This is a genomic window from Bradyrhizobium sp. NBAIM08, from assembly GCF_020193935.1.
Taxonomy (GTDB): domain Bacteria; phylum Pseudomonadota; class Alphaproteobacteria; order Rhizobiales; family Xanthobacteraceae; genus Bradyrhizobium; species Bradyrhizobium yuanmingense.
In genome coordinates this window covers 1-51,688 of sequence record NZ_JADYVR010000023.1, presented here as the reverse complement: position 1 = coordinate 51,688, position 51,688 = coordinate 1, and the positions used below count along the sequence as shown (strand labels likewise).

Annotated in this window: 36 protein-coding genes and 12 pseudogenes; 37 read left to right on the top strand and 11 right to left on the bottom strand. The window is 60.4% G+C overall.

The features are described 5' to 3' along the window. Both I6F37_RS37055 and I6F37_RS37045 read left to right on the top strand, forming a co-directional pair. On the top strand, positions 1-1,066 hold a 1,066-nt coding region (locus I6F37_RS37055; protein WP_225145759.1), incomplete at its 5' end, for a thioesterase domain-containing protein. 1,282 nt (positions 1,067-2,348) lie between these two features. Next, complete coding sequence (locus I6F37_RS37045; protein ID WP_225131115.1) at positions 2,349-2,861, top strand: hypothetical protein; 513 nt, start codon at positions 2,349-2,351, stop codon at positions 2,859-2,861. A gap of 231 nt (positions 2,862-3,092) precedes the next feature. On the opposite strand, the gene I6F37_RS37040 is transcribed toward I6F37_RS37045, so the two are convergent. Continuing rightward, positions 3,093-3,776: a helix-turn-helix domain-containing protein gene (locus I6F37_RS37040; protein ID WP_225131113.1), complete on the bottom strand. Its 684-nt coding sequence runs from the start codon at positions 3,774-3,776 to the stop codon at positions 3,093-3,095. A gap of 559 nt (positions 3,777-4,335) precedes the next feature. Between I6F37_RS37040 and I6F37_RS37035 the strand changes: the two genes are divergently transcribed. Further along, on the top strand, positions 4,336-4,617 hold the full coding sequence (locus tag I6F37_RS37035; protein ID WP_128947516.1) for a DUF3551 domain-containing protein: 282 nt from the start codon (positions 4,336-4,338) through the stop codon (positions 4,615-4,617). Between the two features lie 238 nt (positions 4,618-4,855). Here I6F37_RS37035 and I6F37_RS37030 read toward each other — a convergent pair whose 3' ends face one another. Continuing rightward, positions 4,856-5,080 (bottom strand): hypothetical protein, encoded by a 225-nt coding sequence (locus I6F37_RS37030; RefSeq protein WP_225131111.1) that lies wholly within the window; start codon positions 5,078-5,080, stop codon positions 4,856-4,858. Positions 5,081-5,397: 317 nt separating this feature from the next. Here I6F37_RS37030 and I6F37_RS37025 point away from each other — a divergent pair. From I6F37_RS37025 to I6F37_RS36990, 8 genes and pseudogenes are all read left to right on the top strand, one after another. Next, positions 5,398-6,016, top strand: a pseudogene (locus I6F37_RS37025) (LLM class flavin-dependent oxidoreductase); the annotation flags it as partial. 113 nt (positions 6,017-6,129) lie between these two features. Then, positions 6,130-7,149 carry an IS110 family transposase gene (locus I6F37_RS37020; protein WP_225131109.1) on the top strand — a complete coding sequence of 340 codons (1,020 nt, stop codon included), beginning with the start codon at positions 6,130-6,132 and terminating at the stop codon, positions 7,147-7,149. Positions 7,150-7,349: 200 nt separating this feature from the next. After that, positions 7,350-8,535 (top strand): annotated as a pseudogene (locus I6F37_RS37015) (IS3 family transposase). A gap of 89 nt (positions 8,536-8,624) precedes the next feature. Then, complete coding sequence (locus I6F37_RS37010) at positions 8,625-9,668, top strand: IS110 family transposase (RefSeq protein ID WP_225131108.1); 1,044 nt, start codon at positions 8,625-8,627, stop codon at positions 9,666-9,668. A gap of 281 nt (positions 9,669-9,949) precedes the next feature. Then, a pseudogene (locus I6F37_RS37005) lies at positions 9,950-10,135 on the top strand (dimethyl sulfone monooxygenase SfnG); the annotation flags it as partial. 46 nt (positions 10,136-10,181) lie between these two features. Then, a pseudogene (locus tag I6F37_RS37000) lies at positions 10,182-10,415 on the top strand (ABC transporter ATP-binding protein); the annotation flags it as partial. 23 nt (positions 10,416-10,438) lie between these two features. After that, complete coding sequence (locus tag I6F37_RS36995; protein ID WP_225131106.1) at positions 10,439-11,041, top strand: acyl-CoA dehydrogenase family protein; 603 nt, start codon at positions 10,439-10,441, stop codon at positions 11,039-11,041. 2,190 nt (positions 11,042-13,231) lie between these two features. Continuing rightward, positions 13,232-14,155 (top strand): annotated as a pseudogene (locus tag I6F37_RS36990) (TRAP transporter large permease subunit); the annotation flags it as partial. Positions 14,156-14,784: 629 nt separating this feature from the next. On the opposite strand, the gene I6F37_RS36985 reads toward I6F37_RS36990, so the two are convergent. The 4 genes from I6F37_RS36985 to I6F37_RS36970 form a co-directional block, all read right to left on the bottom strand. Further along, positions 14,785-15,075: a hypothetical protein gene (locus I6F37_RS36985; RefSeq protein ID WP_225131104.1), complete on the bottom strand. Its 291-nt coding sequence runs from the start codon at positions 15,073-15,075 to the stop codon at positions 14,785-14,787. 145 nt (positions 15,076-15,220) lie between these two features. Next, positions 15,221-16,078 (bottom strand): serine protease, encoded by an 858-nt coding sequence (locus tag I6F37_RS36980; RefSeq protein ID WP_225131102.1) that lies wholly within the window; start codon positions 16,076-16,078, stop codon positions 15,221-15,223. 169 nt (positions 16,079-16,247) lie between these two features. Continuing rightward, positions 16,248-17,003, bottom strand: a complete 756-nt coding sequence (locus I6F37_RS36975) for a hypothetical protein (RefSeq protein WP_225131100.1) — start codon at positions 17,001-17,003, stop codon at positions 16,248-16,250. Positions 17,004-17,073: 70 nt separating this feature from the next. Next, positions 17,074-17,358 (bottom strand): hypothetical protein, encoded by a 285-nt coding sequence (locus I6F37_RS36970; RefSeq protein ID WP_225131098.1) that lies wholly within the window; start codon positions 17,356-17,358, stop codon positions 17,074-17,076. A 603-nt stretch (positions 17,359-17,961) separates the two neighbouring features. Between I6F37_RS36970 and I6F37_RS36965 the strand changes: the two genes are divergently transcribed. Genes I6F37_RS36965 through I6F37_RS36955 form a run of 3 tightly spaced genes read left to right on the top strand, consistent with a single transcriptional unit; the run spans position 17,962 to position 21,325 of the window. Beyond that, positions 17,962-19,233 carry a phospholipase D-like domain-containing protein gene (locus I6F37_RS36965; RefSeq protein WP_306469184.1) on the top strand — a complete coding sequence of 424 codons (1,272 nt, stop codon included), beginning with the start codon at positions 17,962-17,964 and terminating at the stop codon, positions 19,231-19,233. A 41-nt stretch (positions 19,234-19,274) separates the two neighbouring features. Then, positions 19,275-20,036, top strand: coding sequence for a hypothetical protein (locus tag I6F37_RS36960; RefSeq protein ID WP_225143501.1), 762 nt, complete (start codon positions 19,275-19,277; stop codon positions 20,034-20,036). Positions 20,037-20,068: 32 nt separating this feature from the next. Next, entirely contained in the window at positions 20,069-21,325 is a 1,257-nt protein-coding gene (locus I6F37_RS36955) for an endonuclease/exonuclease/phosphatase family protein (RefSeq protein WP_225131093.1), read from the top strand. 153 nt (positions 21,326-21,478) lie between these two features. On the opposite strand, the pseudogene I6F37_RS36950 reads toward I6F37_RS36955, so the two are convergent. Continuing rightward, a pseudogene (locus I6F37_RS36950) lies at positions 21,479-22,803 on the bottom strand (DUF3422 family protein). Positions 22,804-23,901: 1,098 nt separating this feature from the next. Here I6F37_RS36950 and I6F37_RS36945 point away from each other — a divergent pair. Continuing rightward, positions 23,902-24,634 (top strand): annotated as a pseudogene (locus tag I6F37_RS36945) (IS701 family transposase); the annotation flags it as partial. Between the two features lie 386 nt (positions 24,635-25,020). On the opposite strand, the gene I6F37_RS36940 reads toward I6F37_RS36945, so the two are convergent. Both I6F37_RS36940 and I6F37_RS36935 read right to left on the bottom strand, forming a co-directional pair. Then, entirely contained in the window at positions 25,021-25,476 is a 456-nt protein-coding gene (locus I6F37_RS36940) for a GNAT family N-acetyltransferase (protein WP_225143497.1), read from the bottom strand. A 744-nt stretch (positions 25,477-26,220) separates the two neighbouring features. Then, the gene (locus I6F37_RS36935; RefSeq protein WP_225131078.1) at positions 26,221-26,364 is read right to left on the bottom strand and encodes a hypothetical protein; all 144 of its coding nucleotides are present in this window, start codon (positions 26,362-26,364) and stop codon (positions 26,221-26,223) included. Positions 26,365-27,484: 1,120 nt separating this feature from the next. Between I6F37_RS36935 and I6F37_RS36930 the strand changes: the two genes are divergently transcribed. From I6F37_RS36930 to I6F37_RS36900, 7 genes and pseudogenes are all read left to right on the top strand, one after another. Then, a complete protein-coding gene (locus I6F37_RS36930; RefSeq protein WP_249782202.1) occupies positions 27,485-27,604 on the top strand; it encodes a GTP cyclohydrolase I in 120 nt (39 codons plus the stop codon). Between the two features lie 109 nt (positions 27,605-27,713). Beyond that, positions 27,714-27,983, top strand: a pseudogene (locus I6F37_RS46080) (6-pyruvoyl tetrahydropterin synthase family protein); the annotation flags it as partial. A 4-nt stretch (positions 27,984-27,987) separates the two neighbouring features. After that, positions 27,988-28,185, top strand: coding sequence for a hypothetical protein (locus tag I6F37_RS36920; protein ID WP_225131124.1), 198 nt, complete (start codon positions 27,988-27,990; stop codon positions 28,183-28,185). Continuing rightward, a complete protein-coding gene (locus I6F37_RS46075) occupies positions 28,127-28,543 on the top strand; it encodes a radical SAM protein (protein WP_368736808.1) in 417 nt (138 codons plus the stop codon). The genes I6F37_RS36920 and I6F37_RS46075 overlap by 59 nt, the downstream gene beginning before the upstream one ends. A gap of 15 nt (positions 28,544-28,558) precedes the next feature. After that, positions 28,559-28,801: a hypothetical protein gene (locus I6F37_RS36910; protein ID WP_225131055.1), complete on the top strand. Its 243-nt coding sequence runs from the start codon at positions 28,559-28,561 to the stop codon at positions 28,799-28,801. Positions 28,802-28,978: 177 nt separating this feature from the next. Then, a pseudogene (locus I6F37_RS36905) lies at positions 28,979-29,279 on the top strand (7-cyano-7-deazaguanine synthase); the annotation flags it as partial. 124 nt (positions 29,280-29,403) lie between these two features. Continuing rightward, positions 29,404-29,916 carry a hypothetical protein gene (locus tag I6F37_RS36900; RefSeq protein ID WP_225131052.1) on the top strand — a complete coding sequence of 171 codons (513 nt, stop codon included), beginning with the start codon at positions 29,404-29,406 and terminating at the stop codon, positions 29,914-29,916. A gap of 2,523 nt (positions 29,917-32,439) precedes the next feature. Here I6F37_RS36900 and I6F37_RS36895 read toward each other — a convergent pair. Next, on the bottom strand, positions 32,440-36,921 hold the full coding sequence (locus tag I6F37_RS36895; RefSeq protein WP_225143495.1) for a Ulp1 family isopeptidase: 4,482 nt from the start codon (positions 36,919-36,921) through the stop codon (positions 32,440-32,442). 189 nt (positions 36,922-37,110) lie between these two features. Between I6F37_RS36895 and I6F37_RS36890 the strand changes: the two genes are divergently transcribed. From I6F37_RS36890 to I6F37_RS36825, 15 genes and pseudogenes are all read left to right on the top strand, one after another. Next, the gene (locus tag I6F37_RS36890; protein WP_225131048.1) at positions 37,111-37,854 is read left to right on the top strand and encodes a hypothetical protein; all 744 of its coding nucleotides are present in this window, start codon (positions 37,111-37,113) and stop codon (positions 37,852-37,854) included. 154 nt (positions 37,855-38,008) lie between these two features. Next, positions 38,009-38,170 carry a C48 family peptidase gene (locus I6F37_RS36885; protein WP_225131038.1) on the top strand — a complete coding sequence of 54 codons (162 nt, stop codon included), beginning with the start codon at positions 38,009-38,011 and terminating at the stop codon, positions 38,168-38,170. A 699-nt stretch (positions 38,171-38,869) separates the two neighbouring features. Continuing rightward, a complete protein-coding gene (locus I6F37_RS45390) occupies positions 38,870-39,136 on the top strand; it encodes a site-specific integrase (protein ID WP_249782201.1) in 267 nt (88 codons plus the stop codon). Between the two features lie 119 nt (positions 39,137-39,255). After that, entirely contained in the window at positions 39,256-39,729 is a 474-nt protein-coding gene (locus tag I6F37_RS45385; protein WP_249782200.1) for a tyrosine-type recombinase/integrase, read from the top strand. Continuing rightward, positions 39,726-39,914 (top strand): hypothetical protein, encoded by a 189-nt coding sequence (locus I6F37_RS36875; protein ID WP_225131036.1) that lies wholly within the window; start codon positions 39,726-39,728, stop codon positions 39,912-39,914. The genes I6F37_RS45385 and I6F37_RS36875 overlap by 4 nt, the downstream gene beginning before the upstream one ends. 748 nt (positions 39,915-40,662) lie before the next feature. Further along, positions 40,663-41,865, top strand: a complete 1,203-nt coding sequence (locus I6F37_RS36870; protein WP_225131025.1) for a cytochrome P450 — start codon at positions 40,663-40,665, stop codon at positions 41,863-41,865. A 95-nt stretch (positions 41,866-41,960) separates the two neighbouring features. Further along, complete coding sequence (locus I6F37_RS36865; protein ID WP_225131022.1) at positions 41,961-43,244, top strand: cytochrome P450; 1,284 nt, start codon at positions 41,961-41,963, stop codon at positions 43,242-43,244. A gap of 1 nt (position 43,245) precedes the next feature. Next, positions 43,246-43,533, top strand: a pseudogene (locus I6F37_RS36860) (ferredoxin); the annotation flags it as partial. Positions 43,534-43,539: 6 nt separating this feature from the next. Further along, a complete protein-coding gene (locus tag I6F37_RS36855; RefSeq protein WP_225131121.1) occupies positions 43,540-44,385 on the top strand; it encodes an SDR family oxidoreductase in 846 nt (281 codons plus the stop codon). Then, complete coding sequence (locus I6F37_RS36850; protein WP_225131020.1) at positions 44,385-45,728, top strand: cytochrome P450; 1,344 nt, start codon at positions 44,385-44,387, stop codon at positions 45,726-45,728. Before I6F37_RS36855 ends, I6F37_RS36850 begins: the two co-directional genes overlap by 1 nt. Positions 45,729-45,882: 154 nt before the next feature. Beyond that, on the top strand, positions 45,883-46,881 hold the full coding sequence (locus tag I6F37_RS36845) for a polyprenyl synthetase family protein (protein WP_225131119.1): 999 nt from the start codon (positions 45,883-45,885) through the stop codon (positions 46,879-46,881). Between the two features lie 187 nt (positions 46,882-47,068). Next, entirely contained in the window at positions 47,069-48,616 is a 1,548-nt protein-coding gene (locus tag I6F37_RS36840; protein WP_225131018.1) for a hypothetical protein, read from the top strand. Continuing rightward, positions 48,613-49,500: a hypothetical protein gene (locus tag I6F37_RS36835; RefSeq protein WP_225131016.1), complete on the top strand. Its 888-nt coding sequence runs from the start codon at positions 48,613-48,615 to the stop codon at positions 49,498-49,500. Before I6F37_RS36840 ends, I6F37_RS36835 begins: the two co-directional genes overlap by 4 nt. Before the next feature lie 456 nt (positions 49,501-49,956). Further along, positions 49,957-50,111 (top strand): annotated as a pseudogene (locus I6F37_RS36830) (4-hydroxybenzoyl-CoA thioesterase); the annotation flags it as partial. Between the two features lie 826 nt (positions 50,112-50,937). Further along, a complete protein-coding gene (locus I6F37_RS36825; RefSeq protein WP_306469183.1) occupies positions 50,938-51,285 on the top strand; it encodes a hypothetical protein in 348 nt (115 codons plus the stop codon). On the opposite strand, the pseudogene I6F37_RS36820 reads toward I6F37_RS36825, so the two are convergent. Further along, a pseudogene (locus I6F37_RS36820) lies at positions 51,282-51,688 on the bottom strand (IS5/IS1182 family transposase); the annotation flags it as partial. The gene I6F37_RS36825 and the pseudogene I6F37_RS36820 overlap by 4 nt on opposite strands.

Here is a 51,688-nt window from a genome sequence, read left to right as displayed (position 1 = left end):
GTCGCCGCAAGGTGCGGTCGAGACGGCGCTGGCGCAGATCTGGGCCGAGCTCCTTGGTGTCGAGCGCATCGGGCGCAACGACCACTTCTTCGAACTGGGCGGCCACTCGCTTTTGGCCGTGCAGATGCTCAGTCAAGCATTAAATCTTGGGCTGAGTTTTAGCGCCACCGACCTCTTCCGAGCCCCTGTTCTAAAGGAGCTTGCATCGAAGATTCGTTTGCAGGTGCAGCCCAGTAACACGGCGGTGATTCCCGTTCGAGCGACCGGATTGCAGCCACCTCTCTTCTTTGTCCCCACAGGTTTTGGGGATTGTTCGTATGTCCTCGGTTTGGCAGCGGAAATGGATGCAGACTGCTCGGTCTACGCTCTGCCATGGCCCCCTTTGGATGACGTTCGTCCACCGACTCTTGAGACGATGGCCGTGGAGGTGATTCTTGCGATTAAACAGATCCAGCCCCGTGGCCCATACCGTTTTGCTGGATACTCATCAGGTGCAATCCTGGCTTATGCAATTGCCGAGCAGTTACTGAGTGTTGATGAAGTTGTGTCATTCATGGCGTTCATCGATGTCAGTCTACCCGCGGCTTCTTCAAACGGATCACTGAAGAATTTGGCGCGAGAATTTGTTTTGGATCGTTGTGGAATCTTGCGCGATGAGTATCACGAGGTTCTGGAACGCGACACCGAACCATGTTCCATCTCTGAGTTGCTTGAAAAGGCGCAGCAAATAGGAGCGTTAGCTCCAGATCACGATCTTCGCAGTGACGTTTCAATGTATCAAAGGGCCGCGACATTTCACCGCGCGCTACAATCGTATCGCGTTCCGTCGCTCGCGATTGAAATACATCAGTTCTATGCGAGTGAGCCTCTCGTCAGTCGTTGGGTACCATTTGACAAACGACCCAGTAGCGACTTGCCAAACCAGGGCTGGGACCGGGTCGTGGATGCTGGGGCTATTCGTGCCGTACCGGTTCCAGGCAACCACGCGACAATGGTGAGCAATCCAGAAAACCGCCGAGTTCTGGCTCGAGCCATTTCAACAGCCTTGATCGGGACTGTTGAATAGACCGAGAAAACTTTCTCCGAAAGCTGAGGGTTCGAAGCTTCGTCTCGAGATCCGCCGCTGCTCGTTGGTTTTTCCCTGGACCTGTGCGCACACGTCGTCGATCGGCTGAAAGCTGATCTCAGAACTCCAGGCCTTCAGATAAAGGCGCCCGCTTACTCTTCCACGTATTCCACTCATCCAGAATGGCACGATCGATATCGAGTGCGGCGGAACTGCCAGCAGCAAGCAGAGTCAGGAAGCCGAGTGACGGTCAGTCCCTCCTTCAAGTTATGCTGTGTCTCGTCAATTTTGCGATGAAACTGCCAATCCTACGATCGAAGGAAGGAAAGGTTTACTTTCAATAAGGCGCTGACATCTTAGTTCGGTTTTTAACAGCCCCGCTGTGGCGTCGATGCCGCGTCGAACGCAACCTGAAATTACACCTGATACTCCACTTCGCCTTGCCGATGCTGTGAAGGTCGCATTTCCTTTGGGAGGAATGACCGTCGCGGGTTTGCGTCGTGAGCGCGACCGTAATCGACTGGTTATCGAGAAGATTGCGGGCAAGGAATTTACAACGCTGGCTCATATCGGACGGATGAGAGAGCTATGCCGCGAAGAAGCAAGGGCGCCCGACTTCAGCTCAAGGCTGCCCGCCGAAACAAGAGCGCATAAATCACTCACCGGGCAATCTGGATCATCAGAGACAACGGCCGGGATGTCAGCACAGGCTGCGCTGCAGATGAGATTGCGGCCGCGGAGGAAAAGCTAGGAGATTACATCAGCTCTAAACACACGCCAAAGCGAAGAATCCTCCACATAGACGATATCGCTATCGCGGATGTCCTCTCGATTTATTTGGACGCGCAGTTAGACAATCTTCGCGGCCGTTTCAATGTCGATAGCGAGAGCAAAGATACGATCGCCAATATCCGCAACTTTAAGAAGCGGATCGAACCGTTGAACGGGTGGGGGGGGGTAAAAATGCCCGAAGCCATCCCAGTCATCGTGAATGCTTAACGCGGGGCTGGCCGGTATCGAGAGGTACGTCGATCCGCTTGCCGCTCTGGTCAGCCGCTACGATCACGTGATCGGCGTACAGGGTGCCAGTCGTGCAATGTTTTGTTGCCATTGAGCTGTAATCCGGCTTGGTCCGACGTCACCGCCGGCTGGTAGCGATCGCCGGCGCCGACGCCCAACTCTGTTATCGCGACTCCGATTATCGCACTATTCGCGATGGCTCTGAGCCACCGCGCTTGGTGGCCTCATCCTTGTTCAGGCGTAAGTCCTCGAGCAGGTCGAAGTGTGTCCTCTGCGCCTTGGAGTCCGTAGGCGCAAGTGCAACGAGCAGATCGAAGGTCTGACGAAGCGATGCGCCGAGACCACCGAACTTGACCGGAACCCGCAAGGCTCCAAACCCCGCCGCTTTGAGCAGCTTTATCGCTTCGAACGGGACAACGCGGTTTCGCTCGCGCTCCACCGCCCCCGCGGCGATCCCCTCAAGCACAGGCCGGAGCGAATCGCTTCTCGAATGGAATGCATTCAGTTTTACGCATTGATCGTATCCACGTCATGCGTTCGCCGCCCCGACTCTGCGATGACCCATTTCGCGCAGCTGATTTTTTTCCTTGAATGGCGCGCCGCCTCGAACGAATGTCTTGGATCCCGCAGAAATACAGTCTGGCTCTCCAACGACACGGGAATATTCTTCGTGAGCGTGGATTTTCGGTCTACTGAGTTGCGCGGAGAGAAGCAGAACAATGACCATTCACCACGTGGGCCCCATATCAGCGATGTAGAACTGGAGAACGGCTGAGCGTCTATTCCAAAGGACGGGTTGCCAAAATGCTGACCGGTTGGCTCAACTGTCTGTATGATCCGGCGGTGCTTACCGGCACCGTGCGAAGGCACATCGTAGCGTTCAGGAAATAGTGCTCGAAAGCTGACTGGTGCGCCTCAGAGATGCGGACCAATTTATGTCTGAAAGCCGGTAGTTGCTGCGCGAGCGATCCTGGCCTCGACCGAAGGGTCTTACGCCGTCCGCGATTTAGCTTTGCAGGTCAACGCTCGCGAGCCGCTGCCGGTCCAGAATCACGATCTCGCGTTGAGTATTGCCGATGAAATCGAGGACGCCATCACTGTGCAATTGCGATACTGCACGCGAAACGGTCTCGATGGTCAGGCCAAGGTAATCCGCGATATCACGCCGAGACATTGGCAGCGAGATAACGTCAGCAGCCGTGAGCCGTTCATCCATTTCGTGCAAGAACGCGGCAACGCGCTCCAGAGCGGTTTTGCGTCCAAGCAGCAGCATGTGGTTTTCGGCGTGCTGCAAGTTATTCGTAGTCAGGCTGAGCAAAGTGCGCCAGACAACCGCGTCAGTCTCGGCCACCGTCTCAAGATGTTGCCGCCTGATCAGGCGAACAGTGGTTTGGATGATTGCTTCCGCCGTGAATCGGTGGGCTACGCCGTTCTCGAGTCCAAAAATATCACCTGGCAAATGAAATGCGCCGATCTGACGGCGTCCATCGGGGAGTAACTTGCAAGTCCGTACCGCGCCTTTTCTGACCTGATAGACGTACTCGGCTGGGTCACTCTCGATGTAGATCGTCTTACCTTTCTTGTAAGTGAATTCGCTCAAGCTGACGATCGGATTTGACCCGCTCGATATGCCGAGCTCACTGAGCGAATTGATGCGGGATCTTTGGTCTGTGGTGATGCTCACAAACATGGTCCGACACTCCTAAACCAGAATATGCGAAGGGAATTGGAGCCTCGCGAATAAATTTGGTGCAATCTATGGATGCCTGCACAGTATTTAACAATCATCTATGAAAAAGAAGTCGTGTCCTTGTGACGCAGTGCCCGCGCAACAGTCGAGGCGAGGCAATTGTGGCCTTCGATCGTCGAGGATAGGTGCCCGGCAACACGCCTCAGAGCGAATGAAACGATCCTAGATTTGACTGCTGTACGAGTGTTCTGCTGCGCGAAGGCGCCAAGTCGCGGTTAAAAGATGCGTTTCGCCGGGCGGTGTCGCTGGAAGGCTGCTTCGAAATGCCGGCGGGTTAGCCCAGGACCGAGGACGGGTCGAATAATCCGCTCCAACCCTCTCATTGCTCCCCACCCTTATATCCAACGTCCTGCTCAAGTATCCCGCTCGGGTCTCTGTCCACGGGTGATGGTCTTGCTGACGATAGTCCGACTGGACCCACCATCCGCCATTGATTAAGATCAAACCGCTTTATTCGGATCCTCTATCCTTCAGCGAATTAACGGAGGCAAGAGATCTCATGCGCTACGTTCTCGCTATCGGAGTGCTAACACTTCCTATCCTCGTCGGCTTTGGATCAGGCTCGACCGCCGCTTCACGGGTTCATTCGTACACCCCACCGGCCCGGCAAGACGTTTATTGCTTGCAGGGCCGAGCCTGGGGATATCCGGGCAACTGCCAGTTCTCAACCTATAGCCAGTGCATGGCTACCGCCTCTGGCACATATGCCTATTGCGGTATCAATCCGATCTACGCCTTCGAGCGACAGGGAAGGCAATTCGGCTGGAGCGAACGTCGTTAGGTCAGCCAAGGACGGCGTTGGATGAACGGGCGGGCCGTCCAGGCTCTTGTTGCCGTTCGCTCGACCCCGCCTATTCTGCGCTGAATCCGTTGGGGCGTTCGTTTGATTGCGTCCAGTGCCGAGCGTGCTTGCATGTTGGACGGCAATAGCCGGTCCGACCATGCGAATTCGATGTCTCCGATCTCTTCGGCAGAGCAAGTGATCTCAGATGCCGGCGAATGCGATTGGAATATTCCAGTCAGCGGCCGAAGCCGCAGTATTTGGTGCAGATGGTCCGATGCCGCCGTACGGCCGTGGCGATTTGAATGACCTTCTGCGCGGCGAGGAAATGATCAGCTTGCACCCACACAGCAACAAACGATGCGTTCGCCGCTAAACAAAAGGAAGCTGATTTTCCCCGCGTGGCGAAAAATAGTTCGTCTTGGACTCGCATGGTCGAACAATCTCTGAGAGGATTGATCATCAGGCGATGGTCCCACTCAGGAGCGCGGACAATGCGCAACTACGTCTTCGACAACGTTACGCATTCGATTCCGAGCAAGCTCGTCGACCAGTTGTGTTCGTGTTGTTCCTGAGCGGCGTCTTAATTCATAGAGACGATCTGGCCTGAGATCGCTCCAGCTCCTCGAAATCAATAACGCAAACGCTGGCTGAACAGCAGTGTCGCGCCCGTTCGTCGTGATCGGCGTGGTCGCATGGTGCTGCGCGCTCAGGCCGCGCCTACCTCGCAGTAAGTGTCATTCTCAAGGGACAAACCACTAGTCTGTAAACAACGAACCGATCAAATTCGCCTACTGGGTGCCGAACGTATCCGGCGGGCTCGTGATTTCTTCGATCGAGCAGCGTACCAGCTGGGACATCGACTACAACCGGAAGCTTGCTCAGATCGCCGAAAAGGCGGGCTTCGACTACGCACTCAGTCAGATCCGATTCACGGCGGGTTAGGAGCCGACAAGCAGCACGAGCCGGTCAGCTTCTCGCATGCGCTGCTGGCTGCGACTGAAAAGCTCAAGATGATCGCCGCTCTCCTTCCCGGGCCATGGAATCCCGCCGTAGCGGCGAAGCAGATCGCGACAATCGGCCAGCTTACCAACGCGCGCGTTGCGGTGAATATTGTGTCCGGTTGGTTCCGCGGTGAATTCCACGCAATCGGAGAGCCTGGCTCGATCACGATGAGCGCTACCGGCGTTCGGAGGAGTTCATCAATGCTCTGCGCGGGATTTGGAGGGAAGAGAGCTTCACACTCAAGGGGGACTTCTATCGGTTCAACGAGTACTCGCTGAAGCCGAAACCGCTCGATCCGCTGCCCGAGATCTTCCAGGGCGGCTCTTCGCGCGCCGCCCGCGACATGGCCGCTCGCGTGTCCGACTGGTACTTCACGAACGGGAATACGCCCGAGGCAGCCGCTTTACGGAAGAGATGGGGTATTCGGTCCCGATCGTCTGACCTATTTGCTGCGCGGCACGTTTTGGCTGACGATCATGGACCAACTCCATCCGAAGGAGAAAAGTCATGATCTACGTCGGCCTCGATGTTTCGCTGAATTCCGTTGCGGTATGTGCGGTGGACGAGACCGGAAAGCTTATCCGGGAGGGAACCATCTTGGCGGATGCGCCATCGATTGTGCAGTACCTCGAACCATGGGCTGGTCAAGTTCAACGGGTGGGCCTTGAGGCAGGACCGACGTCAGAATGGCTGACCGCAAATCTAATCGAACTGGGGCTGCCGGCCGTCAGTTTGGAAGCCCGCCAGGTTAAGGCGGCACTTTCGGCCATGCCGGTGAAGACCGATCGGAATGACGCCCGTGGGATCGCGCAGGTGGTGAGAACGGGATGGTTCAAGCCTGTTCACGTCAAGAGCATCGGCAGTCAAAGGGCCCGGACGCTGGCCGCGGCTCGCAAGCATATCATCCGCTCCATCGCTGCCGCAGAGCAAGTCATCCGCGGACTTCTGCGTCCGCTCGGTCTCAAAGTAGGAGTCGTCTCGCGGAGTCTGTTCGCGACGCGAGTTCGTGAGTTGGTCGGCGATGACGACTTGCTGGAGGCGATCATGAATCCGCTGCTTGCCGGACGCGAAGCGCTGATGCGGGAGTACGGCCGACTGCATCGTCTGGTTCTGAAGGCCGTGCGCAGTGACCCGGCTTGTCGGCTCTTGATGACAATGCCGGGGATCGGCGCGGTCTCTGCGTTGACCTTCCGCTCCACTGTGGACGATCCGAGGCGATTCCTGCATTCTCAATCCGTCGGTGCCTATCTCGGGTTAACGCCCCGGCGATACCAATCTGGCGAGGTTGATCGGGTGGGACGGATCACAAAAGTCGGAGATGGAGAGACGCGCACAGCCCTGTTCGAAGCTGCCAACGTTGTTCTCAGGCCATCAACCCGATGGTCTCCGATGAAGGCTTGGGCGGTGCGTGTTGCCCACCGGCAAGGAAGCAAGCGTGCGAAGGTCGCGCTGGCCAGAAAGATGGCTGTCGTCCTTCACCGAATGTGGATTGATGGAACCGAATTCCGATGGACGGCGGTGGCGTAAGGACGCCGTCGCCATCCCAAGAGACGCCCGTCGCGGGGCGTGGGGATGGTCGAGTTCGTATGATCTGTCGTGGCGTCCGCCCTCCAGGCGGCTGACTACGCCGAAGAGCTTGAACCGACCATTCAACCGAACCCCATCGTGTGGCGGCTTTGCCGACCACGAACAGAAGCAAGGTACCCGCGGCACGCGCTCTTAAGGGATTGACAGAAGCAGACCGAATACAGAAGCAGATCATCGGGATTTTGAAGGAGCACGAAGCTGGCGTGTCGGTTGCCGATCTGTGCCGGACGGCGTCAGCGATGCCAGCATCTACAAATGGAAAGCCAAGTTTGGCGGGATGGAGGTATCGGAGGCCAAGCGGCTGAGGACGCTGGAGGATGAGAACACGCGTCTGAAGCGGCTTTTGGCCGACGCCATGCTGGACAATGCTGCGTTAAAGGACCTCCTGGGAAAGAAGTGGTGACGCCCGCGGGGAAGCGGAAAGCTGTCGCCCATCTCATGGATGCCCACGGGATGAGCGAACGGCGGGCGTGTAAAGCCATCGGCTGTTGCCGCATGACCATCAGATACCAGACGTCCCGGGCGGATGATGCCGCCCTGCGCCAACGCATGAGGGCGCTCGCCCAGGAGCGCCGTCGCTTCGGCTATCGGCGCCTGCATGTTCTGCTCAGGCGGGAGGGCTATCTGGTCAACCACAAGAAACTGTTCCGGCTCTACCGGGAAGAGAGGCTCGCGGTTCGTCGCCGTGGCGGCCGCAAGCGGGCGATCGGGACCCGAGCGCCGATGGTGGTGCCGATAGCGCCGAATGACCGCTGGTCGCTCGACTTCGTCTCGGACCAGCTCACCGATGGCCGCCGCTTCCGCATCCTGACCGTGGTCGACGAGTGCACGCGCGAATGCCTGGCGTTGGTGGCCGATACCTCGCTGTCGGGCTCCCGGGTGGCGCGGGAGCTGGACCGGCTGATCATCGAGCGCGGCAAGCCCAAAATGGTGGTCAGCGACAACGGCACCGAATTGACCAGCAACGCCATCCTGACATGGGCCGATCAGAGCCGCGTCGCCTGGCATTACATCGCGCCCGGCAAGCCGACGCAGAATGCCTTCATCGAAAGCTTCAATGGCCGTCTCCGAGACGAATTGTTGAACGAGACGCTGTTCACGTCGCTGGCCCAGGCCCGCGTCGAACTCGGACATTGGCGGGCCGACTACAACGATACGCGACCTCACTCGCAACTCGGATGGAAAACACCATCGGAGTTTGCCTTCACCTGCAACCCGCGACGGGATCTGGCGCTGCGCTATGCCGATGGCTCCGCACCAGCTCCCGTCGCTACCACCGCCCATTCGGCTAAATCCAACAGCCGGGGCGAACTCAGGACTGGATAAAACTTGATGTGGTGGAACGGCCCGCTCCAACAGCATCAAAGTGCTAGAACGTGGTCGTTGTTCGAACGCCACAAAGGAGGGACCGTTCCGTGAAACAGGTTATCACCATCGGGCTCGATCTGGCCAAGCACGTTTTCCAGGTTCACGGGGCGGATGCCGAGGGCTCACCCGTGTTCAACCGGAAGCTACGGCGCAGCGAAGTTCTGCGTTTCTTTGAGAAGCTGCCACCATGCCTGGTGGGAATGGAAGCATGCGGTAGCGCCCACTATTGGGCACGCGAGATCGCAGCTCTCGGTCATGAGGTCCGGCTCATTCCGCCGGCTTATGTCAAACCCTTCGTCAAGCGTGGTAAGACGGATGCGGCGGACGCGGAGGCCATCAGCGAAGCGGTGACCCGAAAGACCATGCGCTTCGTGCCGATTAAGACGGCTGAGCAACAGGCTGCCGCGATGGTGCTGAAGACCCGCGCTCTTCTAGTGCGGCAGCGAACGCAGGCGGTCAACGCGTTGCGCGCGCATCTGGCAGAATTGGGCATCATCGCCACCGCCGGCCTGGCAAAGGTTGAGGCGCTGGTCGCAATCATACGGGATGAGACAGATGCTCGCCTGCCCGCAGCAGCGCGCTTCGCGCTGATGGCTATTGCCGACGAGATTGAAGCTTCAGCCGACCAGATCGAGAGGCTCGAGCGCGCAATCGTTGTGGAGGCCAAGCGCGACGAGGACATGCGTCGGTTGACCACAATCCCTGGCGTCGGCGCCATTACGGCGGCGACCATCAAGGCGCTTGTGCCGGATCCCGGCGGGTTCAAGTCGGCTCGCCACTTTGCCGCCTGGCTGGGATTGACGCCGCGGTCTCATTCAAGCGGAGGCAAAGAGCGGTTGGGACGAATATCGAAGATGGGAAATCCGGAACTCCGCTCTCTCCTCGTTGTCGGGGCAACGGCCGTCTTGCGGGTCGTCCGAAACGACGCTCGGGCGCGGCCGTGGCTGAAGGCCCTTCTTGCCAGACGGCCCTTCAAGGTTGCCGCCGTCGCGCAGGCCAATAAGACAGCGCGGATCATCTGGGCGCTCCTGAACAAGGGCGGAAGTTATCGGCGTCCCGACCCATTGGCGGTTACCGCGGTGACGCAGTGACCACCAAAATGATCTGACCGGCGCAGGCCGGCAGAGGGCAAGGTGCAACAACAGGCGATGAACCCTTGGGACGAAATCCCGAAACGAGTGAAGCTACTGCCCCCAATGCGCTCAAGCGCGTAAACTTGATTTGGCTCCTCGTTCCGCGGATCTCATCGAGGCCAGCGGCCATATTGTGCCGCGCGCAAAGGCCGGACATATGACCGCACCGTCCCAATGTGTGAAATCGACTGAAAAAGCTCTTGCCTCGCGGGCCGTTCCACATATGGGGGCAAGGTCAGAACCTGATCGGCACGCCGCAGCAAGTCGCTGAACGGATCATCGAGCTCAAGCATGCCGGCGCCGACCTGATCCTGCTCGGGTTCCTGCACTTCCAGGAAGAGGTCGAATATTTCGGCAAGCATGTGATCCCGCTGGTCCGCGAACTCGAGACAAGGACGCCCGTACGCGTTCAGGCTGCCGAATAGGTGTAAAGCGAGGGGCAGCCACGTGATGGCGATTGCGACAGGGACGCTGAAGCAGCTGAACAGCGAGCAGGGGCTTTCAATCCTGGTCGCGGAACAGAATTCGACGGTGGCGCTGCGCTTTGCCGACCATGCTGTCGTGCTTGAGAGCGGCCGTAGCGTGCTGTCCGGCTCGTCAGTCGAATTGCACAGCCGCGACGACATCAAGGCCCTTTACCTCGGCGGTTCGCCGCAAACCGACGCCGCCGAGAAACCGCTCATCCATGCCGTTGTCGCAGTTTGACGAAACACAAGGGAGAATGACCAATGGCTAACGACAATCTTGCTCGCAAGTTCGATTCTGACATCTATTCTCGGCTGGATGCCGCGATTGATGCGACCGTAAAGGTCAATGCCGATCGCAATGATCTGGAAAGTCGCTTTCCAAGAGAAAATCTGAGGGCATTGGCGGAAGCCGGCTGGACCGGCGTGTTGAATGAATCACGCTTTGGGGGCCTCGCTCTTGGCCATGTTGATTTTGCCGAAGCCGCTTACCGGATCGGACAGGCCGATGCATCGACCGGCCTCGTCTATGTCATGCATGTCGGCGCGGCTCAGACGATCAGCCTGTTTGGTAACGACGACCAGAAGGAGCGCTGGCTCAAGGCGAACAATGGCGCCCTGCTTGGCACATATTCGACCAGCGAGCGCGCCACCGGTGGGCACTGGTGGTACAACCTCTCCGAGGCATCGCGCGAAGGCGACAATTATCTCCTCAACGCAGAAAAGTCGTTCACAACGAGTTCCGGCCAAGCTGATTTCAGCTTCGCGACAGCGTTGACGGGAACACCATCATCTTCTTCCAGTTCCGTCAGTGCCATCAAGATCATCATTTGCGGACCTGTAATGCCGAGCGCATTCGCCTGGTAGGACCGAAGATCGTCAAGGCATATGTCGATCGATCTGATCTCCCATGTGAAGCGCCTCAGTAGATCCTGACTCACGCGCAGCTCCTTCCGGAGGCGTGTCGCTAATCCAGGCAGCTTGGGTGGCATCTGATCTCAGGAGCTCCATCCTCGAAACGATTGGCTGCTGGCCGGGCTCAACAAAAGGGGACCGATCTTCGCTGATCGCTTCGACGTCCCAAGCGCCCGATCTAAAATCAATCGCCACACTCGGACGAGTTCGTTCCGGTTCGATATCTAAGAGGAGGAGCCCCGGTCCAACTTGGACTGTATCACGTCACTTCACCTAATTGTCGTAACTAAATCCGTCAAATACTTGAGAATGTCCGCAGGATTTTCGTAGATCGCGCCGCTTGTGCGCAGTTATTCTGCAGACATATCCTTGATGTCGCGAATCGTAGACAGCGAGTTCGAGCTCGGGTTGCGCAGGATGTCCTTGCCATAAGCGCCCCAAAGAACGAGACTGATCTCGCACAGCTTCATCGGGGCACGGGTCCCCACGGCCTTGCGGCGAGCCCGCCGTTTGCGGACGGTGAGCCCTTCCTCGCGGTAAAGAGAAGTGGGTGCCGATCCAGAAGGACATGGCCAAGCTCGGCATCAACTTCAAGGACAACTGGGTTATCAGTGGTCGAGACCTTCGCCGAATTGGTCGGGCTGGTTTAACTGCGGACCTCTTTGGCTAAGGGGCAGCAGGTGCAGCAGCCGCAGTTTCCTGTTGCTTCTTCAGCTCCGCGACTTTCGCCAGCACAGCCGCCCAGCGCGGCGCAGAGCGCCGCAATCGCAAATTGACGCATGAAAAATTACCCCCAAGACCGGAGGCGACTATAGGGCGAGGGACCCGAGAGCAGCAACAATTCTTTGACCGCCGCCCCCCAACGGCTTGGGGGTAGCAGGGTCGCATACCGCATAATATATAGCGGTCGAATCGCATCAAAGCAGTTGATGACGGCCCGAATCGAGGGATTGTGACAACCTGCAAAAAACGCAAGGCTTGATTCCCTAGCGTCTAACGCTAGTAATTCGTTAAGAATTGCTCGCGCGACTCGAATAGTCGCAGATCTGGGGAGGAACTATGGCAAGGCGGGTTAACGGCCCGTTAACCATAAACGACGACAGTCAGTTCGTCGACGACCAACCCATTGAAAAGAATTCGAACAGCCACTTTAACGCAGGCCTACTGCAACGAATGGTCGTGCTTGGTTGTTCTGTAGATCCGGTCCGCCGGAAAAAAGGAGGCGGTGCCCATGAGACACCGCCCCAAGTCACTGAGATGCGGACTGTTCAGCTTAGCTGGGCAGTCCGCGGCAGTGGGCGATGACCCACTCCCATTTACCGAGGCGGAACCGTGTGTAAGCGCGAACGCTTACAGGGCGGGTGCCGCCACAGTGCGGGTAGTGAAACATGCTGTTTCACCTCCTTTCCGAGATCGCGCCAGGATCGAGCCTGGCCCTCCTTCGACGAGCGAAGCCGCCGAAATCCATGTAAGTCGTGACGACTTCCACGCATCGCGGAGTGGGCGATTCGGATGCACCATCTAGCTAAATGAACGAATCGTCAGAGAGTCGCAAGGGTGGTTGGCTGCTATCCAGCTTTTTCAGTGGAAGGGCGCGGTGATTCGCGCCCAGTTACCAATGGCGAGAAGGTAACTGCGGCCGAGATCGAGAAGCTGAACAAGTAGTTGGCCACGATCTTGACAGCACTGTCCCCGACGCTGCCGGTGGTGCGGATGTGGTCTCGCAGTTTGACGGCACCTGTCGTTTATGACACGTGCGTCCCGCCCTGAGGTGGGCGCATGATTGCTGCTAAACGAGGGCCATTGCTGTGCAGCGCTACTATCTTCCGATTATCCATAACGGACAACTACAGGCGGACGATGCCGGCGAGATGTTTGGCTCAGCCGCTCTCGCGAGCCAGTACGGCGCCCGGGTCGCTCATGAGATCGGCAGCGATCCCGAGTACGATCCAGGGAGTGGCACAGTGGTAATAGTTGTCGATAGCGCCGGTGTAGAGATCGCGCGGCATGCGGTTGGCCGAGCTGCCTGGTAAACTTCCCACCGTGGGAAGTTTAGCTCAGGTCACTTTGCGGCTTGTGTGAACGACCCTGGTGCTGGCGACTCCTTTACTTCCGTTTTCGCTGTTCTCGGCCAAGCCACTCTTGGCTGCGGTGGCTCCTGTGCTGTTTCCCGAGATGCGGCAGCGCGGGGCCAAACCGGGTGACCTCGTTGCGCTTCTGGCGGCAACCGGAGCGCAGACCGAAACGATCCCGCCCTCGCTAGTCCTGATCACAATCGGCTCGGTGACCGGCGTGTCGATCTCGGCGCTCTTCACTGGCGGGTTGCTCCCGGGCGTGGTGCTCGCGGTCATGCTCGCGGCCGTGGTCTGGTGGCGATATCGCCGCGAGGACCTGTCTCACGTCAAAAGGGCGAGGGCCCGGGAGATTGGCCGCGCCTTCGTCATCGCGATACCGGCCATCGCGCTGCCTTTCGTGATCCGGACCGCGGTCGTCGAAGGCGTCGCGACTGCAACGGAGGTCTCGACCATCGGCATTCTTTATTCGGCCTGCGCGGGTCTCTTCGTCTATCGCCAGTTCGACTGGCGTCGCATCTATCCGATGCTGGTCGAGACAGCCTCGCTGTCAGGCGCGATTCTGCTCATCATCGGCGCGGCGACAGGCATGGCCTGGGCACTGACCCAATCGGGATTTTCTGCCTCTCTGGCCAAATTCATGACCAGCCTTCCCGGCGGGGTCCCCGTCTTCCTGGCCGTGACGATCGTGACTTTCGTGATCCTCGGCAGCGTGCTGGAGGGAATCCCGGCTATCGTCCTGTTCGGCCCGCTGCTGTTCCCGATCGCGCGGCAGGTCGGGGTGCACGACGTCCACTACGCGATGGTGGTCGTTCTCGCCATGGGCATCGGCCTGTTCGCGCCGCCGTTCGGCGTCGGTTACTATGCCGCCTGCGCCATCAGCCGCATCAACCCGGACGAGGGCATGAAGCCGATCGTGGGCTACATGATCGCGCTGCTGATCGGCACCCTGATCGTCGCAGCCGTGCCCTGGTTGTCGATCGGCTTCCTTTGACGAGCTCGGCAGGAGCCTCGCGGAAACCCGTGCCTCCTGCTCGGGCGAATTTCGGCAGGTAAAGGGGCAGGCCGTCGCAAGGCATATCGATCTGCTCGACCTGGCCCTTGCCAACCTCCGTCACCCGGAGCTTCTTGCCTCCGAGCGTGAAGGCACAGTTCGTCGGCTGAGGCCCAGTTTGCAATTGTTGCCGAATCTGCTGAAGTGAGACTTGTTGATCTTCGAGGACCGAAATGGTTGACGTGACCTGGCGCGCGCGATTTCGTTTGAAACCAGCGCCACCTTCGGGCAGCGTCAAGAGGTCATATTTCGCGACGACCGCCGGCTTCTTCGTGAAGATGATGCTCAAGGTCTCGTCGAGCTGATAATACCCTCCCAGTGTGAGAAAATCGGTGCCTGGCGGGAATGTGTAGGTGTAGCTCGCGGTCCCATTGAATTTCACGGCGACCTGAGCCGTGAATTTGGGGTTGTCGATGGCCGAGCCTGCGAGAGCCGTGGCCTGCACGGAACGATAGAGCCAATCCTTGATCGCCAGATTCTTTGTGAGCGAATGGTACGAAATCGTTTCGCACTCGCAGGGCAGGGCACTATCGAGGATAGGTTTTTCAGAGTCGAAATTGATCGACGCTTCAGGTATGGCTGCCCCTCATATCAAGGGTGACGCCGTTACCACCGCCGATGACCCAGTTCGAGAAGGGTGTCGTCGCCGTAGCGGGCACCTTCCGCGTCAAGCCGACACCAGGAACGATATCCGCTTCTGATTTTGGATTGAGTGTGACCGCGATCTTCCAGTTTCGTGCATTGAACAGTTCATGCGGCACCTCGCGGTCAAGCGTGCCGAGCGCATCCTGGAGCTCGCAGGCCGAATGGAGCATGATCTCCCCCATCGGCAGAGCCCAGTCCGGAGCAATGTCGGGCACGATGACGCATCCGCCGAGCCCGCCTGCCAGCACAAGCGCTAATCGCCGCGATCCTGTCACGTTCGTCCCCCTGCCTCGTTCGTTCCCCGCTGCATGCGAAATCGCTTCCCCTCGCGATCCTGCCTTATGCAGCTACCCGCTCGCACTATTGCAGGCCATCCCCCGCAATGCGCTCCTGCCGCAAAGTCACGTAACCGGCCCACCATCCGCGCCAGCGATCGACAGCGGGCCCACTTTCCAACCGATACGCAAAGACCGCCGAACCGCCACCGCTATCGATACTGCAGGTGATATCGTGTGCATTATTTTCGCTCTCTGCCTTCGGCACACAGGCTACAACCTTGTAGCCGGGCTCTGCAGCAAATCGGGATTGGTAGTTGCGGGAATGCGATGCCAGGGCGACGGGGTGATCGTCCTTGGTCTCTGAAACCGTGTAGCTTCTCTCAAGCTTGGCGGGGCCCAGGGGCGCTTTCGACGCCGTCCCGTCGACCGCAATGGTGGTGTTCGCGTCGACCACGAGATCGTCCTGAGCCACGCGCCAACACCGCTTGTCCTCGGCAATGTCATACAAAGGACTTGCGATTAGCTCCGACGCGGGGATGAAGTAATTCACACCGTTTACTTTGCGTGTCTCGCCGCCGAAGGTCCACTGGACAATGCCGCCTGCCGCGATACCCAACAGAAAGCCGTGATCTTCGAAAACCGGGCCCCCGCTGTTGCCCGGGTTCATCACAGTGTCCGTCTGCCACCGCAGTTCCTTGGGTGGGGAGCCGTGATTGCTGATCAGACCGCCCGACAAGCTCAGGTCCTGATTGAGCGGAAAGCCCAGTACGAGCACCGAAGTGCCCATCGGAGCCTGGGACGGTTTTAAGACAATGGGGATAGGGCAGCGCTTCCCGCCCGCGTCGGAAACGGGTGTGCTCAGCTGGAGCAGCGCTAGATCACGATCCGGATGGTGAAGAGAGGAGTGGGCGGACAAGTGCCTCGCGCCGTCTGGGCTCATGTCGAACCGCGCGACACTTTTGCTCTCGCTGCGGTCAGTCCAGGGGGCTGGCGATTGCCAAGGAAAAGCATCCGATCGTAACCAGCTACTGACATCGAACCAACCCTTGGGACAACCCCACGAGCCAGACGTCTCTCATACGGGGGCTGACCTCCAGTATGTCGCTCTGCTACCGCCGATTCATCCGCAGGGTGCCGATCTTGAGAGGCTCCGCCGCAAGTGCGAAGGTGAGATTTTGCTGGGACTTTTTCTCGTGGCCGCGAAGCGCTTTCATGATGGATGGGTGATCCGTCGTGAAGAGAAGCTTCTCATCGAGGCACGCCTCAACTTCCTTCTTAGGCCGCTTGTCGGATACGAGGCCGAGCATCAGGATTGGGCGGATCGTCGGCTTAACATTAATGCCGGGCGAGGTAGCTCGCGCGTCACCCATGACGGGATCCGTTTCCCAATACTTATCGGGATCGAAGAAAATCATGGGGGTCACTTCGTCGAGGGTCTTCGCGTAGTAGTTCCGCTCCACGTCCTGGTAGACCTCCCGCATGGTTCCGCCGCCGCCTCGCCCATAGACGATGCCGGCACGCGAATTGTTGACGAGGGCCTCTTCCCTTAGGCTGTTCTGAAAATACTTTGCATAGTGTGTTGCGAAGGGCATAGTCGGCTCGGCACCGTAGAGCCAGGTCGGGATAGCGAGGCTGACGGGGAGAATTTCGGGCGCCTTGGCTCGCGCCTCGAGCGCTACTTTCAGCCATCTGCGTGCGTCGTCAATGGCGCCGAGCTTTTCGTCCTTGATGGTCCAGGTGTCAGTAAAAAGGTCATCCAGAATGGGCGCCTTCGGTACAGCGCTTAAAAGGCCGATCGCTTCGTCGAGCGGACCTACGCTCTCGAACGATGAAAAAGCCACGCCCAGATGAGCGGCCTCCATCACCCCCGGCCCTCCGCCCGTGACCAAGAGAAAGTGCGCGCGGGCAAGTTCGCGCGCCAAATAAGCAATGGCTTTATAGGCCGCATGGTCTCGCGGAAAGACTGTGACCTCCCATCACGCCGACCAGCGGCCGTTGAACCGTTTTCAGAAAGATGCGTAGGGCATCGGCGATGGCTGCGTCGTGCGCGGCTTGCGCGGCGCGGACGGCGAGTGACGTTGGCACCGGCCCGCCGTCGGTTGCGAACTCACGGTAGATCGCAAAGTCCCGGGAGAGCGTGAAGCCCATGGGGTCCCATGGGTTGAAGCCTCCGAGCAACTCCTGAGCGGTGTACAGTTGGCTAGGCACAATGACGCCCATCGCAAAGCCTCCGGCGAAAATGACAAAAGTAATTCAGCGTGAGACGTTTCGACGGGCGTTATACACCCGCCGCACGTATTGCGCGAGCGTCGTATTCGTGCATGATGCGCCTCGAAGCGGGGGAGCGATCATGGTCGCGGCGGTGACAGTCAAAGCCTATGCTAGCCCGAGCTGCGTGCTCTTGACGTTCGATTGGAAAGACGGCGCCGAACACGAAGATTTCCTTGGGTTCGCCATCCAGCGCAATCCGGGTTATGGGCGCGACAGAAAGCCGCAATTCTTATTCAACAAGCTCGACTTTGTGCCCCTCGCGGAGGACGCCCGCCCAAAGGGAAGCGATAAGGCGCCGATCCAAAAGTTCAACTGGTGGGACGGCGGGATCAACCTAGACGATCAAGGCCAGACGTTCGAGTATACAGTTATTCCTGTGCTTGGCACCAGCCCAGGCGATCTGCAGCTCCAGGACGCGGCGGCCGGAAAAAGAACCGTGACGGTGCCAAGGCCCCTCGAAGGACAGATCGCCACCTACTTCAATCGCGCCGTCGTCAGCGCGCAGAGCTTTGCCAAGCAAAAGGACAAGCCGCTTGAGAAGCGGATGGATGGCTGGCCAACGGCCTGCAAAACGCCATTCCTCAAATCCTCAGCGAGAGCGACGCATTTGAATGCGCCATCTATCATCTGTCGGACGACCGGTGGATCATCCCGGCTTTCGAGGCCTTCAAAGGGCGCGGCTCGATCATCTATTTCGAGAAAGCTGACGACACCAAGTCCCGCGCCGCCGCGCATCGGATCGCGGAGGCACGACCCAACATCTCGATCCATAAGCGGGATGCCATATCCAAGCTAATGCACGATAAGTTCATCATCTTCTACCGGAAAAAGCATGAGCAGGCCGTCTTGATGGGCTCGACCAACTTTACGCCTGAAGCCCAAACGATCCAGGCCAACCTCCTTCATATCATCCATTCCCGCGAACTTGCCGCGCTTTACGCCGAGCGCGCGAACGTGCTGGCCAAAAATCTCGGCAAGAAAGATATGGACCCGCCGGACTGGAACGACGTCACGGACGTCGACGGCACCGAAATGCGCGTCTTCTTTTTGCCCGAGCCCGGCGAAAGCCGAAAGTTTCTCGACACGGTGACCGAGGCGGTCAAGAACGCGAAGTCCTCCGTGCTGTTCTGCATGTACACGGCCTCCGACAAGGATCTCATGGAGGCAATCTTTGCCAAGGGAGACTCGTCGAAGCACTTGATCTACGGGCTTCTCAACAGCATCGATGATCCCGACAAGCCGACCAAAAAGGGCGAGAAGCGCAAGCTTCCGGAGATCGCCGCGACCATTTTCCATCGCTCGCAGAATAACCCGGACACACTTCCCTACGCCGCTTTTAGCGCCAATGCGCCACGCGGCTTCCTGCCCGAGCTCAAGACCATCGATACCTCACCGTTTGATGCCTCCGCCGCAAAAGGCAAAGCAAAACCGGCAAAGAAAGCCACAAAGAAGAAATCGAGTGGCCCGCCGCCTATCCACGTGCATCACAAATTCATCGTGATCGATGGGGATACGGAGACGCCCACCATTTACACGGGCTCGCCGAACTTCAGCAAGGCATCGGAAAACTCAAACGACGAGAATGTCCTTGAGATCAAGGGCAACACGCATCTGGCCCAAGCCTATGTTGCCGAGTTGATGCGCCTCTACAATCACTACCGTGCCCGCGCGATCTGGAACAAGACCCACGAAAAGACAGGCACGAAACCGAAGCCGGGCTCGGAGGCCGATCCTCTTGTCCTCAAGCAAACGCGGGATGAGTGGGTGAAAGACGCCTATAAGAAAGGCACAAAGGCCGCTCTCGCCAGGGAGCGCGGCTTATAGGGGCGCTCTGATGTTTTCGTTTCTCAGACGTTGCTTGAATTTTGTTTTTTGTACTCGAACAAACCATTTCCGATCGAACCTATTCAATTGCAATCATGGCCCAGACCCCACGATCCTCAGCCCTTCTCCGTCTTTCCAAACGCTATACCATCATCGCTGTCGCGGCCTGGACCATCGCCGGCGCTGTGATCGCCGGGGTCTGGAAGGTCTACGAGTTTCAGACCGAGCAGGCCCGGCTCCTTAGTGAATCGCTTGCGAAGCAGGCCGAAGTCATTGCCGAGCGCGACGAGGCACGCAGCCAGGCCGCGCTGACCCGAAGGATCGAGGCGCAGAAGCCCTTCTTGCAGAAGAAGCTCGATCTCTTCTTCGAGACCATTCAGCAGGCTCAGCGCCTGACAGAGTGGGAGCTCGACCCTAAAGATGAAACCTGGAAGCAGGCGACCAAGCGCTTTTGGGAATTGCGTTGGGGCGAATTGGAGATGGTAGGCGATGCCGGCGTCCGGAACGCCGCGCGGCTTGTCGGCCAGCAGATCACAGAGACGGAGGAATTTCCAAGCCGCGACAGGCACGATCTCCGTTGGGCGGTTGAGTGCTTGGCGGACGAGCTTCGCTTTGCCATCGAGCACGCGTGGGGAATCGATCGAAATGCCACGCGCGAGAGCGTGCTGCGCGGGGAGGGAGCCACCGGTAAGCTTCCCAATGGCTGTGTCGCTGGCAACCGCGATCCCATCCGCCCGGCCGGCATGCAACCCCTCAAGGCAAAGGGAAACCTTCACCAAGTACGGTCGCCCCAAACTGAATAGGGCCGGTCTGTTGCAAACGTCTGGAGCACTACATGATTCTTCGCCGATCTGTCCTGTTCGCCCTCGTCTTGTTGCTCGGCACAGCGCCGACGGCCCACGCGCGTGACATCCGAATTGCGACATGGAATCTGGGCTGGCATCTCAGCCAGGTCGAGGCGAAGGAGTGGATTCGTGATTGCGGTCAACCTTTCGCCCTCAATCCAGCGAGTGGATTGTTTGAACCCTCGACGGCAGGGGCCACCAAGCCGGGCTGGGAGCTCAAATGGGGACGAAACGCAAAGATCAAATGGGACATCGCGGCAAAGCCGCCATGCGACGTTTACCAGGCCAATTTCAAGATCGTGCCGGTGACCGAAGCCGCCTACCAAAAGCGCTCGCAGCAACTCCAGGATTTCATCCGAACGAACCTCGATCCTGACATCATCACTTTTCAGGAGGTTAGCGGCGCCACCGCCGTTCGCGAGGTTCTGCCCAACAACGGTGCTGATTACGAGATTTGTTCGTTCGACACGTTCAAGGTCCAGCGGCTCGCGATTGCTTGGAAAAAGAACCTCGGGACGGGCTCCGATTGTGGGGTCGTTGCGCCCCTATCACTCCCGGATCTAGCCGCCGTAGATCAGGTGCGCCCGGGCTTATCACTGACGCTGCAGATCGATGGCAAGCCGTTGCGTGTTATGACCGTGCATCTCAAATCCTCCTGCGTCAGCCCGCTCGAAGACCGCGGCAAGCTTGACGGCGGGGGCGATGCGTGTGCCATCCTGCAGAAACAGGTGCGCCCGTTGGAGGATTGGCTGGAAGCGAGCTCTGCCAGCATGCCGGTCGTTCTGATGGGAGACTTCAACCGCAATCTGTCGCACGAGAAAAATTCGATCGGAAAATCAGATATTCGCTCGGACGGAAGCGATCCCGCTTCCTCCCTTCCGAGTGGCGTCCTCGTTCGCAGCCTCTATGGCGAGGTCAATGATGGGGCCCCCACTTCCAGCGCCCTTTCCCATCTGGAGCCGGAATGCCCGGTCAACCCTGTCGCTAAGCAACTCTGCGAACGCTCGAAGCGTGAGCTCTTCGATCAAGAGGCCGTCAAGCCGCTGACAAAGGCCGATAGCCTTGGCTGCCGCAATCCCCTGGGCCTTGATCAGATGCTCGTGAGCGCGAGCCTTTCGATTCCAGATCCTGCCATCAAGGTTGCGATCGGGCGCTTCGGCGGGACGCGCCCGGCAGGCCAAGGCCATCCGGATCCTTTGCTGGCCATTTCAGATCATTGTCCCTCCAAAGCGACGCTTCGTTTCTAGTGCAAGGGCGACTGAGCCGATCCAAAAATGCCTCGCCCGGTTAGTCCGGGCGGGGCATTACCTTGCGCAGGAGCCGGCCGCGATCTTGCGGCAGCGTCGCACCACGATCATGCGAGCTTCGCAGGATGGACGCACTGATTCCGTTAAGGAGCGTCAGTCGCAAGCAACCGAGGGCGCGTTGTCGTGCTTGAGGTGTCGCTTTCGGACATTGTAACTCACCAGCCAGATCACGCCGACTGCGATCGGCACGAAGGCTGCGGTCAGGAACGAGGGCTCTACTCGCAGTCCGACGTCATGCGCGCCCTTGGCAAGATAGCTAAACAAGCTGACCACATAATATCCTATCGCTCCGACCGACAATCCTTCGACCGTGCACTGCAGCCGAAGTTGCTGTCTGGCGCGCTCGTTGATAGCCTGCAACAGGTCACGATGTTGTCGTTCGATTTCGACGTCGACACGGGTTCGCAACAGATCGGCGGCACGCGCGAGCTTGACCGACAGAGCCGCCTGACGATCCTCTACGGTCGCGCAGGTTCGCATTGCGGGCGCCATGCGGCGCGCCAGAAACGACGACCAGGTTGGATAACCCGAGACATCGTTGCCTTCAATGATGGACAGTCGCGATTGGACCAGCTCGTTGTAGGCTCTGCTGGCGCCGAAGCGAAACAGGCTGCCGGTCGCGCCTTTTTCGAAGCAGGCGGCCAGCGCCGTCAACTCGGCAAGCAGATGGTTGTTGAACTGCAGCCCCTCACCGCTTTGCATTTTTTCGAGCGCCTCAACAAGACGGCGGTCGATGCGATCAACGGAAGGTGCAAGCTCAAGGGCGGCCGACAGGCCAAGCAGCGCCAGTGGACGGTAGGTCTCGATCTCCAGGAGCCGTTGCACCAGCGCTCCGAGATCCTGCGACGTCAATCCGAGGTCGCAGACGAGGATTTTCGTAAAGCCTTTTTCGTCTACGCGGAAGTCTGAGGCGGCAACGCCTGCGCCGTTCTTTGTGGCAACCATGGCCAGGCTGTTCTTGTCAAAAACCTGTTCGGCGCGCCTGGTCGGCGAGGCGTCCTGCTCCACTTCTAGCCTGATCGCGACCAGCAACTGTCCGGTCTGACGCAACGCGCGGATCAGCGATCGGACGGTACCATCAACTTTGTCAAATCGGTCTGCGGCGGAAACATTTTGTTACTCCAGATCCAGGTAAATGTTGTGAATTCCGAATGCTGCTCCCAACGTAGCGTAGCGGTCCCGATGACAATCTGATGAAGTTTCGCCGATTGCTCAGGTGGCGGAAGATTGCGCTCGAGGCAAAAATCGATAAAGCGGCAGCGATCGCTTGTGGCCGCCTCACCCTGCGCAAGAAAAGCCAAGTGGATCACGCTGAATGGCGAATCAAGGCGCGTGAAAGGGCGTGCGTGCACTTCGCCGAGCACGGCGTCGCGTTGCGGATGTGGCGTGAAGGTTCGCAGATCCAATTCATCGACCATGTATTGACATCTCTCTTCAGGGTGAGCAAGCAACCGTCAGCCGCGCGAGGCCGTGGCAAGCAGGAGCGTCTTCCGTTCCCCCGGCGGGGTGCAGACAGGCAACCTCCGGTGCGGCAACCACACTGTCGATTGACAGATCGAGGCCCAAACACGACTCCCATCTTGCTGCCGCCGCCCTGACGCGGAGAGGCGGTGCAGGATTTGGGCCAGCACTGCAGAAGGGGCACGCTTGTGTCCTTTGGCGCAATGTGGCTTTCGAAGACAGTTGGAGGCGGGTTTCAGACATGAAGCGCGCGCTTGTATTCTGATAGGATGCGTACGTGGCGCAGGCCACAGGAAATTGCCTGCTTCGCACGGTGATCGCTCGCCAGGCGGCTGAGACGCCATGCTGTGGACGGATTTGTCCATGCAGAGACCGGCGACTGACCGCGCCCGGACCAGCCGGGCAAGGCTTGGCCGATGGGCTGATAACGTCACGTCGCGTGAGGATGACGTGATCACGCAGCCGGAGCGCACGCTGTCATAGTCTTTTGAGGTGACATTCAGGGCAGTGCAAGCGCCGCGGCTCGACCGCAGTGAGACAGATACGTGGCGAATGTCGTGAGCGATCGACCGAATAGCGGCGGATCACAAGTACGGCCGACTCGACTTGGCGGGCGTATTGCTCAAGTGCGCTCGCGGAGGTTTTGATCCGTCTGTCGCCACGCGGCCGAGAGCCAATCTCGGTCAAACTCGCTCGCCGGTCTTTGCAGGACGCGAGGATCGCCACGTTCTCGTTGATGTCAGCTCTGTTTCGGATCGAGCGCACGAAGCGGCCTCTTCGATGGGTGGATCTGGCCGAAGGCCGGCTAAGCAGCCTCGATCGCCTATGGCGCAACAGCGGCGTCACAACGCTCATCCCCTGCCGGCTGCGCCGTCATTCCTCGCCAAACAAGAAAGTTCCTCCTCTGCTGTCGAGCCCCTGCGGGGTGCGCCGTCGATCACCTCCGGCCTGTCGATCACCATCGAGGCCGCAAGGTGCGGGCTCGGAAAACAGAGATCAAGGAGAACTACCATGGCGACCATCGGCACCTTCAAGACGACCGGCAACAACGAGTCCGGGCGCTCTATCTGCCAAAGGAATGGACGGACGACCCCGCTCGCCTGAAAGCCGCGCATGTCCCGAGCGATGGGCTTTGCTACGAAGCCCAAGATCGCGCGTCGAATGGTCGCTCCGCGATCGCCGCAAAGGTGCCGTTCTCGTTCGTAACGGCGGACAGCGTGTATGGCACAGGTGAGATCGAAACCCTGCTGCGCAAGGCGGGAAAAGGCTATGTTCTGGGCGTTGCTTCCAATCACGTGTTCCGTTCATGGGGCAAGCAGCAGCCGGTCGCCGGCACCGCCTCCGCGATCGCGCAGAGCCTTCCCAAGAAGTGGCCTGGCACCGCTCCGCCTCCGGCGAAGGGACCAAAGGTCCGCGCTGGCACTTGGCCGATCTCGACGCTGGTGAATACAACGACGACCTTGCCGGAGAATGGACGGGGGGTCTTCTGATCCGTCGCAACGTTACTGACGCCAGCTTGGCCTTCTCCACATGGTGCCCCAAGGGCAGGTCCATGCAGAAGCTGGCGTCGGTGGAAGGCCATCGCTGGGCTATAGAGGACAGCTTCGAAACCGCCAAGAACGAGCTCGGCCTTGACCACAACGAAAGCCGCTCCTGGCATGGCTGGCATCGCCATGTCTCACTCGTCATGCTGGCCTTCGCCATGATGGCCGTCATCCGTCATCGAGCCAACACTGGACCATCGCTCAAAAAATGCGACCGCGGCCTCGACCGAAGCATCGCTCTTGATCCGCTTGTCGATCCGGGAAATCCGCCCCATCGCCATGAAGCTTCCCCAGCGACTCATCTCGCACGCCTACGTCCTCGCATGGTCGTCCTGGCGTAGGGCTCATCAGGCCAACGCGCGCAAAGCCCATCTCAGGCAAAAATTGCAACTGTAATGCTAGTTAGGGCACCCGACGGAACACAGCAAGACCGAGTCGTCGTTCTCAGGGGGCAAATACAGCAGTGCCATTAGCCCACTACAAAAATAAAAAACATAAGTCCAGAACGCACAGACAATTACGCGTTCCGGTCAATCAACCGGCCCTAACGAAGAACATTGGGTTCCAAGCTAGATTGATCCGCTCAGCTTCTTGGTCATCCAGGGACGACTCTAAGTTGACCCCACCGGCTCATATCATGCGGCAAAGCCGGGGGCCGACTTCCTCGAAGCCGTTGCGCAGATAGAAGTCGAGGGTGCGCTTCCATTTCGGCTGCCACGGTGCTCCGACCTCCAGCCGCTTCCATCCTCGCGCGCGTCCTTCGGACAGAGCGACCGCGATCAGATGAGGCGCAATGCCCTGCGATCTCATGTCGGGGCGAACATAGAGCTCCGAGATTTCTCCAAACTTGCCGCCCGCGTAGATCGCAGTGCATTCGTTTAGAACCATGACGCCAACCGGCTCGTTGTCTCCGCAAGCGATCACCGCGACGACGCTGACATCCGCAAGAACTGCCGCCGCGCTTTGCGTGACGATTTCGATCCCCGGGGCCATCCGGCGCAAGAGCTCGACTTGGAGAGCATAAACGAAGCCGGCGACGGTTCCGGCATCTGTGACTTCAGCGCGGCGTGTGGATATGACCGGCATCTTTCTTTCTGCTCCGCATCGGAATTGAATCACTCTGCGCCACGAGCGTCAGCGTGACATTTGTGATCCGCTAGACAGACAAGGCTAGCTGAGATTCCCGAACACCTCGAACCAGAGCCGATTGGAGCACTTTCCAATCAGCTGATCTCTGCTGTGGGTCTTGGTTGTATGAAAACGCCTGATGACCCGCGATTTCGGCTGTCAATCAGCGTCCACAACTGAATTTCGATCCAACCGATGGCTTTCACGTCGCAGGGTTTCATCACGAAGCTAAAGCGCGCCTCTCCAAGATAGGATCATGATCATCGCGAACTTCATTGTCGAAACGGTCCTTCAAGCGGCTGCTGACCTTGTGCCGACAATCCAATGAGACGATCACGCATTCCAGGTCAAAAGGCCGATGGATGTCGTCACCTAGAAGGAAACCGTTCAGAGGTGTATGCACCCCACCGCATTTTGACCCTCGGGAACCGAGCTCAATCGCTCTGTGACGGCAGTCTATGGATATTGGCCATCTCCTTCCTCGATGCTGAATCCTTTACCAGTCACGATGTTTGGAGACCAGCTCTCTGGAATGGTAGCCATGGATCCCTCCCGCCAGAAGGATCGCTGGGTTAGGATTCGACAGCCAATGACAGGATCCTCTCGGTCGTCGAGAGCGATCGGGTCGAGACGATAACTCCACTCCTTAGCTCCGCGGCAAAGTCGATTTGCACCGGAACCGCCTCGCTTGGTGCGCTCTTGCTACAAAACAAGGCCCGCGCGCAGGTTCGCAGCACGCGTCGGGGAGTTGCCGTCAGGCCAGTACGCCGCGCCGATCAAGAGTTGCTCGATCGTGTTGAGATTTTCGACGATGAACTCGGCTTGCCGGTCGGGCCGCCTTGACACCGACATCCTCGGCGGGATGTACCGCGTCCACAAAGAAGCGGTCAGGCCACGAGCTGCTGGAGTGTTGCAATCTCTTCCTGTCGCTCGCGGAAGGAGGGCTCGCGGACCAGGTCCAGGCGCTGCTAGTCGGTACATCTTCTTCGGCTGCGGAGCCTCGCCATTGCCCGTTCGTATCTAGCTTCACTGGTGCCCGAACCCGGGAGACCACGTCGCTTGGCTTGGTCAGGCGATGAGCGCGTTGCTTGCCGCGGCTTCATGCTGCCATGAGTTTCGCGAGCCGCGTCAACGCTTCGCGCTCTTGGTGGCGATTCACGTGCGCAATTTGACCTGGTCAAATGTCCAAGCCTTGAATAGCTTTGCCGGGCCAGGAATTTCGCCCCGAGCTGCCGCTGCCTGTATAGCTCTCTTGTTCTCGCCTGTTATTTGGGCGACATCTTCGACCTTGACGCGTTCGGATGTCCCGTTCATCGGTTCTTCGCGCCAATCACGGGGCCGATTAACTGTCTGATGACTTCGGGGCGGGTAAGATTTGGTTGCTTTTGCTGGCGCTTCAATCGTGTCCGCTTGTCGGTGTGTATGTCTGAATCCCGACACGAAGTCGCACATGATCGGCCGTCGCGGCACGATGCATTGATTTTCTCTTCCTCAAGCAAGTCTCGCACAGATACTTTTGCGGCATGCTGATTGCAGGGAGACGATAAAGGACCGTTTCGGCAATAGTGGTCTCTCGGTCAACGACGCAGGAGAGATGAAAGTTCTCGATCGTATGCAAATTGATACTAAAAACTGCCCCGGGTAAGGCACCTCCCCAATTGAAGCGCTTTGTTCAGCGCGTGTCGGCCGCAGATCATGTCGTTCACGCAAACTAGCGAAGCTGCACAGGAGTTCTGATGAGCTCTACGCAAGCAATTCGTGAACGCCTGCGCGACGCCGGCGCGTCGTTTGCGGCAAACGACAATATCGCAGAATATCTGCTGCCTGGTGACATTGATGTGATCCAAGCCGAGGTCGAGCAGCACGTGCACGCTGTGCTTGAGGCCATGGTTATCGACACCAGCCGCGACCACAACACCAAAGCGACCGCGAAGCGCGCAAATTTGTGCGCCTTGCCAACTGGATCATGTCGCGCCCGCACATCCAGGAGGAGGCCGCTGTTATGCTGGCGGACGAACTGGAACGCCGTATCCTGCCGAAGGGATTGGCCGTCATCGTTAGGGCGCAGCACCAATGCATGATCTAGCGTGGTGTTCGCTAGACTGACACCATCATGATAACCAGCATCATGCGCGTGCTTTCCGCGACGACAAAATATCGCGCAGCGAATTTATGGCACTGATCAAGGATCAACCGTGACCTACCTATCGACGAAGACATACGGTCATGAAACCGGACTATCCGCTACATTTCGCCAGTGGCGCGCGCTGTCACACTGTCGTCTGCTGCACGGTTACTCGTTGTCATTTCGCTTCGAGTTCGAGGCCGACACCCTAGACGACAAGAATTGGGTCGTTGATTTTGGCGGCCTCAAAGAGCTGAAAGCGATCCTCGAACACACATTTGACCATAAGACCGTCGTAGCTGCGGACAATCCGGAGCTTGAATGGTTCCAGGAAGCGGCGCGGCGTGGCGGATATCGTTGTGCTACCTGCTGTCGGCTGCGAAAAGTTTGCCGAGCACGTCTACGGCATCGCGAGCAAGTGGCTGCTGACAGAGCGACTTGCTCCGCGTTGCCGGCTTGCATCTGTCGAAGTCAAAGAGCACGGTGCGAACAGCGCGATCTATCGGGGAACGAGCCGTGCTGCCGGTCAACGAGATCTTTGAAAGTATCCAGAGCGAAGCCTGCAAGAGCGGCACGCCGTCAGTGTTCCTGCGGCTACAGGCCTGCCCAGTTGGTTGCCTCTGGTGCGACAGCAAGCGCAGATGGAAGGCAGATCCAGCATGTCAAGTGCCGATAGCCGAGATCACGGGATCGAGGACGCCACCCGGGGCTAGGATGTCGCCGGAGGAAATATTGCTCGCCGTGCAGGGGTTTAGGGCTCGGCATGTCGTGATCACGGGTGGCGAGCCCGCAGCGTACGACTTTCAGCCATTGACGACGCTACTTATCAAGTCTGGCTTCTCGGTGCAGGTGAAGACATCGGGACCCATGCCATTCAGGTGCACCCCTGCACGTGGGTGACCATCAGCCCGAAAGTTGGCACGCCCCGTTGTTTTGGATGAACCGCTGCGGCGTGGCAACGAGATCAAACATTGCGTGGGCAAGCCTGCCGATATCGAGAAGCTCCTGGCCCTCAACATCCCTCGTGAGTTCATGCCGATAATATGGCTGCAGCCCTTGAGCCAAAGCCGCAAGGCGACGAAGCTTTGCATTCAGGAGGCGACTGCGTGCGACTGGCGTGTCAGCATTCAGACGCACAAGTTGCTCGGCGTGGGGTAAGCAACCCTGCGCGTCAAAGCGTTCTGCGGCTTCACCTTAGAGACGATCATGAATTGCGTCCTCTAAGTCTGAACTCAATGAAGGGAAAGCGGCATTCATCGCAGGCTTCTTTGCCGTTGTTCGCCATTGCCAAGCGGGCCTGATTTCAACTCTTCACATTCTAAGCGAATCCTCTCAATGACCGATTTCACATCCGAAGCCGCGCTGGTTCTATTTTCTGAGCGGTCAGGATTCCGCCACCTGCCTCGCTTGGGCGCTGTCGCGCTTTGCCCGGGTTGAGACCGTCGGCTTTGCCTATGGACAACGCCATGCGATCGAGCTGGCCTGCTGCGATCAGTTGCTGAACGGACTGAAGAAGCTGCGCGTAGACTGGGCGAGCAAGCTCGGCGACAACCATACGCTTGAGATCCCCACACTGGCTGCGATATCAAAGACTGCACTGACCGGCGAGGTCGCGATCGAGATAGGCGCGGACGGGATGGCCGCGGCGCGACAGTTGAAGAATGAGACTGTCCGCAATTTCTGCCTGAACGAATTTGAGCGCTTTTCGTTCGGCTACCGAGCCGACGGCACTGCGCCGATCCAAAACAAGGTAGGCGCCGGTGTTTAATCGCCTCCTGGCCGCTCCCGCGCACGATCTCCACGTCAGGCAGATCATGGATGAGGGCAGGGTGTTGCTCGTAAACCTGTCAAAGGGGCGGATCGGCGAGGACAGCTCGTCCCTTCTTGGCGGCTTGCTTGTGACGACGCTCGGACTTGCCGCTTTCAGTCGGGCTGAATTGCCGGCGCGTGAGCGACCAGACTTCTACGTCTACATTGATGAGTTTCAAAACTTCACCACTCTCGGGATGGCAAATATGTTCTCGGGGTTGCGCAAATATCGCGTCGGCTGCACTGTCGCACATCACTATCGTCATCGGTTAGAACCGGATGTGCGCGATGCGGTGCTCGGAAATGCCGGATCGATTATCTCCTTCAGAGTTGGTGCTGAAGATGCGCAACACCTTGCTCGCGAGTTTCTGGGAACGTTCGAGGAAGCCGATCTCCTGCAACTGCCGAACTATAGGATTTTATCTGAAGCTCATGATCGACGGGACGCCGTCGCGGCCATCTAGTGCCGGTACGCTTGAGCCCGGCGTCCTAGATTAAGACACCGCCGTTGATTAGTAAGTCTCGGCGCGTCGAGCTTCTTGCAAACCCGGCGCGGGGGGATAGCGCCCCAGGATCATCGTCTCCGGCTCATTCCGCGCTGGCACTGACCCGCTCCCCCAAGCGGAACCTCTCCTACTTTCAGCTATCGCTTCGGTGGCGACGCCGCTAATATTTCAATTTTCGGCACCTTCGGGACAAGGCTCTTTGCAAAATCGCGCGAGAGATCTCCCCATATTCCTTTTGCAGGCGGCAGACAGGATACTATCGAGCAGGGCGCAGCCGGTTTTCAGGCTTTCCTGTTCTGCCGCTGGTTCGACAGCCTGAGCGAAAACAACAGGAGCCATTCCGCGCCGATGTGCACTGCAGCAACGGTAGCCATGCGTCGAGTAGAGGCATCTCACGTTTCGGATCTCGACAAGCTATCAATGAACGTTCCAGGGGCGACATCAAGGTGATCTGGATCATGGATTTTGAGAGCGGTCTGGCCGGGGGTTGGCAACGATCTCTTTAAGATGAGCTGTCCCCAATCTCCTGAGAAAGCGAGTTGTCTTTAGGGCTGCGGCCCGCTTTATCGACGCACAGCAAGCGTTGCTTTTTGTTCTTTACTGTCGCGCAGTCCGTTATTGGCATACTGGCCCGCCGTACATCGGCTGCCAATGCGGGCGAACACGAAAAAAAAGATGATTGCGGAGCTACAAAGGTACGAGAACCATCTCTGCTTTTGAATTGACTGCCGACGATTCATCCGGACTCATCTTTCCGCAAAGAGAAGGCATGAAGGCTGCTCGCAACTCGGCAACTGCCCTCCGTGGGCGGTTCGCCCGGAGGCAGCGGCGCCGCGCAGCCTACGCGTTGCAGGCTTTCATCGTGCATCGATTAGGTTAGCTATAAGACTTATGCGCTTGCAGACCAATTCACTCAAACTTGTAGGACACCTCTAAGAAGGTACCCCATCGCTCCATGCTGTACTTTGCGAGTGCAGGGATCTGGATGAACGTGCCTCGGTCGCTGCAGCCGCTGCAGTTGAATGTGACATCGCTGTCATTCTTGGTCCACATTGCCCAGTACCGAGTGCCGACGCCGATACTGAAATTTCTGCCGAGGAGGTACGACAGCGTTCCTTCGATCTGTACGCCCCCCACCTTGCCTGCACTGATCGTAGAAAGTTGTTTCAGGACGGAGGAGATGGTTATCACGACCGGTGAAGTCGGTCCATGGCAGGTAAGCAACATCTGCGCTCACGGCGCTCAAACAGCATAGTCTCGGCGTTAAGCCCGACGCGCAGCGCATCCCAATTGGCACCTTGAGTACCGATGATTTGCTGGGCCGGAACCGCGCATGCCCCGTATGGCGAGGCTGTCTGCACGCATGCGATCGAATCCGACTTTTGGCCGAAGTAAGTGCCACTGATAAATGCGCCCAGCTTGTAGGTGCTACCGCACATAAAGTCGTAACCGACATCGGCGGTGTAGTACGTGAACCTTCCGTTGGCCTGATCTCACAGAGTGTTGCATAGGCCGTACTGCCGATGCTCGAATCCTCGTTCATTCTTCCCTTGTTGAAGCGTCCGAGCCAACGTTGCCCTTCAGGAATATCCCCCAGGACTATCAAGCCGTGCGAACAGCTCGCCGGAAATGCCGTCCAAGCCATGATAGGTGAGCGTGGAATTGGGGATGCCGCTATCTCCGGATATCGGCGGCTGATTCGTGTAGTCCCACTGGAATGTGCCTCTGCTGAGCCAGACCCGCGAGCCCCTTCGAACGACCAGTCGCCCGTATCGAAAACAGGCTTTATTGTTTTGGCGGCCGCTCGTCCCGGATAGACCGATGCGTCGAACCATTCCGCCCCGCTCGCGTCGCCGCCGAAATGGTGATTCAATCTGATCTTTCCGATGTGACAGTTGCTGGACAAGCTGGTTGTCCTGGCGGCAATGTCGGCGGGGCGGGGAACTGCACCGTCGGCGGGGTCGCCAGACGCGTCCCCATCGAAGCCCATGTAGTCGTACTCGAATTTGACACACCAAGCAGGTGTAAGCGCTTGCTCAAAGCGACTCCGACGACGGTCCAGCCGAAGCGACTATAATCGAACTGCGTTGTATGCTGCAGGAAGCCGCAAAGCGCCCCTCGAATTCGTTGTTATGTTGCCTCGGTTATGTTGCCAGGCTGCCCGCCCTGATGTAGCCCAGCGTTTGGCCTGTTAGGCCGAAGCGGCGTAACCCACTCGAGCAGTCCCTGTGACAAAGGCGTTTGGACCTGCCTCGCAAGTGGCGATAACAACAGCGCCCGAGAAGGCAAGACAGCTGTTGGTGCCATCGGAGACAGCATGGCTCGCATCGACTTCGGTGCCGGAAATCCACCTATCCGTTTGCCAGTTGTAGCCGGGAGCGGATCGGCATCCAGTATTGGCGCAGCGCCTCGACGGTCGCTGGAATGTCGAGGTGGGCATTGCGGAGAAAGTCCTCGGTCTCGCGGCCGCTTCGCGCTCCCTTAGCCTAAGCCGGGATGAGCTCGAAGCCGGTCCTGGAGGGACCGCCGATTGGCGACGAGGTTGTCAAGGTGCAGCAACTCGTGCCCTGGCCGCTCTCCTTGGGCCAATCGTCGAACCAGCGCCCGCGTGCCGTCCACCACGAAGACGCCGCAATCATAGCTGTTCCGCTGCTGGGCCATGCTAGGTGACTCCAGGCGGGCGCGCAGCCGTCGTGCGAGCTGCGCTGCCGGCTCGTGGTTGTGTCCCCGGACAGAGTCGTAGTGATAGGCAATCGGCTCTCCTCGCGTGCGGCGATCAAGGAGCAGCAGCGACCAATGCGTGCCGAGGCGATTAGGATCCATTGCATCGTTCACCGGCAGGAATAGGAAGTCGGCGGTATCATTACCATTCGGATCGTAGACGATGCGCCGGAATGCACGGAGCATGTCGGGCTCGGCGCCGAAGCGCAATTGATAGTGGGCTATCAGGGGATCCACGAACTGCGCCAGGGCGGCGAATTCCGGACGGTCCCGCTGCAACTCCTGCGCCAGGAGCTCGTAATCCCTGTGGATGTGCTCGTCGCCCAGCCATTCCTTGGCGCCGAGCGCTAGTCCGCTGCGGCCGTGGGATGAGGCTGTCGGATCCAAAGCCCCGATCTGAGCATCGGCGGATGTGCGCGGGACAGGCGCATAACTAGCATCATCACGCGGCTCCTGCGGCGTCGGCGCATTCAGATCAATCAATGGCTCACGACCCCCGTAGGTGTCTGAGCGAGCCCTGGCAAGATGCGCGGGCGCAACATGAGCATCGTCGCGCAACTCGGATGGCGTCCGTGCATTCAGATCAACAAAAGGCTCTCGGCCGCTGTAGGTGTCTGAACGAGCTCGGGCAGGATGCACTGGCGCAAAATCAGCATCGTCGCGCAATTCGGACGGCGTCAGCGCATTGAGATCAACAAATGGCTCAAGGCCAGCGTAGGCGCCTGAGCGAGCCCTGGTCGGATCGGCTGGCGCAAAGTGAGCATCGTCGCGCAATTCGGACGGCGTCCGCGCATTCAGATCAACAAAAGACTCTAGGCCGCTGTAGGTGTCTGAATGAGCCTGGGCAGGATGCACTGGCGCAAAGTCAGCATCGTCGCGCAATTCGGACGGCGTCGGCGCATTCAGATCAACAAGAGACTCTAGGCCGCCGTAGGTGTCCGAGCGAAGCCTGGTAGGATGCGCCGGCGCAAAGTGAGCATCATTGCGCAACTCGGACGGCGTCGGCGCAATCAGACCATAAGATGGCTCAAGCCTGCCCTTAGCATGTGACGCGGGCCAGGATGGTGATGCTCGTTCTTGCACCTGTTCACCCAACCAAACCCAAGCTCCGGCGCTCGGGCTGGCCGGCGTTGAGGGAAGATCCTGCGCCGAGCCCGAGTGCCAATCGCCCTGCGCGGCCGGCGAGTTCGGCTGCTCAGGGCCTGGCAGCCCCAGTTCTCGGTTCGGCTCAATGAGTTTCAAGTAGCTGCGAAGATGCGACAAATCGGGACCGTGTACTCTGCCTCCAGTCCGTTGGAATGCTACCACGTCATTGTCGAGGGATACCTGCTCCCTGCTCGAGCCGTTTAGCCGCCCGATGATGCTCCCTTTGCGCTTCTCTCTAAGCCACGCACTAAGCGCACGAAGACGCCTCGCCCGCTGTTGCGCAGACTGCCTCAGCTTCGCAGTCGGAGTTTTAAGATCTTTCAGAGCTTGGTTCAGCGCGCCCTCGATGAGGGGCGCATCTTCTGGATGAGGAACTAGGCGACGGGGGGCACCGAGGACGCGGGGTTCAGGTGCTTCCACTTCTTCACCCCCACGCAGCAGCCGCCGGAGATGATTCAGAGCCGATCTAATGCGGTTGTTGGGGTCACCGCCCGAGCTCCTGTACTTCGCAATCTCCGCGTCCAGCGATGAACCGTCGCGCAGCCGAGAAGCTACCGGGCCCCTATGACTCGCGTTGACCCAGCGAATAAATGCCCCAAGCCCGTAAACACCGTTGTTGATGGCCCCTTTGGTGAGCTTGCGCAGCTCCGCGTCTCCACGAAACTTCGCCAAGAGCTCCGCGTCTTCGACCGGAAGCTGCTCGCCGATCGGTTCGTCCGGCGACGGCATCGGGGCTTGCATCTGCGATGGTGACGCCACCACTTGATGGGATAGGGTCTGCATCAGCTGCTGCTCAACAGCGACGACCTGCGGAGGCGGCGAGGAGCTGCGTCCGTCCATCGTCTCTAAAAGCAGATCCTGCTGGTTCGCAGGCAGAGTCTCCGGCCAGCTGCCAGCTCCGTTCGACCCGCTGTGCTGCGCAGTCGTCCGCCTCGTCTCGGCGCGAACCGCGTCTTCGAGATCAGGAAGCGGGCGAATATGACGCCGTAGTTCGATCGCTCTAGCACCCGCCGGCGACCTCAGGAGATGAGCCAGTGCGGCCCCGGCTTTTCTGCGGCCATGGGGGTCCTCCTCCTTATACTGGCTGACATCTTCATCCAGCGAGTCGTGGCCAAGTCGAGCAGCAATGCCGGGCTTATGCTTTTCACGGAGGTAATCACTCAAATCGATAAGAAGAGTTGCATAGGTCCTGGCGGTGTTGGCGGTGCTTGGGGCTGCTTCTTCCTTGTACCTTTTGATGAGATCCGCATCCTGGGGATAGGGATTCCGCTCAACCCGGCTTGCAAACGGCGTGATGCCGCCCGGCGATTGGGAGGCTCTAAGAAGATCCAGTGGGATAGCGATGGCCTGCTTCTCCTTCTCGGCGAACTCCTGGGCATCCTTGTCCAGCGACTTGTCGTAAAGCCGGGAAGCAATGCCCGGCTTGTCGTTCTTTACGAGCCAATGCCCCAAGCTGAGAAGACCACGTAGATTGCGACCGACCGTGCTCTCGGAGGCCCCAGCCTTGATGAGTGCCGGCCTGAGCCCCTCAATAAGAGACGCATCTTCGCAATAAACAGGATCCAGGCTGCTACCTGCGAAAACAAAATTTGCATGGCCGGGCGGTAGCGCCGAGGCATTCAGCATCGTTCTACCGCCTTGACCGTGCGGAGGCGGCGTAGATGGGTGGCCGCTCGCCCGCATGATGGGAATCTGCTCGCCTGGCACGAGAATGTTGCTGTAACGTTCATCCGTCAGCTCGTCGTCCTGGTGGCGCCGGTTCACGGGATTAGGGGACTCTGTAGGATCCAATGCTAGGCCATGCCGCGGTGGCTGAAGACACGACGATGCACCGGCTTCGTCGACCGTCCCCAAGAATAAATCTTGATCATCCCCCTCAGCGAGTGCCGCTGGCCAACTGAAGGCGGGCTGCGACCCGCCCTGCTTAGCCGCGGCCTCAATGCCCCCGGCCCGGCCAGTGATTGACGCGACTCCGCCCGGCGACTGAGAGGCGCGGAGACGATCTAGTGCGGTAAGAACGAGGTGCCTGCGATTTTTATCGAAGATCGCAGCGTCGTTGCTCAGCGATTCGTCGTTAAGCCGAGCAGCCACTCCCGGCTTTTTTTTTGCGAAGAGCCACCGGCTAAATCTGCGAAGAGGACCAACATAATTCGTCTTAGCGGTGATCTCCTCGTACCCAGCCTCAACGAGTGCTTCTTGAAGTCCGGAAATCAAGCGTGCGTCTTCGGGATGAAAAGGGGGACCGTTGAGTTTTCTCGCTCCGTTACGGAGATGATCAAGTGCCGCGCCGATACTTTTGCTACCCCCGGCGTCCTTGTAGCGCTTGATCTCTTCATTCAGCGGTTCGTCGTCGTTCCATGTCTCGTCCTGAAACCGAGCAGCAATGCCACGCTTGTTGTTTGCACGAAGGTAGTGGCTGAAATCCGTGAGAATAGATGCATAGGTTTTGGCGGTACTTGAAGTTCGGGCCGCCACTGCTTGCTTTTTGTATTCCTTGATGAGAGTCCCGTCCTTGGGATAAGGAGTCAGGTCAGGGCGGCCTGCGATCGGTACGGCTCCTCCCGTCAATTGAGAGGTCCGCAGATGAGCTAGTGCCCAAGGGACGTTCGCCGTCCCACCTTTTATTATGAACTCCTCGACATCCTTGTCCATCGTCTCGTCATGAAGCCGATCAGCAATGGCCGGCTTGTCGTTTGCAAAGAGCCAACGGCTCAAGCTGAGCAGATAACCGACGTAGCTCGTGGCGGTGCTCTCAACGGCTCCACCCAAGAGGAGCGCCTGCTTAAGGCCGGAAATAAGGGGCGCATCCTTAGCATAAAGCGGATCCTTGCTGCGACCTACCAAGACCCAATTTGATTGAGCGGTCTGCAGCGCTGAGGCGCCCAGCACCGCCTCATCCTCTCCGGCATGCGCCTCAGATCGCGATGCATCCGCTTGATGGGCGCGGACCTGCATGAGCACGGGAGCAGACGGCACAGCGATCTCGCCCAGCTGCTGCTCAAAGGCGGCCGCATCTGTGGACGGAGCCGATGAGCTCTCTTGCGGGCCCGCGGTGCCCGATTGTTGACGCACCCAGTTGGTGGATTCGAACTTCATTCGTTCTCAGTTTCGGAATAATAGGCCAATTTGAAGCCTGAGGTCGCTTGTGATTTGCCACGGAACCGCAAGAATACTGGAGCGCGCGGTCGGAGTGCTTGGACGCGGCGTTCTGGGGCGTTCACGATAGTTTTCTGCTGGAGACTCTATGAGCGATAGCTGTCGAGAACCTGACGCGGAGCCGCCGACTTGTTGCAGCGGACACCCAGGCTGCCCCCTTGGCCGGAAATCAATAAAGACCTGTTCACCGGAGAATCAGACGCGCCAGCTCGGTCGTCAGAGATCTACCGCGGTCTCGACTCTTTCATTGATCTGCCGGCCACACCGCACCAGATGCGTGACGATGCTCACTCAGTGCCGGTGCTCAGCCCGGCCGGTAGTGCCGCGTTCTTCGTCGGGCCATCAGGCGTGCTTCAGGAGCTTGAGGATATCGGATATCTCGTTCCCGAGGATTGGCAGCATGGCTCCCAGCCGGTGGCGGATGTCCAGATCCGTATCCTGAATAACCACGGGTTGCTGCCGACCCAGTTCAGCGGCCCAAGGCAGGTTTTGATCAACGGTGAGACCTACTCGATCGCATTAGGGCCGCGAGGACGCGGTGCACAATTCATCCATCATCCTCGCCCGTCCCCGGTCCCGCCTGCTCAGATCGGCCCTTTGACCGGAGTCTCTGTTGACCGCAGCGGACGCGTCCTGGGCCCCACGCAGTGGCTGGGTGACGAGCATATTGAGCGGGACTATGGGGTCCTGAGGCGGGAGTTGCAGGAGAGCAATCCCGATCTCGCCGCCCGGATGCGGTTCGTGGATCCTTTGATAGCCCAAATGTTGCGGTCAGGCTCCAACGAGGACGCGGAACGCGCATTCGGGTGGAGTCGCGGTGATAGAGCCGACTTCCTGTTCCTGCCGGTTAAGCGATGCCAGCGCTGCGGATAGAGGGTGGCGCGGCAGTCACTGGTCGCTGCTGCTGGTTGATCGCCGCGATCGGGCAAGACCGGCTGCCTATCACTAGGACTCTGCGCCAGGACCCAATAACCTGCCCGCAGAGCAGCTCGCAGAACGGCTGCAGGCCAACCTGCAACAGGGCTCCATGCGCGAGCAGAGCAACACCTATGATTGCGGCGTCTTTGTCGTGGACGGCACCCGGGAGCTGGCGGAAGGACGGCATCCAGACCCGCTGAACCTCAGCAACCTCCGCATCAATCGGCGGGCACTGCAGGACCGGCTAAGGGCTGGGGTCAGCTTCAACTGAATAGAGCGCGCGCAGCTGGTTGAAATGCAACTTCTCGCCGATTGAAGGTCCACAATCGCGCGTTCGCAGAGCATCATGGTGTCTCACAAGTCAGGAGCGGAGACTGGAGCTAAGGCTATTTTCGCAGACGGCGAAGGAGCCCGACGGCGATTGCGCGGCCAGCTTCCGACGGCCGCACAGCCATCATCAACCTCTCCGGTATCATCTTTCCCAAACAGCCGCAGCTGGGACTAAAGGCCCAGCTGCGAGCTAAACACGTGGAGACGTCGCGCCAACATTGCTCCACGAATTGACCCGGCGGCTTGGCTCTCGGCATTTTGGATCCATATTTCGATTGAATCGCCTGTCCAATCATGCTGCGTCTATGCAGCGATGCTCCCGCGCCTGGGGTGATCGGCGCCCAAGTTCTGCAAAACCTGCAGCCAGGCGCCTCCTTTCCGAAGCTTGAATGGTTGACAGACTTATACCAGCCTCCGCGGGCCATGCTGTGCGTGCCGCGAGCACATACAAACCACCACGAGAATCCGCCGGTCGGCCTTCGCGCGACGGCGTGAGTTGTTCGGCTGCTGATTCCGCTCGATGTCGCCCACCATTGAACGAACCCGCTCCGCGGGAGGCCGTGGCGAGACCATTTATCTAAGAGGCATCTGTTTGAAGGATGGGACCGCAAGTCCGTTCCTCTCAATACAGGAGTGCCTCATGGCCACGATGAGTTCGAGCCCGCTGCGCCGCCGCATGATCGACGATATGACGCTGCGCAACTTGTCACCGTCGACGCAGCAATCCTATGTCTACGCGGTTGCAAACTTTAGCCGACATTTCGGCCGATCGCCCGACAAGCTCAGCCTTGAGCAGGTGCGCGCGTACCAACTGCACCTGATCGGGTTGAAGCGGTCGTGGACCCACATCAACCAAGTGACGTGCGCGTTACGCTTTTTCTATGCGCGGGCGCACGGAGGCGATTGAGAACATTATTTCGGCCTGTGAGCCGGTCAAGCAACCGCTGGTGCTGAGTGCGGAGGAAGTCGCCCGTTTCCTGGAGGTTGTACCGGCCCTGCGCGACCGCGTTGCGCTGGTGACGGCCTATGCTGCCGGGCTACGAGCCGGCAAGGTCAGCCGCCTTGAGGCCCAGCGCGATCGACAGCAAGCGCATGCTGATCCTGATCACCGCCGGCAAAGGCGGCAAGGACCGTTACGTGATGCTGTCGCCGCGGCTGCTCAGCATCCTGCGATCCTACTGGTGTCTGGCCAAACCGCGCCATTGGCTGTTTCCAGGGCGCAATCCGGACGATCCGGTGAGTGTCGGCACGTTGCAAGAGGCCTGCCGCAAAGCTCGGCAACATGCCGGTCTCGATAAGCAGGTGACGACACATGTTCTGCGCCATAGCTTCGCTACTCACCTTTACGAGCGCGGTACTGATACCCGGCTCATCCAAGTCCTTCTTGGGCATGCGCGACTGTTATCGACGGAGCGCTACACGCACGTCGCAACCAATCCGCAGCCCGTGGTGCAGACCTGCATCGTGCACCTAATCCGAGCGTTTCGGCAGTTCTGTTGATTGGTATCGGCGGGTTCGGCAAATGCCGCATTCTCAAACAGGCGGTCGAGGCGTTCGAGATAGCCAATAAGAGTATCGTCGTCCGCCACTTGTCGCGTAACGCTGAGGTAACCAAGAAGAGCCTTGAGGATATCGGCGACAACGCAGGAAGCCGCTCACCCGCTGCAGTCAATTCGGATGCTTGAAATATCCCGTAAAGGCTGCGCCGCACATGCGGCGCGAGAGCGGGCCTTTTGTCGGGCACTTGCTGCGCCGGTTGTCGGCATTGAGACAATGCAAGAAGCCTGACACTAGGAAGTGCCTGCTGAGCCTCCGATTCACTCCGGCACGCGATTTGCTCGTTCACGGCATCATCACTATCGCAACGCGATTGGTCTTCGAGACGGAAACGGCGCCTTCGCTGTTCGCGTCTGGTCCGTTCCGACGGTTTGCGTGGCAATGACTTGTCGCTCGCTTGTGACCAAGAAAATGCAGGAAGTGTTGGATGCGATCTAGAGTTCTCCTTTTGGGAGCCACAACAGTTGCGCTCGTCGCGGTGCAACCAAAGCGGCAGACCTTGAGCCAGGAGCGAACTGCGCATGGCGCTGTGGGCGTGGTCCGGAGGCTATAGTGGCGGACAGGTCGGTGGCGGGTGGGTCGAGCCTCCTTCACCAATCCCTGCGGTCAGTCGATCTATGACAGCCGACGGGTTCGAGCCGCACGGCGGCATAACGCGCACCTGTCGATTGGCCAAGGGCCGCATTTCTGCTTGGGCGCTGGGCTGGCGCGCCTACAGCGATGCGCCTTCCCCGCGCTGTTCGTGCGACTAGAGGATGTCGCGCTGATCATCGCCGCGGAGGACCGTCGTCTACATGCCGTCTTACGTCATTCGCTGCCCGCAGCGCTCGCCGGTCACCTTCCGCCCTTCCATCGCTTAGAGAGTGAAGTGCCACCATGTCCGAACAACCCTTGCCGAGGCTGCCGATGTGGCGCGTCGATCACATCGAGCCCTCGCCCGAGATGTTGATGCTACGCGCCAACGGTCCGATCCACCGCGTGCGCTTCCCGTCCGGGCACGAAGGCTGGTGGGTGACAGGCTACGACGAGGCCAAGGCGGTGCTGTCTGACGCGGCGTTCCGGCCCGCGGGAATGCCGCCGGCGGCATTCACTCCGGATTCGGTGATTCTCGGTTCGCGGGGCTGGCTGGTCTCGCACGAGGGAGCCGAACATGCCCGGTTACGCAAGATCGTGGCGCCGGCCTTCTGCAACCACAGGGTGAAGCTGCTCGCCCAGCAGGTCGAGGCGATCGCCGCGCAGTTGTTCGAGACGTTGGGGGCCCAGCCCCAGCCCGCCGACCTGCGGCGCCACCTCTCGTTTCCCCTTCCGGCCATGGTCATCAGCGCGCTGATGGGCGTGCTCTACGAGGATCACGCCTTTTTCGCCGGGCTGTCCGACGAGGTGATGACGCACCAGCATGAAAGCGGCCCGCGCAGCGCGTCGCGCCTGGCTTGGGAAGAACTGCGCGCCTACATTCGCGGCAAGATGCGGGACAAGCGCCAGGATCCGGGCGACAACCTGCTAACGGATCTGCTCGCGGCGGTTGACCAGGGCAAGGCGACGGAGGAAGAGGCGATCGGCTTGGCGGCGGGTATGCTGGTGGCGGGCCACGAGAGCACCGTCGCGCAGATCGAATTCGGCCTGCTGGCCATGTTCCGCCATCCGCAACAGCGCGAACGCCTGGTCGGCGATCCATCCCTGGTGGACAAGGCGGTGGAGGAAATCCTGCGTATGTACCCGCCGGGCGCGGGCTGGGACGGCATCATGCGCTATCCGAGGACCGACGTGACCATCGCGGGCGTTCATATTCCCCCGGAAAGCAAGGTGCTGGTCGGCCTGCCGGCGACGTCGTTCGATACGCGCCATTTCGTCGACCCGGAAATCTTCGACATCGGGCGCGACGGAGAGCCGCACCTGGCGTTCTCTTCCGGGCCGCACTCCTGCATCGGCGGCGCGCTGGCCAGGCTAGAACTCAAGGCGGTGTTCGGTTCGATCTTCCAGCGCTTTCCCGAGCTGCGCTTGGCCTTAGCCCCCGAAGAACTGAAGTTGCGCAAGGAGATCATCACCGGCGGGTTCGAGGAGTTCCCGGTGCTCTGGTGATGTGCGGACGCCGCTGGGGGATCGCGATCGTCTCCGCGATTTGCCGGCGTGCCTGCCACGTACCGGTCAGATCAGCCAGCCAATAGGTAACCAGGATGGACGTGCAAGAAACAACATGCCGGGACGCCTTCGCCGAACTGGCGTCGCCGGCGTGGATTCACGACCCGTATCCATTCATGCGGTGGTTGCGCGAGCACGATCCGGTGCATCGCGCGGCGTCGGGCCTCTTTCTGTTGAGCCGCCACGCCGACATCTGCTGGGCTCTCAAGGCCACGGGCGATGCTTTTCGAGGACCGGCGCCCGGCGAACTGGCGCGCTATTTCCCGCGTGCGGCGAGAAGCCTGTCGCTCAATCTGCTGGCGTCCACGCTTGCGATGAAGGACCCACCGACGCATACGCGTCTGCGCCGGCTGATCTCGCGCGATTTCACCATGCGCCAGATCGACAACCTGCGGCCGAGCATCGCGCGCATCGTCGCAGCGCGGCTGGACGGCATGGCGCCCGCGCTGGAGCGCGGGGAGGCGGTGGACCTTCATCGGGAATTCGCGCTGACCTTGCCCATGCTGGTCTTCGCCGAACTGTTTGGCATGCCCCAGGACGACATTTTCGGGCTCGCCGCCGGCATCGGCGGCATCCTGGAAGGCCTGAGCCCGCACGCCAGCGATCCCCAGCTCGCCGCGGCGGACGCGGCCAGCGCCAGAGTGCAGGCCTACTTCGGCGACCTCATACAGTCCAAGCGCACCAATCCCCGCCACGACATCGTGTCGATGCTGGTCGGCGCACATGACCACGATGCCGACACGCTGTCGGATGCGGAGTTGATCAGCATGCTGTGGGGCATGCTGCTGGGCGGCTTCACCACCACTGCTGCGAGCATCGACCATGCCGTCCTGGCGATGCTGGCGTATCCCGAACAGCGGCACTGGCTGCAGAAGGACGCCGCGGGGGTGAGGGCATTCGTCGAAGAAGTCCTGCGCTGCGACGCGCCCGCGATGTTCAGCTCCATTCCGCGTATCGCCCAGCGCGACATCGAACTGGACGACGTGGTGATCCCGAAGAACGCGGACGTGCGCGTGCTGATCGCGTCCGGCAATCGCGACCCGGACGCCTTCGCCGATCCCGATCGCTTCGATCCCGCGCGGTTCTACGGCACCAGTCCAGGCATGTCGACCGACGGGAAGATCATGCTGAGCTTCGGCCACGGCATTCACTTCTGCCTCGGTGCGCAACTGACCCGGGTGCAGTTGGCCGAGAGCCTGCCCCGGATCCAGGCCCGCTTCCCCACGCTGGCATTGGCCGAGCAGCCGACCCGGGAGCCCTCGGCGTTCCTTCGGACGTTCCGCGCACTGCCGGTGCGGCTGCATGCGCAGGGGAGCTGAGATGCGCGTCATGGTCGACCAGGATCTGTGCGGAACCAGCGGGCAGTGCGTGCTGACGCTGCCGGGCACCTTTCGCCAGCGCGAACCGGACGGCGTGGCCGAAGTGTGCGTGGCGAAGGTCCCGCAGGCGCTGCACGCCGCCGTGAGGCTCGCGGCGAGCCAGTGCCCGGTCGCCGCCATTCGGGTCATCGAAAGCGACGCTGGCGATGGCGAGCGCGCCAGCGCGCACCCTGCGCCTTCTCCAGCGGAGGCCGAGCGGCATGCCGCGAAAGACCAACACAATCTAGGGCGATACATGGGACGGTTTGAAAGCAAAGTGGCCGTGGTGACCGGCGCCGGAGCCGGCATCGGCAAGGCATGCGCCCTCGCCATCGCGCGCGAGGGCGGCAGAGTGGTGGTGGCCGACATTGATGGATCGGCGGCTATCGCCTGCACCGCGCAGATCGCGGCCGAAGCGGGCCACGCGCTCGCCCTGGCGATCGACATCGCCGATGCGCAGGCGGTGGCAGCGCTGTTCGAGACGGCGGAGCGGCACTTCGGTGGGGTCGACCTGCTGGTGAACAACGCGAGCGCGATGCATCTGACCCCGCGCGACCGCGCGATCCTTGAGCTGGACCTAGCGGTCTGGGATCAGACCATGGCGACCAATCTGCGTGGCACGCTGCTCTGCTGCCGGCAGGCCATCCCACGGATGATCGCCCGCGGAGGTGGCGCGATCGTCAACATGTCGTCGTGCCAGGGGCTCAGCGGTGACACCGCGCTGACATCCTACGCCGCGTCGAAGGCGGCGATGAACATGCTGTCGGCCTCGCTCGCCACCCAGTACGGTCATGCGCAGATCCGCTGCAATGCGGTTGCACCCGGTCTCATCATGACCGAGCGTCTCCTCGCCAAGCTGGACGCGTACATGCAAACCGATCTGCGCCGGCACCAGCTCCTGCCGCGCGTGGGCCGCCCCGAGGACGTGGCCGCGCTGGTGGCGTTCCTGCTCTCCGACGATGCTGCGTTCATCACCGGCCAGGTCGTGTGCATCGACGGCGGCATGCTGGCGCATGTGCCGACATACGCCGACGGTGGCAACAGCCGCGCCGCGCGGCCTGCCGGCGAGACCGCCGAAGCGGACGCGGCGCCGCGCTGCTGATGGACATGCTGCTCAACCCGCTGAACCGTCGGCATCGGCTGCGGCACGACATCCCGGTCGTGCCCGGCGCTTTTCCCTTGGTCGGGCATCTTCCCGCCGTCGTCTGCGACCTGCCGCGCCTGCTGCGGCGCGCGGAACGGACGCTGGGCAGCCACTTCTGGCTAGATTTCGGCCCTGCCGGACACCTGATGACCAGTCTGGATCCGGATGCTCTCGCAGTGCTCCGGCACAAGGACGTGTCCTCGGCGCTCATCGAAGACATCGCGCCCGAATTGTTTGGCGGAACGTTGGTCGCCCAGGATGGCATCGCGCACCGGCAGGCGCGCGATGCGATCCAGGCGGCGCTTCTGCCCAAGGGGCTGACCCAGGCCGGCATCGGCGAGCTGTTCGCGCCCGTCATCCGGGCGCGCGTGCAGAGATGGCGCGACCGGGGCGACGTCACCATCCTGCGCGAAACCGGCGATCTGATGCTCAAGCTCATCTTCAGTCTCATGGGAATCCCCGCGCAGGACCTGCCGGGATGGCATCGCAAGTACCGGCAACTGCTGCAGTTGGTCGTCGCGCCCCCGGTCGACCTGCCCGGACTGCCCTTGCGGCGCGGCCGCGCCGCCCGCGACTGGATCGATGCGCGGTTGCGCGAGTTCGTCCGCGCCGCGCGCGAACATGCCGCGCGCACCGGGTTGATCAACGACATGGTGAGCGCCTTCGATCGCAGCGACGATGCGCTTTCCGATGACGTCCTGATCGCCAATATCCGCTTGCTGCTGCTTGGTGGTCACGACACCACCGCCTCGACGATGGCCTGGATGGTGATCGAGCTGGCGCGGCAGCCTGGGCTGTGGGACGCGCTGGTCGAGGAGGCGCAACGCGTAGGCGCGGTGCCGACCCGGCACGCGGACCTGGCGCAGTGTCCGGTCGCCGAGGCGCTGTTCCGCGAGACGCTGCGCGTGCATCCGGCGACGCCGCTCCTGGTGCGTCGCGCATTGCGTGAATTGCGACTCGGCCAACGGCGCATTCCCGCGGGCACCGATCTGTGCATCCCGCTGCTGCATTTCTCGACCTCGGCGCTGCTGCACGAGGCGCCTGATCAGTTTCGGCTGGCGCGGTGGCTGCAACGCACCGAGCCGATCCGGCCGGTGGACATGCTGCAGTTCGGTACCGGCCCACACGTCTGCATGGGCTACCACCTGGCATGGCTGGAACTGGTGCAGTTCTGTATCGCCTTGGCGCTGACCATGCACGAGGCCGGGGTGCGGCCGCGGTTGCTGAGCGGCGTCGAAAAAGGCCGGCGCTATTACCCGACCGCGCATCCGTCCATGACTATCCGCATCGGATTCTCATGAGCTGGCATCGCATGCCCCGTGTGGTGAGGCAGCGGCGCCGGCGACACGCGGCATTGCTCCACTCGGCGCGCGCGCTCGGTGCGAGGCCGGCAACACCGCGGCGGCTCGCGGCTCGCCGTGGCCGTCTCCTGGCAGGTACAAGGACATGAACAACATGCAGACCGGTTCCACGCCACACGACGACCGAGCTGGCGTTTCCGCGAACGGCGGATCGGGCGCGCAGGCGCGCGGCGCATCCGGCAGGCTGCTGCCCGAGATTTGGATGCAGGACGGCGCAAAGCGGGTCGAACAGGCGCTGGCGCGTCTTCTCTGCGCCGAAGACGACGGTGAGACCGAGCTGATGGCGGCGATGCGCTACGCCACCTTGCATGGCGGCAAGCGCACCCGCGCCTTGCTCTGTTTGGCTGCCGGCGCACTGGCCGACACGCCGGCGCACATGCTCGACGAAGTCGGCGCCGCCATCGAGATGATGCACGCCTGTACGTTGGTCCACGACGATCTGCCTGCGATGGACGACGACGTGCTTCGCCGCGGCCTTCCGACCGTGCACGTCAAGTTCGGCGAAGCCACCGCGATCTTGGTGGGCGATGCGCTGCAGGCGCACGCCTTCCTGACCCTGGCGAGCCTGGATGCGCCGGGCGACAACCGTATTGCGCTCGTGCGCGAACTGGCGCAGGCGGTGTCCGCCGAGGGGGCCGCGGGCGGGCAGGCCATGGATCTGTCGCTGGTTGGAAAGCACGTCGAGCTGGACAGGATCCTGGTGATGCACCGGATGAAGTGCGGAGCGCTAGTGCGCGCATCCGTTCGCATGGGCGCGCTATGCGCCATTGCGGAGGATGCCGCGCACGCTGCGATGTACTGTGCGCTCGATCGCTACAGCGCCCATTTCGGCCTGGCGTTGCAGGTGATCGACGACATTCTCGACGCGACAGTAGATACCGCGACGCTGGGCAAGACCCCCGGCAAGGACGCGGCGGCGCGGAAGCCGACCTGCGCGTCGATCATGGGGCTGCAGGCAGCGCGGCAGTTCGTGATGGATCTGTTGCGCGACGCCGGGGAGGCCGTCGCCCCGTTGGGGCCGCGTGCGGAACGGTTGGCGCAGATCCTGCAGCGGGCCGACGCCTATCTGTTCAAGCACGCGCCATGCGCATGAGCGCGCCGGTCCACATGGAGTCGCCCCTGGGCCGCTGCGATCGGCCTGCGGCAGCGGTGCATGTTGTCCGAATCCGTGGCGCTGAGCGCAGCGGTTGCCCAGCATGGCCGCGACGGGCCTGCGGCGACGTGCGCGGCGTCTGCCCGATCCTGGTTCCCGTCAACCGTCTGCAGAAGGAACATCCCGCGTGAACGCGCTGGCTGAACAGATCCTTTCCGAATTGCGCCACCTGCTGAGCGAGATGCGCGATGGCGGCAGCGTCGGTCCATCCGTCTACGACACGGCGCGAACTCTGCAGTTCCATGGCAACGTCATCGGTCGGCAGGACGCATACGCGTGGCTCATCGCACAGCAACAGGCCGATGGCGGATGGGGAAGCGCAGACTTCCCGCTGTTCCGTCATGCGCCGACATGGGCGGCGTTGCTGGCATTGCAGCGTGTCGATTCTCTTCCCGGCGCTGCCGACGCTGTCCAGGCTGCAACGCGGTTCCTCCAGCGCCAGCCCGATCCCTATGCGCGTGCGGTGCCGGACGACGCGCCGATCGGCGCGGAGCTGATCCTACCGCGGTTTTGCGACGAGGCCGCATCCTTGCCGGGCGGCGTGGCGTTTCCGCGCCACCCGGCGCTGTTGCCGTTGCGGCAAGCGCGGGTCAAGCGGGGGGCCGTGGCGACGTTGCCGAGCGGCCATCCGTTGCTGCACTCCTGGGAAGCCTGGGGGACGTCGCCGACCACCGCATGGCCGGATGATGACGGCAGCATCGGCATCAGTCCCGCGGCCACTGCCGCGTGGCGTGCGCACGCCGTGACACAGGGGAGCACGCCGCAGGTCGGGCGCGCCGACGCGTATCTGCAGGCGGCATCGCGAGCAACGCGCAGCGGCATCGAAGGTGTCGTTCCCAACGTCTGGCCGATCAATGTGTTCGAGCCATGCTGGTCGCTATACACCTTGCATCTGGCCGGTCTGTTCGCGCATCCCGCGCTCGCCGGGGCGGTGCGCGTGATCATCGCGCAGCTCGACGCCCGCCTGGGCGTGCGCGGTCTGGGCCCGGCCGTGCACTTCGCGGCAGATGCGGACGACACCGCCGTTGCGTTGTGCGTCCTGCGCCTTGCAGGCCGCGACCGGGCGGCCGATGCGTTGCGCCATTTCGAAATCGGCGAGCTGTTCGTCACCTTCCCCGGCGAGCGCAATGCCTCGGTGTCGACCAACATCCATGCCCTGCATGCGTTGCGACTGTTGGGAAAGCCCGCCGCCGGCACCAGCGCCTACGTCGAGGCCAATCGCAACCCGCACGGTCTCTGGGACAACGAAAAATGGCACGTTTCGTGGCTGTATCCCACCGCGCATGCGGTCGCAGCGCTGGCGCAAGGCAAGCCCCAGTGGCGCGACGAGCGCGCGCTGGCGGCGCTGCTGCAGGCGCAGCGCGACGACGGCGGCTGGGGCGCCGGTCGCGCGTCCACATTCGAGGAAACTGCCTATGCGCTGTTCGCGTTGCACGTGATGGACGGGAGCGAAGAGCCGACAGGGCGGCGGCGCATTGCGCAGGCGGTGGCGCGTGCGCTGGAGTGGATGCTCGCCCGCCATGCGGCGCATGCATTGCCGCAGACTCCGCTGTGGATCGGCAAGGAACTGTATTGCCCCACCCGGGTCGTGCGCGTGGCCGAACTCGCCGGGTTGTGGCTGGCACTTGGTTGGGAGCGGCGCGTCCTGGCCGAGGGAACAGGAGCGGCGCCATGATTCAGACCGAACGCGCGCTGCAGGAGGTGCTGGAGTGGGGGCGTTCCCTGACCGGGTTCGCCGACGAGCACGGCGTGGAAGCGGTCAGGGGCGGCCAGTACATCCTGCAGCGCATCCTTCCGAGCCTGCACGATATCAGCGCCCGCACCGGCCGCGATCCGCAGGATGAAACGCTGACCGTGGCGTTCTATCGCGAACTGGCGATGCTGTTCTGGCTCGACGATTGCAACGACCTTGGCCTGATCGCGCCGGAGCAGCTCGCCGCGGTGGAGCAGGCACTGGGGCAGGGCGTGCCGTGCGCGCTCCCCGGATTCGAGGGCTGCGCTGTGCTGCGCGCTTCGCTGGCCGCGCTCGCCTACGATCGTCGCGACTATGCTCAGCTTCTCGACGATACCCGGTGCTACTGCGCGGCGCTGCGCGCCGGACACGCGCAGGCGGTGGGGGCGGAACGCTGGTCCTACGCCGAGTACCTGCACAACGGCATCGATTCGATCGCCTACGCGAACGTGTTCTGTTGCCTGTCGTTGCTGTGGGGACTGGACATGGCGACCTTGCGCGCGCGTCCGGCGTTTCGCCAGGTCCTGCGGCTCATCTCCGCGATAGGGCGCCTGCAGAACGATCTGCATGGACGCGACATGGACAGGTCGGCCGACGAGGCCGACAACGCGGCGATCCTGCTGCTGCAGCGCTATCCGGCTATGCCTGTGGTGGAGTTCCTCAACGACGAGCTGGCCGGCCATACGCGCATGCTGGATCGGGTGATAGCGAAAGAACGCTTTCCCGCGCCCTGGGGACCGTTGATCGAGGCCATGGCCGCCATCCGCGCTCAGTACTACCGGACCTCGACCAGCCGCTACGGCAGCGACGCTGCGGGAGGAGGCTAACGTGCGCCGGCCTGAACGCGCGAAGGCGGCGGCGTGCGCGCGCTGCCTTCGGCCGAATCCGACGCAACAACGTCGCCCGATGCGACGGATGCCCTCGTTGTCCACCGTGCAATACGCAGTGGTAGAGAGTCCTTCCGAAGCGGATAGTTGGTCTATGGATTGCCGATCAAAGGGGATGCCATCGCTCATCGCGAAATCCCAGAGATGCAGCTTCGGCAGCAGCAGAACTCCGTTTACGTTCTTGTGCGCGCTGTGGTTGGATGCCCGCAATACGCGTTGACGATAGATCTTCGATATATTCGCCCGAAGTCGATGTCGGCAGCGCAACGCCTGCCGCATTCAGGCCGGTGAATCAGCTTCCGGCAGCTGGAGCCAAGCTCAAGCTTTTGGCGCTTGCTCAGAAAACTGCCTCTGTGTGAGACAAGGGTCCCTGTACGCGCAATAAGAGGAACCGCGCTGACAGTCTCTCTTGACGGCGAAGTTCGAGACGGACGGCACTACATGCAGGTCCGTGTCTACTTTGAAGATACCGACGCCGGCCAGATTGTTTATCATGCGAATTTTTTGCCTTTCATGGAACGTGGCAGACGAACTACTTGCGCCTGCTCGGCAATCCGTTAACGGGGGAGGCGATGCAATTTGCAGGAGAGCCCGCAAGCAAGTCGGTCACGGCGCCACCATTGAAGGTCGGCAAGGATGCTGTTTGTGGCTTCAAGGAAGGGGCGCGCTGATCTCGCTGTCAGATACCAAAATTGAGCGAACCCACTAAAGCTCCTGGGCCGCCGCGACGAATTATTGATTGCGGATTGCTTTAATGGAAGGCTGTACGGTCAAGCGATAAAGCACGAGGTGGGCCGCTCCGAGCTCCTCGATCAGTGTGCCGCAAGCAGGGCAGTGGTAGTTTCCTTGGATGCCACGTTCAGACGTAAGCTCAAGACGGCGAAAACCAGCACCGCATTCCGAGAGTCAAATCACTCTTTTTCATGCGTGGCCTCCTCGCGCCGGCAGTCGTCACATTTCTTTAACATGCGCTTAGTTATCACGCATCTCTCTGGGACGGTCCTTCAAGCACAATTAACATTGAGGATTTGCTGGCGCCTGCGCCGTCGGCAAATGGTAGTCGTACAAATCGGACATCCGACAAAAAATTTCGCGCGCAACTGACGAGCGCTACTTCGTAGAATACGTGAGGCTCAAATCATTCGTTCGAAGATTCTCGTCGTTCCAGTGGCGCTGGCAAACGCTTTTCGTTGAATTATGCACTACCGCCGCGGATTTTCTGCGTTATGAGTCTTGAAGACGGTCGCGCCAGATGTTTCAGGCAACGGCATCGATCAGCAGGGGCCGAACGCGACCGTCTCGTCTTTTTAAGAGCGAATTAAGCCAAGCTGGATTTGATGCCGCCCGGGCAGGAAGCTTAGGTGAGTGGGGCGTGTGATGCGTGCTGCCAACGAGCAATCCGCGGAATCAAATACGAGGCTGATCAATGACATGCCGGTCCTGCGGCGCAAGTGGCAGGTTGCGCTCAAGCCCGGCGAAACGCTTCCCCGCTACGAAAATGTGCTACTGGGGAGCCTCGGGCGGCTTGCCGATCATCTTGTGCTGCTCAGGTGTAACAATGGCGCGTTTGCCGTTTCGCGCACCGGTCGCTATGCTCAGAACTGGCTGGGCGAGGCCCGTTGGGACATTCCGCTGGATGCGTTGCGTCCAGATTGCGCGACAGCCCTCACCGGGGCGGCTTCGAATGCGATTGCAAACAACCATCCCTATCTGGTCGTCCGTTAAGAAGGCGAATTGAGCGCGGCGGGACGGCCGAACGTGCGCCATAGCTGGAGCGGATGAGGCACAAGAGTTCTCTGAGCCAGGCGAGGATGCGGCGGAAGTTGTGGCCCACGGCTGAGAGGATGACGTTAGCCGCATTGCCGGCGCGGCCTTTGAGGTAGCAGCGGCCGAGGTGACCATCGGCCTTCAGGTGTCCGGTGATGGGTTCGATGGCGGAGCGGCGGCGCAGCTCGCGCTTGATGACACCGAAGACGCCGCGCTTCTGGCCGGAGATGAAGGTCCGTCGGGGATTTTGTGCGTCGTGGCCGCGGTATCCCTTGTCGACATAGGCCCGCTCGATCGCGCAGCCGGTGAGTGTCTCGGTGCGGTCGATGACGTCCCGCAAGGTGTGACCGTCGTACGGGTT

What these genes read in the sequence shown, in the direction of transcription:
- I6F37_RS37040 (WP_225131113.1), bottom strand. Translation starts at nt 3,776, where the DNA reads ATGTTTGTGAGCATCACCACAGACCAAAGATCCCGCATCAATTCGCTC.
- I6F37_RS37035 (WP_128947516.1), top strand. Translation starts at nt 4,336, where the DNA reads ATGCGCTACGTTCTCGCTATCGGAGTGCTAACACTTCCTATCCTCGTC.
- I6F37_RS37030 (WP_225131111.1), bottom strand. Translation starts at nt 5,080, where the DNA reads ATGATCAATCCTCTCAGAGATTGTTCGACCATGCGAGTCCAAGACGAA.
- I6F37_RS37020 (WP_225131109.1), top strand. Translation starts at nt 6,130, where the DNA reads ATGATCTACGTCGGCCTCGATGTTTCGCTGAATTCCGTTGCGGTATGT.
- I6F37_RS36995 (WP_225131106.1), top strand. Translation starts at nt 10,439, where the DNA reads ATGGCTAACGACAATCTTGCTCGCAAGTTCGATTCTGACATCTATTCT.
- I6F37_RS36980 (WP_225131102.1), bottom strand. Translation starts at nt 16,078, where the DNA reads ATGAGCCCAGACGGCGCGAGGCACTTGTCCGCCCACTCCTCTCTTCAC.
- I6F37_RS36970 (WP_225131098.1), bottom strand. Translation starts at nt 17,358, where the DNA reads ATGGGCGTCATTGTGCCTAGCCAACTGTACACCGCTCAGGAGTTGCTC.
- I6F37_RS36955 (WP_225131093.1), top strand. Translation starts at nt 20,069, where the DNA reads ATGATTCTTCGCCGATCTGTCCTGTTCGCCCTCGTCTTGTTGCTCGGC.
- I6F37_RS36940 (WP_225143497.1), bottom strand. Translation starts at nt 25,476, where the DNA reads ATGCCGGTCATATCCACACGCCGCGCTGAAGTCACAGATGCCGGAACC.
- I6F37_RS36930 (WP_249782202.1), top strand. Translation starts at nt 27,485, where the DNA reads ATGTCGCGCCCGCACATCCAGGAGGAGGCCGCTGTTATGCTGGCGGAC.
- I6F37_RS36895 (WP_225143495.1), bottom strand. Translation starts at nt 36,921, where the DNA reads ATGAAGTTCGAATCCACCAACTGGGTGCGTCAACAATCGGGCACCGCG.
- I6F37_RS36885 (WP_225131038.1), top strand. Translation starts at nt 38,009, where the DNA reads ATGCGCGAGCAGAGCAACACCTATGATTGCGGCGTCTTTGTCGTGGAC.
- I6F37_RS45390 (WP_249782201.1), top strand. Translation starts at nt 38,870, where the DNA reads ATGGCCACGATGAGTTCGAGCCCGCTGCGCCGCCGCATGATCGACGAT.
- I6F37_RS45385 (WP_249782200.1), top strand. Translation starts at nt 39,256, where the DNA reads ATGCTGCCGGGCTACGAGCCGGCAAGGTCAGCCGCCTTGAGGCCCAGC.
- I6F37_RS36870 (WP_225131025.1), top strand. Translation starts at nt 40,663, where the DNA reads ATGTCCGAACAACCCTTGCCGAGGCTGCCGATGTGGCGCGTCGATCAC.
- I6F37_RS36865 (WP_225131022.1), top strand. Translation starts at nt 41,961, where the DNA reads ATGGACGTGCAAGAAACAACATGCCGGGACGCCTTCGCCGAACTGGCG.
- I6F37_RS36855 (WP_225131121.1), top strand. Translation starts at nt 43,540, where the DNA reads ATGGGACGGTTTGAAAGCAAAGTGGCCGTGGTGACCGGCGCCGGAGCC.
- I6F37_RS36850 (WP_225131020.1), top strand. Translation starts at nt 44,385, where the DNA reads ATGGACATGCTGCTCAACCCGCTGAACCGTCGGCATCGGCTGCGGCAC.
- I6F37_RS36845 (WP_225131119.1), top strand. Translation starts at nt 45,883, where the DNA reads ATGCAGACCGGTTCCACGCCACACGACGACCGAGCTGGCGTTTCCGCG.
- I6F37_RS36835 (WP_225131016.1), top strand. Translation starts at nt 48,613, where the DNA reads ATGATTCAGACCGAACGCGCGCTGCAGGAGGTGCTGGAGTGGGGGCGT.
- I6F37_RS36825 (WP_306469183.1), top strand. Translation starts at nt 50,938, where the DNA reads ATGCGTGCTGCCAACGAGCAATCCGCGGAATCAAATACGAGGCTGATC.